Consider the following 47,882-nt stretch of genomic DNA (forward strand, 5'->3'; position numbering starts at 1 on the left):
CGCCTGGTAGCACCAGCGCGTCGTACAGGTCGAGTTGGGCGCTGTCGAATGTGGCATCTACCGTGAATGGGTCGGCGGGCTTGTCATGATTCCAGCCGCGGACCGTACCTGGCTTGTCACTCAGAATGTCGACGACCGCGCCGTTTTGCTCCAAGGCTTCGCGCGGGCCGGTCAGTTCCACCTGTTCGAACCCGTCGGTGACCAGAAACGCCACGCGCTTGCCGTTCAATTGTGCACTCATGGGGTTAGCTCCTTTATCAGTAGATCTGAAGTAGGAGGCCCATCAGCACCGGGCAAAGTTCATGTGCAAAACCCGAACGGTTCAGGCTCAAGCGAATGATGATGTGTAGCTGGCGCGCGCTTTTGCGCACTCAAACGAGAGTTTTCGGCGTATTCGGGAGGTGCGGGGTATGTTCAGGGGCTGGCGGGGAATTGCTGTCAGAGGGGACGATCCGGGGTAGGGCACTTATAACCACGGGGGGCAGGGCGTTGAGCCCTGCGCCCCGTGTGTTCAGGCAGTGTGTTCAGCGGTCTGCTCGACAGACGTTTCCATCAACAGGGCTAACGTGTTGAGGAACAGGTCCATGTTGAGGATGCCGGTGGCGACGGTCGACAGTACTGGCTTGCCAGAAGCATCCTTGATCACCACCTTCTCGCTCCAGGCGCTGGTGTCCACGCTGCGTAGCGAAGCCATCGATACCTGGCTGCCCTGGACCTGCAGGTAATCTCGTGAAACCACGATCGGCAGGGTCTTGATATCGAGGAAGTTGCCGCTCACACGCTTGCGCCAGACTTGGCTGGTGTCGGCGTACTCGAACGTCACCGTGCCACCGCTGTGCAAGGTCTGCAGGACCGCAGGTTGCCTGGCGTCGAGGTAGAGCTCGCGAAACAGTTGCTGGAATTCGAAGAAGCGCTTGAGCGGTTCGATCACCCGGTGGAACGGCTCGCTGGCATTGCGACGGAACGCCAGGTTGGTGATCATGCCGCTGAACATCGTCTGCCCCGAGGCGAACAGGTACAAATGCTCGATTTCAGTGAACGGCACGTAGGTGCGCACGCCCTTGGTGGTGTAGGCGATGCCCTGTTCATACAGCTCGTAGCTGCTGTGCCGATAGCGACTGTGCCACGCATACAGCGCCGCGATGCCCACCGCGATGAACGCCAGCAACGCGCCGGTGTAATAGAGCATCGAGACGTTGCCATTGAAGCGCATCGTCGAGCCTGACGGGGTGGTGAACGTGACAGGCCCGCTGCTGTTCACCGGCAAGGTGCTGGCGAAGTAAACGATGAGGCCGGCCAGGATCAGTAGCGCCAGGCTGAAAACTATCGTGAAGATTTTCAGGCCCTTGCCGTAGCGGTAAGTGCCGACCAATTGACCGGTCACTGGCACTTCAGTAGAAGTCTGCTGCATGAGGGTTTTACATCCCTGTAGAGTTGAGTGGAACGATGCCATCCAGGCTGATTTCGCGACGTGGCGAGGCGTGCTGGGACAGTTACTGCCACATTGCCACCAGCCCGGGCCGGTATCCTAGAACGCTATGGGATCAATAGGTTCACTCGCATTGCACAATAGTGTGAAATTGCGACCCGCTTATCATTCCGACCGCAGCCTAGCCGGGCAGCTTTGAGTCGAACGCGCTGCGCAGGGTGGCAACGACTTCAGCTACGCCAGGGCCTTGTACCGGTGGCGGCAGGGGGCGTTCACAAAACTCTCGCCAGACGAATAGCATCAATTCGTTTGCGCGAGGGCACTGTCAAGCGAGCCGAAGGTTTGCAGCAGCCTGTACCTTTCGTCCTGCCAGAAACCCGCTTCAACCCAGTCATACACCGGAATGAAGTGGAAGTGAATGGAGTGGCCGGCGTCATGCCCAAACCGCCCGATATACAAGCGTTTGGGCGCGAGATGCGTTTCAATGGTTTTCTGGATGCGCGCCTGCAATACCCCCAACTCCGATTGCGCTTGCAACAGGTCGCGTACGGCTGCAATCGATTAGACGACTCAGCGCTTGTAGAGTAACGCTTCAACTACAACGCCAAACGCTGATGAATGTTCACGGCGATTGGGGTAGTAGAGATGGTAACCGGCAAAGGGTTGGCACCAATCTTCCAACACCCGCACAAGGCTACCGTCGGCAAGCGCTCTCTCCACCATGTCTTCCGGCAGGAAACCCAAGCCACATCCCGCCACGGCCGCACGCAGGATCGGTACGCTGCTGTTGAACGTCCACTGCCCTTCGACACGGGCCTTCAGCTCGTGACCATCCTTTTCAAAATCCCATTGCATCAAGTTGCCATGGGTGGGGAGGCGCAGATTGATGCAATTGTGCGCCGCCAGATCACCAGGCTCCTTTGGCACTGGCCGTTGTTTGAAATATTCGGGTGAGCCTACGACCGCGATGCGAAGGGGCGGCCCGATGGGAACGGCGATCATGTCCTTGGCCACCTGGTCTCCCAGGCGTACACCGGCGTCATAGCGTTGCGCAACAATGTCGGAGAGCGCGTAGTCGACGGTGATTTCGACTTTGATGTCCGGATAGTCGGGAAGCACTTTTAAAAGCTTGGGCCACAGAATGTTGTTGGCGGCATGCTCGGACGCTTGAATCCGCACATTGCCTGCCGGGGTGTCTCGAAACTCGCTGACAGCGGCCAGTTCGAGTTCGATCTCATCGAACCGCGGCGCCATCGACTGATACAGCCGCTGACCCGCGTCGGTCGGCGAAACACTGCGCGTGGTACGCGTCAGCAGGCGCACGCCCAATCGGCTTTCCAGCGCACGCATGGTGTGACTCAGCGCCGACTGCGAGACGCCAAGCTGGGCGGCCGCGCGGGTGAAACTGCCTTCGCGGGCGATGACCACGAAGGCTTGCAGGTCATTGAGATTGGCGCGGGACATTGATGAGAACCTCTCATGAGGGGCGCGGGATTAATTCATGAAAACAGGTTGCAGATGGATGCGCGACTCCTAAGAGCGTTGTTTACAAGGTGCGGGCGTAGAACGCTGTCAGTTTGCCAACCGCGGCATCGACATAACGCGGCACCCAGTAGGTTTCGATGTGCGTCGCGCCGTCGAGGATAAACACTTCCTTGTCGGTGGTACCGGTGGCTTTGGGGAAGGCGTCCTGCGTCATGTACAGACTGTCGGCTTTGCTGCCGGCAATCATCAGCAACGGTTGGTTTATCAGCTCGATATGGTCAGTGGCGTCGAAACGCATCAGGTCGATCAGGCTGCTGGTGGTGTATTTGAAGGTCGAGTTCGGGTGCGCGTGGGTCTTCCAGTAGTACTCATAACCTTGGCGATACAGCTCGAAGGGCAGTTTGGCAATCTGCTCGTCGGTCAGGTTGGCATCGCCCGAATACAGCACCGCGCCGCCGGCCGCTTCTTGCGCGCGGGCTGCTGACGCCTGTTGCAGGCGTTGCTCAATGCTGTCCAGTTGCGAGTCGTTGTAGCCGTTGCGACGTACCCTTCCTGAGTTGAACATGCTCACCGTTGCCAGCGATTTGAAGCGTTTGTCGGTTTGCGCAGCCGCTAACGAATAACCACCGCCACCACAGATGCCGAGCAGGCCGAGGCGCTTGTCATCGACGCCGGCAAACTGGCTGATGAAGTCGGCCATGCCGTGAATGTCTTCGATGCGGTACGTTGGCTTATCGATGCTGCGCGGCTGACCACCGCTGGCACCCTGATACGCCGCGTCGGCAGTGATGGTGATGTAGCCCTGTTCGGCCAGGCGTTGTGCGTACAGACCGGCGACTTGTTCTTTCACGCCGCCATTGGGGTGTGCAACGACCACGGTCGGGTAGGTCTTCTTCGCATCGTAGTTGGCCGGGGTGTACACGTTGGCGGCGATGTCCAGGCCATTGAGCTTGTAGCTGACCGGGTGGATGTTGACCTTGCCCGGTTCGTTCTTGCTGATCGCGCCGTCGTAGGCGAGGGTGAACGAATTCTTTTTGTAATCGGCGGCCAGGGCTTCGCCCGCTGAGAGGCCGACCAATGCCGACATGAACGTGGCTTTGAGAGTGTTTTTCACGTGAAGCTCCTGAGCAATCAAAAGGACGGCAGTTGCAAAAGCGTGTGGGTCAGTCCAGCTGGTTTTCTTTTAGGAATTGCGCGACCAGGTCAGCGATCTGCACGTTGTTCAGATCCGACATGGGGAAGTGGGTGTTGCCGTGGATGCCGATTTCCGGCAGGTGGATCAGTCGTACATCACCGCCGTGGCGATTGACCGCATCGCGCCAGAGCCGGGCCATCTTCAGGCGTGCGCGCCAACTGTCCTGAGCGGGCAGGTCGACCGCCTGTTCAGGTATGTTGTCACCGTAGAGGATCAGAATCGGAATGCGCGTGAGGGCCATGAACTGCTCCATCGGCACCGAAGCGCCTTGCACAGTGTCGAACGCGCTGGGAATGGGCGCAGGCACTTCACCCTCAGCAAACACAAAGCTGCTGCCCGGTTCGAACGCCACGATGGCTTTGACCTTGTCGTTCTTGATCGCCGTCAACCAGCCCGGCCCGCCACCTTGCGAATGGGTGAACAGAATCCCCGGGCCGATTTTGTCGAACAGTGCTGACACGCCATCAGAGACCACGCCCATGTCGAACGGCCCGGTGTTCGGCGTCATCGCCCGGAAAAATTGCTCGCGGGTCTGGGCATCCTGTGCCATTTGCACGCCGTTGAAGTAGTTGGGCCACAGGCCGATGCGGAACTGGTTGAACCACAGTTGTTCGTCAGGCACAGGCTCGATTGTGGTTTCGACCATGCTGCGCCCGGCATCGCCACGCCGAGGCTGATCGATCAGGTAGACGCCGTAATGGCGGCGCAGAAAGATGTTCTGAAAGCCTTCGCGACCATCGGCGGTGGTTTCCCAGGTCTTGGAAAACTGACCCGCACCGTGCCACATGACGATGGGCAGATTTCGCGCATTCACCGGGATTTGATAGAAGGCGTAGGCGTGGTCACCGTGGTAGGTCTGGCCGTTGGGCATCATCGGTTGGCGCGGGTTGAAGAAACCCGGTGCAGTGGTCACCGTACCGCCGACGGCGAAGCTGCCTTGGTGTTGAATCAGTAATGGGTCATCGGGGTGGTTCGCGCAGGCCGCCAACAGGCTCAACAGCGTGACGCCCAGCAGATACTTTGCAGATTTCATGTCATTTCCCCGAAGCCGCGAGGGCCTGGGTCAATGCGGTATTGGCTCGTTCAGCCGTCTGCGCATCGCCGTGTTTCTTCAGCAGTTCCGCGACTTCAAGCAACTGTGCCGAGCTCAGGCCGACGCGCAAGCTCGCCGCCATGTGCGAGCGCAATTGCGGCTCGACCCCAGGCGTTGCGGCCAGCGCCCCGACAGTCGCCAGTTCGCGGCTTTGCCAGTCGAGGTTGTCGCGCTCGAAGATCTCACCGAACAGGTGGGTTTGCAGGAACCGGTTGATCACCGGCGCGAACTCGAACACCGGGCCTCTGACCGGGGCGCCGGAGATCCTGGTTTGATTCGCGGTCCCGGCAGCCAGGAGTTCATCGCCGACCGGAATTGCCCGGCTCGGTTCACGCCCCGGCGCGTCTTCGATGCCGCGCTGTCTGCGCGCCTGCACCACGGTCATCAGTTCGTTCAAGGCGTTGAGGCTGCGCGGGAAGCCCACATAGGCGTACAGCTGCACGAGAATTTCCCGGGTCTCACTGATGGTCAGGCCGGCATCGAGCCCTTGATTGAGCGCGGTGTTGAGGTTGGACATGTCGCTGGTCGCCATGAATGCGGCGATCAGGGGAATCGTTTGTTGTTTGCGCGACAGGGTATCGGCGCTGGCGGACGTGCTGGCCATGGTCTGCGATGCCTCTGCTGCTTTAGTGGTAGCGTTGAACATCGCCCCAACGCCCAGACAAAGCGCCATGAGTGCGGGGAGGGCAGCGCCGCTGCGTGCGTCAGTGGTCATCGTGAAAAGCTCCATTCAGTGCGGGTCACTGCGGTGTTGCTGGATCGTACGGAGGAGGGTTGTGTCGATTAACCCCGAAATCGCGCATGGACTTCTGAGCAGAACTCATGAGTAGTCATTGCGATAATCGCTGCATTTGTGGCGCGACCCTACTGGTGCGCGGCCTTGAGGTCGGATGACGGTTTGCGGCGACGATGCCGGGTGAGCAGCATTGACACATTCCGTAACTTCATTCTCCGGCGTATTGCGCCTGCGAGACTTGTTCCGCCCAAGTAACGGTGTTGCCGTCCTCGGCTTCAGCGATGGCGATATGCGTCATGCCGTTGCTGGGCGTGGCGCCATGCCAGTGACGGGTGTGCGGTGGAATCCAGACAGTGTCGCCCGGTCGGATCTCCTGTCGCGGGCCACCTTCTTGTTGGACGTAGCCGACCCCTGCGGTGACGATCAGCGTTTGCCCCAGCGGATGGGTGTGCCACGCCGTGCGCGCGCCAGGTTCAAAGGTTACCGTGCCGCCGCCGATACGCGCCGGCGGCTCGCCCTTGAATAGGCCGTCAACGCGCACCGTTCCGGTAAAGTTTTGCGTCGCGCCCTTGACCGAGGGCTGTGAGCCGTTCGGCGTAACGCGGATTTCGCTGGCGGCCTGGGATTCTGCCGCCATGAATGACAAAGCAACGAGTGGCGCGATCAATCGGTTCATCGGATCAACTCCGGTTAGGCGTGAAAGGGCGCTGCACGTGGCGCCGGGTTGGGCAGATTCAGAGTCCGGTCATGTTGAGCGCCGATTCCGGCAGGCGTTCTCCCTGCACCTGAATCTGCGCCATCTGCTCGTTGATCACGCGCAGATCGTCGCGGGTCAATTGCAGTTCGACGGCCCCCAGGTTCTCTTCCAGCCGATGCTGCTTGGTCGTGCCCGGGATCGGCACAATCCACGGCTTCTGGGCCAGCAACCAGGCCAGCGCCACTTGCGCCGGCGTGGCGTGTTTGCGTTGCGCGACGGCTTTGACCACATCGACCAATGCCAGATTGGCCCTGCGCGCTTCAGGGGAAAAACGCGGGACGAAATTGCGGAAATCGCCGGCGTCGAACTGCGTGTGCTCGTCGATCTGCCCGGTGAGGAAACCGGCGCCGAGCGGGCTGAACGGTACGAAACCGATCCCCAGTTCTTCCAGCACTGCCAGCAGCTCCAACTCTGGGCCTCGCCAGAACAGCGAATATTCGCTCTGCACCGCCGTGACCGCTTGCACCGCGTGCGCCCGGCGAATGGTTTCAACACCTGCCTCAGACAGGCCGAAATGCTTGACCTTGCCCTCGGCGATCAGATCCTTGACGGTACCGGCGACGTCTTCGATGGGTACCTGCGGATCAACGCGGTGCTGATAAAACAGGTCGATGCAATCGGTGCGCAGACGCTTCAACGACGCCTCGGCCACGGCGCGTATATGTTCCGGGCGGCTGTTGGTTCCGCCGCCGCGTGTGCCGGTGATCAGGTCGATATCGAAGCCGAACTTGGTGGCGATGGCGACCTGCTCGCGGATCGGCTGCAAGGCCTCGCCCAACAGTTCTTCATTGGCAAACGGGCCATAGGCTTCGGCGGTGTCGAACAACGTGATGCCTTGCTCGTGGGCCGAACGAATCAACTGGATCATGCTGGTTTTGTCGGCAGCCGGCCCGTAGGCCGAGGTCATGCTCATGCAGCCAAGGCCCAGTGCGGACACTTGCAGGCCGTTGCCCAACGTGCGGATTTCCATGATGTCGCTCCGTACAGAATTCGATTAACGCGTAAGGGGGTGATCGCTCAGCCAGCCGTTCACGCGTTCCATGGTCTTGCGCTCCTGCTCACTCTCCATCACAAAACCTTCCAGAATCTTTGCCTTCGGCGCGTGCTCGATCAGCACGCTGCGGCTGTTGCCCAAGCCATAACCGCCGTGGGTATTGAAGGGGATGAGGGTCTTGCCGGTCAGGTCATGGGCGCTGAGAAAGGCGCGCACGATGGGCGGGGTGGTTTCACCCCATATCGGAAAACCGAGATAGATCGTGTCGTAGTCGCTCAAGGCGTGAACCTTGCTTTGCAGCTCGGGTTCGAAACCGCTGTCCCGCTCGTGACGCGCCTGCTCAACGGTGTGCAAATAGTCCTCGGGGTAGGGATTGGCCGGGCGAATCTCGAAAAGATCGGCACCCAGTCCACGCTGGATCAGCCCGGCGACCACCCGGGTATTGCCCGAGCGCGAGAAATACGCGACCAGAATCCGCGAGCCTGAGCGCGCTGTTTCACTGGCGCCTTGCGTGTCGGCGAGCGACAGCAGCGGGGCGCTGGCCAGTGCGGCGATCAGCGTGCGCCGCAGCGGATCGTGTTCATTGTTCATCGGCCGACTCGCGCCTTGAGGGCCTCGGGATAGCGCTCGCCTTCAACGCGTATCTGCGCCAGTGCGGTATCGATCGCTTTGAGTTCGGCGGGGTCGAGTTTGATGTCCGCGCCGCCAAGGTTTTCTTCCAGGCGAGGCAGTTTGGTTGTCCCCGGAATCGGCACAATCCAAGGCGCCTGCGCGAGCAGCCAGGCCAGTGCGATCTGTGCGGGGGTGGCGTGTTTCTGCGCGGCGGTCTGTCGGATCAACACCACCAGGCCCTGGTTGGCTTGCAGCGCCGACTGGCTGAACCGTGGGACGATGCTGCGGAAATCGTCGCTGCCGTACGTGGCCTGCGCCGACACCGTGCCGGTGAGAAAACCTTTGCCCAGAGGACTGAACGGCACCAGGCCAATGCCCAACTCCCAAAGCGTCGGCAGGATTTCCTGCTCAGGCTCGCGCCACCACAGCGAGTATTCGCTTTGCAGCGCTGTGACCGGCTGCACCGCGTGCGCACGCCGAATGGTCTGCGCACCGGCCTCCGACAAGCCGAAGTGCTTGACCTTGCCTTCGCCAATCAAGTCCTTCACCACCCCGGCGACGTCCTCGATCGGCACGTCAGGATCGACGCGGTGCTGGTAAAGCAGATCGATGTAATCGGTTTTTAGCCGACGCAACGAACCCTCCACCGCGACTCGGATGTGCTGGGGGCGGCTGTTGAGAATCTGCTGTTTATTGTCGTTACCGAAGGTGAAGCCGAACTTGGTGGCGATGACCACTTGATCGCGCACTGGTGCCAGGGCTTCGCCCACCACGTGTTCGTTCAGGTACGGGCCGTAAACCTCGGCGGTATCGAAGAGCGTGACGCCTCGGTCAACCGCAGATCGGATCAGCGCAATGGCTTGTTGTGTGTCAGTCGCCGGGCCGTAGCCATGGCTTAATCCCATGCAACCCAAACCCAGGGCTGACACTTCGAGTGAACTGTTTCCGAGTGTGCGCTTGTGCATTTGGATCTCCCAACATTTGGCGTTGGGAGAACAGTAAGCGAGCTATCGGGTGGGTACTAGACGGTTAAATCGGCAAGGGTTCATGAGGTTTATTCATCAGTCTCAGATAACGGGAGGTGGTGAGTGTGTCCTCATGGACACCTGGATGCTCTGAGCAAAGGCTCGGAAAATGGCCAGACGTTTGCGTTCAACAGTAAGGAACGGTTCGTCCGCTTCTGACCGATAGGGGGCATCTGTGAATGACCGCTATGGGTCGATAGCTGCCGTTCTCGGGTGGCTGCCATCGACCCCCTGCAGACATTTAGATGTCCGGGCCGATACCGACGCTAGCGCCTTTGAGGGATGAGTTTCGATAGTTGATAACAGCCCTGCATTTGATAGGGAAGTTGACCGAGTTGGCAATGAAACATTCGTGGTGAGCATCGTCATGCAAGCGCATTGCAAGATCTCTATCTGATTGACTACTAATGACGACCTGAGGTCTTAGCTCTGCTTCCTTGAAATGGCCCTTGCGCTGGCCATCGCCTTCGATCATACGGCCCACCGGGTGGTCGACGTATTCCAGCACGCACACGTTGTTAACGGCGCACAGATGAAGATACCAGAGCTTGTGGCAGGCCGAGATCGATGCCAGCAACATGTCTTCAGGGTTCCAGCATTCGGGATTACCACGAAAAGCAGGGTCGGCGGAACCAGGGATAGGCGCTTTGCCTGGCGACTCGACAGTGAAGTCTCTCTGGTAAGCCGTATAGCTGGCAGTACCCTCACCGGTGTTGCCTATCCAATTGATGGTGACAGCATAATTGTGTTCTCTCATCGTCACTCCTGTGTTGAAAGATGCCCAGAAGATGATCCGCTCTTCTCGCGTTAGCACTGTAATCTTGCGCGCTCAGTGTGGCTCCCAACCAGCTTCTCTTGTTTGCATTGTTGCATGCGTTGGTTGTGCGAAAGCTCAGCGCCATGGGCCATCCTTGGGCAGGTTAAAACGTTCAGATGCGCCTTCATGGCAGGCGCCTGCCGTCAATCGAGCGCGATCGGGTCTCTAATGACCTTGCACAGCCTTATCAGGCTGCGCACCCAGACTCTCAAGAAAAACCTCGGTATCCCGGTTCGACCGCAGGCAGACCATGCGACAACCCGACGGGGCCGTAGCCACGAGTCGCTCTATCACCTTGCGAGACGAGGTTTTCGTCCGCCACATGAACCTGAAAAACTCCGGCAGGTTGGCCAGCAGTTCCGGGCAGTCGTCCGGTAGGTCAGGCCGAGGGCGACCGCGGTTCAGCGCCGTTCTGAGGAACACGCGCCAGAATCGAAGCGGCGCCGAGCGGTCGATCCATATCAACATGTCAGCGCGGGCCAGCCGGTTGCCCCATGTGGTCGAGTGCCCACCTTCGAAAATCCAGCGCTCACGGGCCTCGACCTCATGGCAAAGACGCGTCTTCTCGTCCCGGCTGCGTTCGACCCACCCTGGCTGCCAGTGAATCGTGTCGATATGCACGACCGGCAAGCCCGTGCGCTCGCCAAGCTTGCGCGCCAGGGTACTTTTCCCAGACCCTGGCTGACCAATGATCATCACCCGTTGCATTGAAGCTCCCTCTCGCCATGCCTGCTGATTTTTGGGGGGCGCGATTGTACGGCAATGGCTGACTCGGTCAACTGCAAGCGCACTCATGCTCTGGGCGTCCTTTGCAGATCGACAAATGCAGCTCATTGATAGCGGGTATCGCCCCATTGCCGCCGTTCGCGAGAACCGCGAAAACTGCATTTGCTAGGTGAGGTGGCACTCACGTCGGGTTACCTAGCGCCGCCTCTAGCCGGTCAAGGAAAACCCGGACACGATGAGGCACCTGGCGCCGGGTTGGAAGAACAGCGGTGATGAACAGTTGTTGGGGAGTTGCATCCTCCAGTTCCACAACTCGCAGAGTGCCCTGTTCGACATCGTCACGAATATCCCAGTAAGTGAGCATCGCAAGCCCTAATCCCTGCTTGCTGGCGGTTCGCACTGCTTCGACACTGTTAGCAGAGAAGGCGCCAACCGCTTTGAAGCCGATCGGTTCCCCATCACGCACGAAAGGCCAATGCGGCATACCGTGAAGCGCTATGCAGCGATGGCCATGCAACTCATCCAGAGCAATGGGTGCACCATGCTCTGTCAGGTAGCCGGGGCTCGCGCAAAGCACGCGGGGATTGGGAGCCAGGGAGCGGGCGACCAATTCAGAGTCGCGCAGGGGCGCAATACGGATCGCTACGTCGATTCCTAAGCTGACTATATCCACGATGCTGTCGGAGGCGAGCAGGTCTACTTGCAGTGCGGGATGTTCCTTCAGCAATGGCGCAATCATAGGCATGATGACGGCCTGAGCGAACACAGTCGGCGCGGTAACCTTCAGGGTGCCACTGGCCGTTCCCACATTCGCCTTCAAGGTGACTTTTGCCGCCTCGCTCGCTGCGAGCAGCGTCTTGGAAAATGGCAGGAAAACTTCGCCTTCAGGCGTAAGCGAAACCGACCGCGTAGTGCGATGCACCAGTCGTACTTCCAGCTCATCCTCAAGCGCTGCTAGCCGCCGTGAAACTGTCATGGGTGACACCCCAAGCCGCCGTGCAGCGGCTGATAGGCTTCCACTCTCGGCAATGGTAGCGAACACCTCGACGTCCGAAATCTGCATCTTTATATCTCCTTCGGTTAAAGCGCCTTATCCTTCACGCCTGATTCTATCTGTCGCCGTCCAAGACTAAGCTTTCCGTATAACGTTTTTGGAAGCCGATAGAGAGGATGTTGCTGGTGCTGAACTCCACAATTCTAACTGATTATGATATTGCCGGCTGTTCGCTGAGAAACCGCTTGGCGGTAGCGCCCATGACGCGCGTGAGCGCCACTGAGACAGGGCAGGCCACCCAGCAAATGGCTCGATATTACGAACGGTTTGCCCATGGTGGCTTTGGCTTAGTCATCACCGAAGGTATCTACACCGACCAAAAATACTCGCAGGGATACCCTTATCAACCTGGTATCACCGATGACGAGCAAGCCCAGGCTTGGAGGATGGTGACAGGCGCCATACACGCACATCAGGGCATGGTATTTGCCCAGCTCATGCATGCGGGTGCCCTCAGCCAGGGCAACCGTTTCACTGACGTTTCGGCAGCACCCTCAGCACTGCGCCCCAAGGGTGAGCAGATGAAGTTCTACTACGGCGCAGGGTCGTACGCCGTGCCGCGTGCCATGACTGATGAGGATATTGTCGACGCCATCGCAGGCTTTGCTCAGGCCGCAGCCCTGGCAAGCCAATGTGCAGGTTTCGATGGTATCGAGATCCATGGTGCCAACGGGTATTTGCTTGATCAGTTCCTGACTGACTACACAAATCATCGTAATGACCGCTGGGGAGGGGGGCTGCGAGACCGTATGAACCTAACCCTTGAAGTTGTGAGAGCGGTAAGGCTGGCAGTCGGAACGTTGCCGGTGGGTGTAAGAATCTCGCAGGGTAAGGTCAACGACTTCGATCATAAATGGGCTGAGGGTGAGCAGGCTGCGGAGGTCATCTTTGGTTCACTGAGTGACGCGGCCGTCGACTTCATTCACGTCACTGAACATCAAGCCTGGAAACCGGCATTCATTAATGGCCACAGCAGTCTTGTATCGTTGTCACGTCGCTATGCTCCAGAGGTGGCTTTGATTGCAAACGGGGGCCTGCACAGGGCAGAGCACGCCTCATCCGTGCTGGAAGAGGGCGCCGATATCATCGCAATAGGTAAGGCCGCGCTGGCAAATCCCGATCTGCCTCGACGACTCGCCAACACACAACGCTTGAATGAGTTCGATGCCTCGATATTGGGGCCAATCGCTAACATCAAGAACGGCGAACTGGTGTCGGATTAACGAAAATGACTAAAGGGCCGGTGTGCGCTTTGGGCTGCTGGCCGCGCTCGCGAGCGCCTGTCATCGAGCCTGGTCAGACATCTTCTGAGGGTTATCTAGTCAGTATCTTGCCCATCGGTTGAAACCCGTACCTGGCGAAGTCCTGGCGCATTGCCTGAGCTACCGCTGTTCGCGTTGCACGCCTCTGATGAACAGCCCAGCGACGAGCCCCAGCAGTGCCGCGCCGATCATGAGTGGTGCCTTGCTTTTATGGTTTGGCCAACCGCCCATGACACTTGGATCTTGCTCTTCGCGGTGCGTCAGCGCGCTTTCCGGCTCACGCTGCGGCTGGCCGTGCGTAGTCTGACTCGCCAGCGTGGCACGGGCCTCGATCCTTGAAAGATCAAGGCGCGTTCCATCTATCAGGGTCAGCTTCAGGTCGTCGAGGGTCCCGGCTATCCGATCAGGAAAAACCGGCTCTCCCTGGGCATCCAGGCTGTCGTAGATGAACTGCCTACCTTCGAGCCAGCCCACAGCGGTCAGCAGCTCGGGTCCCAGGTAGTACTTGCCGTCTAGGAAGAACCCCGGAAACTGATGGGTGCGCTCGATGTTATCGACGCAGTAGCGCTCCCCTGGTTTCATACCGGTCGCTTTATCGAGCATGGTGCACCCCTCTTCAGTAGGCGGCAGACATTGTTCAGCCCTTGCTGTGTTCATCCGACGTCGGTCCGGTGCCGCGTTTGATCCCGCGTGGGCCGGCGACACCCCAGATACCCAGGCCAACCAGGGGCAGCGCGAGAATCACCAAGGCCCAGAGCGCTTTGGTCGCATCGGATTTGTCGCTTCTGAACACACTGACGATGGCCCACAGGTCAACGAGCAAGACAATTGCCGCGACGGCAATCCAGTAGTACATGGCAAGATCGTTCATCAGTTGATCTCCTATGAGCTTGGCGTTACTGGGACTGCTTGCGGCCTGAAGCTGCGTGCAGCGGGCTGAGCGCGGAACCTGTGCCTTCGCCAGACGCCTGGTAACTCGCGCCCCCTGAACGGAAGGCCAGTGCAAACCGGCGAAAGTTCACACAAGGTTCCAAACGCCCGTCTCAGTCGCACAGGGGGCGAGTCAATCTGGGCTTAGCGCCTAGAGCACCTTGTCGAGGGTGATTGGAAACGCTCTTACCCGTATGCCGGTGGCATGGAAGACAGCATTGGCTATCGCCGCCGCCACGCCCACGATGCCAATTTCGCCCACCCCTTTGGAGCCCAGTTCATTGACGATGTCGTCCTGCTCTTCAACGAATATCACCTCGATCTCACCGCTGTCGGCATTCACCGGAATGTGGTACTCCGCCAGGTTGTGATTGAGAATGCGGCCCAGCCGATGATCGGTTAAGGTTTCTTCGTGCAAGGCCATGCCCAGCCCCCACACCACGCCGCCAAGGATCTGGCTACGTGCGGTCTTTGGATTGACCACACGTCCTGCCGCGATAGCGCTGACCACCCGGGTGACTTTGATCGAACCAAGCTCTTCATCAACCTGAACTTCGACGAATACCGCTGAATGTGTGGCAGTGGCGAACGGCTTGCGCTTGGCGCCCGGCTCGGCATCGACCTGTACTTCGAAAACACCATTGGGGGCGCTGGCGACGATGTCCGCCAGGGCAAAGCGATGATTGCCTGCGTGTAGGTAGCCGTCTGCGAACACGACCTGCTCCAGGGCTGTGCTGGCAACTGCGGGATAGGTCCTGCGCGCGTGTTCCAGCACTTTGCTCCGTAGCTCAAGGCAAGCTTGGCGCACTGCCGAACCGACCGACGACACGGTGAAAGAACCACCCTGAAGCGGCGCTGGAGGCAGCGAAGAGTCACCTAGTACGAACGTGACGTCCTGTAGTCGGGCGCCGGCTGCGTCGGCTGCGATCTGGGTCATGACGGTGTAAGTGCCAGTACCGATGTCGGTGGTGGCGCTACTGACGGTCAGGTGGCCCTGGGCATCGATGCGCGCCTTGGCGCTGGCTTTCATCTGCATCGCTTCCCAGACGCCGCCGGCCATGCCCCAGCCGACCAACTGCGTGCCTTTGCGCATGCTCCTCGGTGCGGCGCTGCGTCGGTCCCAGCCGAAACGCTCGGCGCCTTGGGTATAGCACGCCAGCAGTTGCTTGCTGGAGTAGGGTTTGTCTTCGTTGCCATTGCTGGCGGCAAAATTGCGTCGGCGTAGCTCGACCGGGTCGATCCGGGCGGCCCAGGCGAGTTCATCCAGGGCGCACTCCAGGGCGATCATCCCGGAAGCGGCGCCGGGTGCGCGCATGTCCAGCGGGGTGTACACATCGAGCGGAGCCAGGCGATAGCTCAGGGCAACGTTGTCACACTGATAGAGCATGCCGCTCCACTCGACCAGATGCTCGGTAAAGTCCTCGAAGCGTGATGTTTGGCCAAGTGCATCGTGGGCGATTGCCAACAGCCGGCCGTGCGCGTCTGCACCTAGGCGCAAACGCTGCTCGGTGCGGGGCCGGTAGCCGAAGCTGAACATCTGCTGGCGGGTCAGGGTGACGCGCACCGAGCGCTGCAAGTGCAACGCCGCCATTACTGCCAATGGCAGCTGGTACTGCGGGCGCAAGCCTGAGCCGAACGCGCCGCCGACGAAGGCTGCCAGAACCCTGATGTGCTCCTTGGGCAGACCGAAGACCTTGTGCAGGTAGTCCTGGCAATTCTGCGTACCTTGGGTCTTGTCGTGAATGTGCAAGGTGCCGTCGGGGTTGTAGAACACCGTCGATGCATGCGGCTCCATCGGGTTGTGATGCTCGCTGGCCGTCAGGTAGGTGGCATCGATCTGCACTGGCGCGCTGGCGAACTGCCCGGCAAAGTCGCCACGCGGTTCAGGTGTTTCGGCAGGTGCCCGATGGGCTTGGTTGCGTACATTGAGCAAATCCGTCTCGTGGGCCTGTTCGACGTAGTGGATGTCGATCAACGACCCCGCGTACCTTGCCAACTCGAGGCTTTGCGCGACCACCAGTGCCAAGGGTTGCCCGCTGTAAAGCACCTGATCGTTGAACAAGGGCCGAAATGGCGAACCTTCGGCCGAGTCGGCGTCACTGTAATCGTCGTCGTAACTGGAAATGTGCGGACGATGACTATGGTCGAGCACTGCGATCACCCCAGGCACGCTCAGGGCCCGGGAACTGTCGATCCTCAGTACCCGGCCCCGGGCGATGGTGCTGGATACCACGCTGCCATGAAGCAGGTTGGCCTCGGGGTACTCGCCCGCGTAGCGCGCCTGCCCGGTTACCTTGGCTACACCATCCACCCGGTCCAGAGGTGTTCCGACTAGCACTTTGGTGTTCATGGGCGTGCCCCCCGCGCCGCGGCACCGAGCACGGCATCGCCCAGTGCCCGCACAATGGCCCGCTGCGCCAGCGTCACCTTGAAACCGTTGTGGCTCAACGGCGTTGCACCTTGCAGCATGGTTTGAGCCGCGCGGGTAAACAGCGCTTGTGAAGGGGTTTGGCCGATCAGCATCCGTTCCACAGCCGGGTCTCGCCACGGCTTGTGCGCCACGCCGCCCAGCGCCAGGCGGGCGAGCTGGATTACGTTGTTGTCCAGGCGTACGGCAGCTGCCACCGAAACCAGCGCGAAGGCATAGGAAGCGCGGTCGCGAATTTTCAAATAACGGGAATGGTCGGCGAAGGCCGGGGGCGGTAACTCAATGGCGACCACCAGTTCATCGACTGCCAGCTGATTGTCGCGCTGCGGTGCGTCCTGGGGCAGGCGGTGAAACTCGGCAAAGGCTATCTGGCGTTTACCGGACCGCCCCTCGACATGGACCACAGCCTCTAGCGCTGCCAGCGCCACACACATGTCCGATGGATGGGTGGCGACGCAGGCATCGCTAGCACCGAGGATGGCGTGGATACGGTTCAGCCCTGTTCGCGCCGGGCATCCGCTGCCGGGGTCGCGCTTGTTGCAAGGGGTGCCAGTGTCATAGAAGTAGTAACAGCGGGTGCGTTGCAACAGGTTGCCACCGGTACTGGCCATATTGCGCAGCTGCGGCGATGCCCCCGCCAGGATGGCTTCGGACAACAACGGGTAATGCTGTTCGATTGTCGAATCGGCGGCCAGCTCGGCATTGCTGACCAGCGCGCCTATCAGCACACCGCCGCTCGAGGTTCTCTCAATGCGGTTCAGTCCCAGATGGGTGATATCAATCAGGTGCTCGGGGCGTACCACGTTCTCCTTCATCAAATCGACGAGGTTGGTACCCCCTGCAATGAATCGCGAAGAAGGATCTGCCAGGTGGACGGCTTCGCTGACCGATGCAGGCTTGTGATAGCTGAAAGGCGTCATGGCTGCTGGTCTCCTTGCGCTTGTGGCGCAGCGCGCATCAGCGGCAGCGCTTCTTGCACGGCGGCGACGATATTGCTGTAGGCGCCACAACGGCAGAGATTGCCGCTCATTTGCTCGCGGATGACATCTGGCGTAGCGGCATGGCCTTCACGGGCCAGACCCACCGCGGAGCAAATCTGGCCTGGCGTGCAGTACCCGCATTGGAAGGCATCATGCGTGATGAAGGCGCGCTGCATGGGATGCAGTTGGTCGCCGCTGGCCAGGCCCTCGATGGTCACCAGGTCGGCCCCATCGCACATGATGGCCAAGGTCAGGCAGGCATTGATGCGCTTGCCATCGCGCAACACCGTGCAGGCCCCGCACTGGCCATGGTCGCAACCTTTCTTGGTGCCTATCAGGTCCAGCTGTTCACGCAGCAGGTCGAGCAGGGTGGTCCAGGGATGGACCTGCAGCGATCGGGCTTGAGCGTTTATGGTCAGGTCGATGGGGTGCTGTTGGCCGCCTTCGGGAAAGATCTCGCTCATGGTAGGTTCTCACGGTCAGGGTTGGCACAGTCGGCTGCGTCTCTGTGGTGCGACCGACCCGACTGTGCAAACGTTCAGCCTGTGCGCCGAGGCGTGCATCACTTCTTGCCGGGTAACACCGAACTGAGGACTTGCTTGGCCGTCTGCACGATGACCCCGGCCTGGTCCGGGTCGCCCTTGAGCAAAGTGCCGGCAAATTTCTTCGCCTGCTCCAGCTTGATGTGGGGTGGCAGCGGTGGCACGTTGGGGTCGGTCTTGAACTCGATCAAGACCGGCCTATCGGCGCTCAAGGCGCGTTCCCAGGCCGCGGCGACGTCGTCTTCGCGGTCGACGAAAATGCCCTGCAGGCCGATGGAAATGGCGAACAAGTGGTAAGGCACGTCAGGAATCGTCTGCGACGCCTCGAACTTGGGATCGCCTTCCATCACGCGCTGCTCCCAGGTGACCTGGTTGAGGTCCTCGTTATTGAACACCGCACAGATCCATTGCGGGTTTTCCCATTGCTGCCAGTACTTGGCCACGGTGATCAGCTCGGCCAGGTTGTTCATCTGCATCGCGCCATCACCCACCAACGCGATCACTGCGCGCTGCGGATAGGCAAACTTGGCGGCGATGGCGTAGGGCACGGCAGCCCCCATGCAGGCCAGGCCCCCGGACAATGAGCAGTGCATGCCCCGGCGAATCTGCAGGTCGCGGGCAAACCAGTTGGCGCAGGAGCCGGAGTCGCTGGTCACGATACTGTTGTCGGGCAGGCGAGGGGAGAGCTCGTACACCACACGCTGTGGGTTGATGGGGTCGGCCTTGACCTGCGCACGTTTTGCCAGGGTTTTATCCCAACGTGCGCGCCAGCCTTCGACCTTTTTCCGCCAACGGCGGTCGGTCTTGGACTCGAGTAGAGGCAACAGCGCGCGCAAGGTCTCTGCGGCGTCACCGACCAGGTTTACCTCCATCGGGTAACGTAGGCTGAGCATGTCTGCTTGCAGATCGATCTGCACAGCGCGGGCCTGGCCTTCCTTGGGCAGGAACTCGGAGTAGGGAAAGCCCGAGCCGATCATCAGCAGGGTGTCGCATTCGCTCATCAGCTGATAGCTCGGTTCGGTGCCGAGCAAGCCTATGGCGCCGGTGACCCACGGCAGGTCATCGGGCATGGCGGCCTTGCCCAGTAGAGCCTTGGCCACGCCTGCGCCTAATGTGTCAGCGATGGCGATGACTTCATCGGTGGCCTGCAGGGCGCCGGCGCCTACCAGTATGGCGACTTTGCGCCCGGCATTGAGGACTTCGGCGGCGCGGCGCAGATCGCTGTCATAGGGCACCACCTTGGGCTTGCTGTAGCCAATGCCCGAATGCACCGTGCCGTGGGCATGCGCCGGTTGCTGGTAGGGCAAGTCCTGCAGGTCGTTGGGCAGAATCACTGTGGTTACCCGTCGCTCGCCGATGGCGGTGCGCACCGCGCGGTCAAGCAGGTGGCGCACCTGCGAGGGCGTGGATGCCTGCTGGACAAATGCCCCGGAGACATCCTTGAACATCGACAGCAGGTCCAGCTCCTGCTGGTAGTGCCCGCCCAGTGCGGCCCTGGCTTGCTGGCCGACGATGGCCAGCACTGGCATATGGTCCATACGGGCATCGTAGAGACCGGTGAGCAAGTGCGAAGCGCCAGGGCCGGAGGTCGCGATACAGACGCCCAGCTCACCGGTGAATTTGGCATGGGCACAGGCCATGAATGCAGCCATTTCTTCGTGGCGGGCCTGGATGAATTCAATCTTGCCCTTGGCCCGGCTCAGCGCACCGAATACACCGTTGATACCATCGCCGGGGTAGCCAAAGATGCGCCGTACCCCCCATTGATACAAGCGCTCTACCAGAAAATCGCCTACCGTGCCCGTCATTGCCTTCTCCCGTTGATTGGTCGATAGGGGTCTGGACTTGACGCGGTTTGGGAAAGTTTCAACTATCTGGGTCGGTGGCGGGCTTCACGTCGTCACCGTGTGAGCTTACCCAGTCCATGTGAGCTGTACTGCAATCGAGCATGTCGGGTGAAAAGGCAGCAACGCTTGGAGTTCTTTGATTAGGGAGATAGCAGGCTATGGTGCGTTCCACCTTGGATCATCTGGTCATTGTGTCACCGACCCTGCCGTTGGGGGCCCAATTCGTCGAGCGTCAACTCGCAGTGCAGTTGCAGCCAGGTGGTAAGCACATGCGCATGAGCACTCACAATCTGCTCCTACGATTAGGAGAGTCGTTTTATCTTGAAGTCATTGCTCCTGACAGTCAGGCCCCTTTGCCTACGCGACCTAGGTGGTTCGGTCTGGATGAGCTAAGTGCGCAATCATCGCCCTATTTAGCCCACTGGGTGGCGCGTACGGAGCGTCTGGATAGCGCAGACGAGCGTCTCAGGCAGGTTTTTGGAGAGATCGAACCGATGAGCAGGGGAGGTCTGTCGTGGAAAATTTCGATTCAGCCTGACGGGCATCTGCCTCTGCAAGGGGCTGTCCCTAGCCTGATCGATTGGGGCGAGTCGGAGCATCCCGCCAAGAGACTCGATGACAAAGGCTGTCAACTGCAACGTCTGGAAATTGCTCATCCCGAGCCCTGCGTAGTGGAACGCGAGCTGCAATCTATCGGCTTTACCGGGCCGGTCAGTGTATTACGCAGTGAGCGATACGCATTGAAGGCCTACATCGCTACACCGCATGGCCTCAGGATTCTGTAGCTCACGCGGTGTGCGATCTGTACTGGGTGAATAGTCACTGACGCGGTAGCAGCCCGTCTTATCGTTTACACCGTCATAGCGCGACTCAGAACAGCCGCTGCTCAGCTGGCCTTAGCTCAATGTTGCGGCGATGAGATTGCTTGGACGTTTCCTTGACTAATTTTTCACATCGCTTGGGAGACATTATCACCATCCCTACGTGTGATAGACCTTGCCCGCCTAGCAGCGGGCTTTCTTTTGCCCGCCATCTCACCCCGCCCGCATACCTTGGCCGTAGCTCGTTCACCTCTAGCAAATGCACTTGCACCTGAGTCCGCGGCTGATTGGCTTGGCCGTGCCGAGTAACGACCCTCAGTGCTTACCTCCCAAAAGAGGGAGTAAAACGCGTCGAGAGCAAAGGATGGACAGTGCTACGGCTTCGATGCATGCCCAGTGAGGGGAGGGTAAGAAATAGTCAGTCCCTGGGCAATGGCACTGGCTTCAAGCTTCACACGCTCTGCATCGAGAAAACCATACGTGGCTTGCAGATTGCTGATCTTCACTTGAATTTCAGCCATCTTGCTAGCGACCAAGGCAGCGCCTTGTGCGCAATCGATGGTATTACCCCGTTTGGCCGCGAGGATTTCCCCGATTGCCGAAAGGGAAAAACCCATGCTTTGGGCATTTTGAATAAACCCCAGGTCGACAACGGTCTGATCGCTGTAGCTGCGGTAGTTGTTGGCCTGCCGCTGGGCCACGATAAGCCCGAGTTTCTCGTAATAGCGCAATGCATGGCGGCCAATCCCACTTCGGCGCTCCAACTCTCCAATGTTCACAGTAAATTTCCTTGACTGTAGAGCAGACTCTACACCTTAGCCTGCACCCATCATCCAAACAAGGAGTCAGGCATGAGTGTGGAATGCTTCGTAACCGGCGGCACTGGGTTTGTGGGTCAACATCTGCTGGCCCGTCTCACTGCGACAGGGCACAAGACCTGGGTACTTATGCGCAGCCCTGAAAACATTGGGCGGCTTAGACAACAAGTGGAGCGACTGGGCGGTAACCCTACTTATGTTCATCCCGTTGAAGGCGACATTAGCAGGGAGGAGCTTGGGCTCAGCGAGGCAGACAAGCAGCGCGTGTCTTCGGCCGCAGTTGCCTTCCACCTCGCGGCGCAATTTACCTGGGGGCTAAGCATGGAGCATGCCCGCGCAGTCAATGTGCAGGGGGCGCTGAGGGTCGCCAGGCTTGCGGCAAACCAGCGCATCCGATTACTGATGGTGGGCGGCTACATGCTGCAAAACCTTACCCACCTTGCCAGTATCGGGGTTGATCATGAGCGCCCTGAAAACACAAACTGGCCCGCAGTCTACGACCGTGTGGGTGGCTACGAAGGCAGCAAGCTTGAGTCCCATTTCGCAGTTATGCGCTACATGCAGGAAGCGGGCGCCGATTACACCATCGTTCATCCTGCTACGGTGTGTGGCCACAGTGAGAGTGGGCACATTCTGGAAGGACAACCCCTGGCCGAACTCATTCGAAATCTGGCACAAGGCAGGTTCAAAGCTGTCCCCGGTTCCCCCGAGCACTGGTTGCCAGTGGTCAGTGTCGACTACCTGGTGGCGATGATAACCTGCGTGGCCTTCGACCCCTTGATGGCCAACCAGCAGGTGCTGGCACTCTATGAGCGCACACCAAATCTGCAGGAAATGCTTGGCCAGCTGGCAAACATGCTGGGGGTCAAGGCCCCCCGACGCCATGTAGCGATAGGTTTGCTTCGGTGGCTTTTGTCGATTCCTGGACTGGCGGCCCGATTCGCGATCAGCGCCGAGTCATTGAATTTCATTCAAACGCAGCGCTTCGATATGCGCCATAGCAAGCAACTGGAGCAGAGGTATCAGCTAACGCATCCCGACATGGCGCGAACCTTGGAAAACACAGTGCGATACGTCAAGGGTTACTTAATCAACTGAAAGCAATCAATCTTGCAATCTTCGATGAGGTAGCAGGGTCTTATATTCGCTGAGGTCCAAACCTATCGGTAGCAATCATTTGCAGCGGGAGCTTTTGACCGAGCGAAAACGATGTTGCGATCAGCAGAATTCTTGTGAGCATGTCTTAGGGCATCATGCCGAGTGGTTTCCTTGAAAGCTCAGGGCTTGGGACAGCGCCGAGCTTGATTTATCCTGCGCCGTCTCCATCAGGGTGCACAAGGACGGTCCCATGATTCCTGTCTCCATGCCGGCCATGCTGCTCGGCTACATGATCTACCTCTTTTCCGAAGTCTTTCTCTGGTTGCTCATCGCCTGCCTGCTGGCACTGCTGGTCCCCCGTTGCCGGCGCTATATGCTGGCCAGGCGTTGGCGCTTCGGCATGCTCGTGGTGCTGCTGGCTGCAGGCAGCGGACTGTATGTCCAGTTCACCTACGAGCAATGGCAGGACTGGCGTGCGCACAATCCCCGCCTCGAGCACGAGGAAGTGCTTGGTGACCTGGTGCTTCCGGCCGGTACGCAGGTCCATTTGCGAAACCTGGAGCCTTTCAACGACCTGTCCGGCGATCCCGTGCCCTATGGCATGCAGAGTCTGGAGCAGGCTGATTTCGAGCGCACGCCAGGTCACATCTTAGGTATGCCCGTGCGTCGTCTGGAACTGGCGCAGGGGCACGGTTTCGCGACGGTCGAGACCCTATCGGCCCATGACCTGGCAGGATGGAAATGTGAGCCTGGGGAGGTCGAGTTCGGCTTTCCGTTCGGTGCTCACTTCACCTTTTTCGAATGGAAAATGCGCCGATGCACGCTGGCGCCAGGTACCCAGCTGGGCGGCATTGTCTGGCCTGGCCCGGTAAGGGTGTTCGCCAACACCACTAGCTGGCAGGCCAGGTCCGAGGAAAGGCCGGTCAGGGTACTGGGGATAGAACTGCGTTCACTGATCATGATCCTCGACCGGCCTTATGGGGAAGGTCGCTCGTGGGGAGGCTACTCGAACCAACCCTTCGCGTTCGGTCCTGTTCACTATCCTGCCGACATCCAGGTCAGCCGTTATCAAGGCCAGATGCTGTTCAGCCTGCCACCGGACGCACACGCCCAGGATCGTCGTACTGGAACCCCCATCGAGGGCGGGCAGACGGTGGTGCAGAGCATGCAAGGGGAGGTGCTGGGGATACACAGCAACCGTTCAATGGGGGTTTATTTTCCTGATGAAATCATAGTGCGCTGAAATTCAATCAGCGGGGATAGACCGCAAGGCGGCCCCGGCATCTTTCAAGCTTCGTATGGCCGTGCAGCAGTTGAACCGCCCGCGGTTCCCCAACGGGCAGATGTCCACTTGCCGCATCCCCATTATCGCTGCCGGCGCTCGCAGTCAGCTCGCTGTATGAGGTAGTGGCGTCAAGCCGCTATCTTTGATCGCTGCGTCGGCTTCTGGCGATGCCAGATAGTCAAGGAGCGCCTGGGCTGCGGCATGATGCTGGCTCTTGCTGACGACGGCGCCCGAATACATGGTCATTTTCTGCGCTTGAGCCGGGATCAGGCCGACGATGTCGATACCCTTTACTGGCTTAAGCTCACTTAGCTGTTGGAAGCCGATCTGTGCTTGGCCGCGAGCGATCACTGCGCCTACGGGCTCGGCAGGGATCATGTGAGCCTTGGCCACGAACTGGTCGCCGAGTTGCATGCGAGGGAACAGGGTCTTGGAGAGATAGACGCCGCTTGCGCTGTCGGAGTAGGCGACAGACCTGCTGTTTTGCAGCACCGTGCGCAAGGACTGCATAGTGCTTATGTCCGGCTTCGGTTCGCCTTTGCGAACGGCCATGGCAATGAAAGACTTGCCGAGATCTATTCGGCTGGTTTTGTCGGCTAGACCGCTGGCGACCAGGTTGTCGAGCGCCGAACCTACCATCAGAACCACATCCGCCTGCTCACCGCGAGCGAGCCTGTTTGGTACGGCCTGCGGGGTCTCGCCCATCGAAGGCGCTGCGAGTACTTCCAGCTTCACGCCATATTTCTTCTCATAAGCTGGCGCCACTTCCCGGATAGCGCCCATGATTCCGCCGGAACTCAGCACGGTCAGCGTTTGCTCGCCCCCTTGTACAACGTCAGTAGCCGAGCAGGCGAATGAAATGGTCAAGAGGGCAGCACAGGACAGCATTCGAAGCATCGGAGCGTTCTCCACCTGTAAAAGCGCGAAATTTTACCGGGGCGTGGAGCAAGCTAATGGTTAATCAACAATTAAGAATGTTTTACATTTCTGTCCGCAGATGGCAGCGATGGGCTGAAAGCGGCAGAGCGCGACTCACCGCTTACGACGCTTTCTAGCCCTCACGGCGGGGTGGTAAGTCACTCCGAGCCATCACTGTTACTTTGCGCTGAGGGCTGCACGAACGTCGCCATGCCAAATGTCATTTCAACAGATCTATGGAGGGAAGCTAGAGTCCAGCACCGATACGGGTCTAGGCCGTGGACAAAGGCTCGCAACATAGAGCTGATTGACAGGTGGTGACCATATTATAGATTGGTCACTATCTGTCAATCAGCTCGCCACAGAGTTAAGCTTTGGACATGAATGAAGATATGAACACCTCGACCCAACGCGGCCCGCTGGATCATGAGATCCGCGACCAGATCATCAACGCGGCGACGCAGCATTTCGGCCATTACGGTTACGAAAAGACCACTGTCTCGGATCTCGCCAAGGCGATTGGTTTTTCCAAGGCCTATATCTATAAATTCTTCGATTCCAAGCAAGCCATCGGCGGGGTGATATGCAGCAATCGCCTGGCCATGATCATGCAGATCGTCGAAGCCGCCATTGCCGAGGCGCAGACCTCATCCGAGAAGCTAAGGCGGCTTTTCCGCTCGATTTCAAAGGCCGGCAGCGATCTGTTTTTTCACGATCGCAAGCTTTACGACATCGCTGCCGTCGCTTCGCGTGACGAGTGGCCATCGGTCAAGAATCATGAACTGCTTATCCGCCAGCTCATCCAGCAGATTCTCCTCGAAGGCCGGCAGTCTGGGGAATTCGAGCGCAAGACGCCCCTGGATGAGGCCGTCAATGCGATTTTTCTAGTCCTGCGCCCTTACGTCAACGCGGCTCAGTTGCAGTACAACCTCGATACAGCGCCTGAGGCCGCAGTGCTTCTGCCAGCACTGATATTGCGCAGCCTGGCGCCCTAGCCAATTAATTGTGACCATTGACAGATTTGGTCACAGGTCCAAGAATTGGGTTCCTATCTTGCTCTTGAGTAACGGAACCCATGCGCCTCAAGTCCGCCACCTTCGTCTTTTGCTTACTGCCTATCGTCCTGGTGGCGTGTGGCGAATCGTCAGTCAACAAAGACCCCCGCAACAAGCCGCCGCTGATCAGGGCGGCGGCGGTCCAGCAGTCCTCCGAGACGGGCCGTTCATTCACCGGCGTAGTGGTCGCACGTACCCAGAGTGACCTGGGCTTCCGGGTGTCGGGCAAGATTCTCGAGCGTTTGGTTGACACTGGTGAAACGGTCAAGCGCGGCCAGCCGTTGATGCGACTCGATCCCATCGACCTGCAACTGCAGGCGCGTGCGCAATTGCAGACGGTCGCTTCCGCTCGGGCGCTGGCCAAGCAGACGGCTGATGACGAGGCGCGTTATCGCGGGCTTGTAGCCGTCGGCGCGGTATCGGCGTCGCGCTATGATCAGATCAAGGCCGCCGCCGACTCCGCCAAGGCTCAGCTCAGCGCTGCCCAAGCTCAGGCTGATGTGGCGCGCAATGCCACGGGCTACGCGGTGTTGTTGGCTGACGCCAATGGGGTGGTGATGGACACTCTGGCTGAACCCGGCCAGGTGGTCAGTGCCGGCCAGGCGGTGGTGCGACTGGCGCGGGCGGGGCAGCGGGAAGCTGTCGTGCACCTTCCTGAAACCCTGCGCCCGACGCCGGGCTCCACAGCTCAAGCTACTTTGTATGGCAATAGCGGCGCTGCCGTGGCAGCCAAGCTGCGCTTGCTGTCGCAGGCCGCCGATGCCACCACCCGAACCTTCGAAGCCCGGTATGTGCTTGACGGCGCGTTGGCGAACGCGCCGCTGGGCTCCACCATTACCCTGAATATCGCAGAGGACAGGAGCGCCACTCAACTGCTGCAGGTACCTATCGCCGCGCTATACGATCCAGGCAATGGCACAGGGGTGTGGGTAATTGCCGGCGAGCCGGCGAAGGTCTCCTGGCGGCCCGTTCAGGTAATAGGTATCAGTGATGATACGGCGCGTGTCGCTGGCAAGCTCAAGGCTGGCGAGCACGTGGTTGCCCTAGGTGCCCACCTGCTGCGTGATGGCCAGGAAGTACGGCTTGCCCAAGCGGCTGTCACGCCCGTAGCCGTGAGTCAGCCATGAGCAAGGGGCGTTTCAACCTGTCCGCCCTCGCGGTTCGCGAGCGCTCTATCACACTGTTCTTGATTTTGCTGATCGCGGTGGCCGGAACGCTGGCGTTCTTTCAGTTGGGTCGTGCCGAGGATCCGCCGTTTACCGTCAAGCAGATGACCATTATCACTGCATGGCCAGGCGCTACCGCCCTGGAAATGCAGGATCAGGTCGCCGAGCCGTTGGAAAAGCGCGTGCAGGAGCTGAAGTGGTACGACCGCAGCGAAACCTACACTCGCGCGGGCCTGGCATTCACTATGGTGTCGTTGCGCGACAGCACGCCGCCGTCGCAGGTGCAGGAAGAGTTCTACCAGGCCCGCAAGAAGCTGGGTGATGAAGCCAAAACGTTGCCTGCCGGCGTTATCGGGCCGATGATCAATGACGAGTTCTCCGATGTGACCTTCGCGGTGTATGCCCTGAAGGCAAAGGGTGAACCACAGCGCCAGCTGGTGCGTGACGCCGAATCGCTGCGTCAGCGGCTGCTGCATGTGCCAGGGGTCAAGAAGGTCAACATCATCGGCGAACAGGCCGAGCGCATCTTCGTGTCGTTCTCCCATGACCGGCTGGCAACCCTGGGTGTGACGCCGCAGGATCTTTTTGCTGCACTCAATAGCCAGAACGCCCTGACGCCCGCCGGTTCGGTGGATACCAACGGACCGCAGGTCGTCATGCGCCTGGATGGTGCCTTCGACAAACTGGCAAAGATCCGCGAGACACCGATTGCCGTACAGGGTCGAACGCTGAAGCTGTCCGACGTCGCAACTGTGGAGCGCGGCTACGAGGACCCGGCCACCTTCCTGGTACGCAACGATGGCGAGCCCGCTTTGCTGCTCGGTGTGATCATGCGCGAGGGCTGGAACGGGCTTGACCTCGGCAAGGCGCTAGAGGCAGAAACCGCGAGCATCAACCACGCCATGCCGCTGGGCATGACGCTCAGCAAAGTCACCGATCAGGCCGTCAATATCGCCTCGTCCGTTGACGAGTTCATGGTCAAGTTTTTCGTCGCGTTGCTGGTGGTCATGCTGGTCTGCTTTATTAGCATGGGCTGGCGCGTCGGCGTCGTGGTTGCCGCTGCCGTGCCGCTGACGCTGGCCATCGTCTTTGTGGTGATGGCCGCCACAGGCAAGAACTTCGACCGCATCACCCTGGGCTCGCTTATCCTCGCATTGGGCCTGCTGGTAGACGACGCGATCATCGCCATCGAAATGATGGTAGTGAAGATGGAAGAGGGCTACGACCGCTTCAAGGCGTCGGCCTATGCCTGGAGCCACACCGCCGCGCCGATGCTCTCCGGTACCCTGGTCACCGCCATCGGCTTCATGCCCAACGGCTTTGCCCAGTCCACGGCGGGTGAGTACACCAGCAACATGTTCTGGATTGTCGGCATTGCCCTGATCGCCTCATGGGTGGTGGCAGTGGCGTTTACCCCCTACCTGGGCGTGAAGTTGCTGCCCGATATCAAGCAGGTCGAGGGTGGCCATGCGGCCATCTACAACACCCGCCACTACAACCGTTTCCGCGCGTTGCTGGCGCGAGTCATCGCCCTGAAATGGCTGGTGGCCGGGACGGTCATCAGCTTGTTCGTGGTTTCGGTACTGGGCATGGGGTTGGTAAAGAAGCAGTTCTTCCCGACGTCCGACCGCCCCGAAGTGCTGGTCGAAGTGCAAATGCCGTACGGCACCTCCATCGAGCAGACCAACGCCACGGCGGTCAAGGTTGAGTCATGGCTGCGCGAGCAGGAAGAAGCGAAGATCGTGACCTCCTATGTAGGGCAAGGCCCACCCCGTTTCTTCCTGGCCATGGCGCCGGAACTGCCCGATCCGTCGTTTGCCAAGATCGTGGTGCTGACCGATAGCCAGCAGGCCCGTGAGGCCCTCAAGCTGCGTATTCGAGAGGCCGCCTCCGAAGGGCTGGCGCCCGAGGCCAAGGTGCGCGTCACGCAACTGGTCTTCGGCCCGTATTCGCCTTACCCGGTGGCCTATCGGGTGATGGGGCCAGACCCGATGCAACTGCGCGAAATCGCCACCCGTGTGCAGCGCGTTATGCAAGCCAGCCCGATGATGAGAACCGTGAACAGCGACTGGGGCGCTCTGGTGCCAACGCTGCATTTCTCGCTAGATCAGGATCGCCTGCAGGCCGTTGGCCTGACCTCTAACGCAGTCGCCCAGCAGCTGCAATTCCTGCTCAACGGCGTACCGATCACCACGGTGCGCGAAGACATTCGTGCGGTGCAGGTGGTCGGCCGGGCAGCGGGGGATATCCGTCTCGATCCGTCGAAGATCGAGGGCTTCACACTGGTTGGCTCAGCCGGTCAGCGCATTCCGCTGTCGCAGATCGGCGAGGTCGATGTTCGTATGGAAGATCCGATTCTGCGCCGTCGCGACCGCACACCGACCATCACCGTACGGGGTGATGTTGCCGAAGAGCTGCAGCCGCCAGACGTCTCGGCAGCAGTGTGGAAAGACCTGCAGCCGATCATCGAAACCTTGCCAACTGGCTTTCGCATCGAAATGGCCGGCTCTATCGAGGAATCGGGTAAGGCCAGCCAGGCGATTCTGCCGCTACTGCCGATCATGATCGCCCTGACGCTGCTGATCATCATCCTGCAAGTACGCTCGATCTCGGCGATGGTCATGGTGTTTTTCACCTCGCCGCTGGGTCTGATCGGCGTGGTGCCGGTGCTTCTCATGTTCCATCAACCGTTTGGCATCAACGCTCTGGTCGGGCTGATTGCACTGTCAGGGATCCTGATGCGCAACACGCTGATCCTGATCGGGCAGATCCATCACAACGAGAAAGAGGGCCTGGACCCATTCAATGCGGTGGTCGAAGCCACCGTACAGCGCGCCCGCCCCGTGTTGCTGACGGCACTGGCAGCGATTCTTGCCTTCATTCCACTGACGCACTCGGTGTTCTGGGGAACCCTGGCTTATACCCTTATCGGCGGCACCTTTGTCGGCACCATCATGACCCTGGTGTTTCTCCCGGCGATGTACTCCATCTGGTTCAAGATCCGCCCCAGCCGCCTCGGCGATGATTCGAGCGTCACGGCGAAAGCCTGACGCAGCTCCCGGGCCCGCGTTCTCCTGCGGCCAGGGAGAACGCCGACCGACAAAGAGAGGTTCCAATGAGTAACGTTCAGCAGCACAGACGCATTGTGGTAACCGGTACTGGCATCGTCGGGCCACTGGGCTGTGGTGTGAGTGAAGTGTGGCGCCGCCTGCTGGCCGGGCGCTCGGGCATTCGCACACTGCCCGCGCACATCACCGAAGGCACAGGCGTGACGGTGGGAGGACAAGTGCCCACGCTCGAAGAAGACGCGCTGGTGGGCTATCAACCCGAACGGATCATCGCGCCGAAAGAACGCAAGAAGATGGACCGCTTTATCGAGTTTGCGCTGATTGCCGCTCATGAAGCGCTGGAGCAGGCAGGCTGGCACCCGAGCAGCGAAGCCGAGAAGGCACGAACCGCAACCATCATCGCGTCCGGCGTGGGCGGGTTCGGAGCCATGGCAGAGGCCGTGCGTACGACCGACTCACGCGGGCCGCGCAGGCTGTCGCCGTTCACCGCCCCCTCATTCCTGGCCAACATGGCAGCGGGGCAGGTGTCCATTCGCAACGGCTTCAAAGGTCCGCTTGGCGCGCCGGTTACCGCCTGCGCCGCGGGTGTTCAGGCGATTGGCGATGCCGCTCGCCTCATCAGATGCGGTGAGGCCGATATCGCCATCTGCGGCGGTACGGAAGCGGCTATCGACCGCGTGACCCTAGGGTGCTTTGCGGCGGCGCGCGCGTTGTCTACCGGTTTCGCCGAGAACCCGCAGCAGGCCTCGCGCCCGTTTGATCGTGACCGTGACGGTTTCGTGATGGCCGAAGGTGCCGGGCTGCTGGTGATCGAATCACTGGAACACGCCCTCGCGCGTGGCGCCACGCCGCTGGCCGAACTGGTGGGCTACGGCACCAGCGCCGATGCCTATCACCTCACCGCCGGGCCCGAGGACGGCAGCGGTGCCCTGCGCGCCATGCAACAAGCGCTGCGACAGGCGGGCCTGAGCCCGGTCGATGTGCAGCACATCAACGCCCACGCCACCTCGACCCAGGTTGGCGACAACGGTGAGCTGACAGCTATTCAGGCGCTATTTGGCGCCGACGCAGGCGTGGCGATCAGCTCGACCAAATCCGCCACCGGCCACTTGCTTGGCGCTGCCGGCGGCATCGAAGCGATCTTCACGGTGCTGGCGCTGCGTGACCAGATTGTGCCGCCGACACTGAACCTGAACACTCCGGACGAAGCAGCGGCGGGTCTAGATCTGGTTGCGCTGAGTGCGCGCAAAATGCCGATCACCCATGCACTCTCCAATGGTTTCGGTTTTGGCGGGGTAAATGCCAGTGTGTTGTTCCGCCGCTGGGAGGCAACGCAACTTCCTGGGCGACTGGAACGGCAAGCTGGTTTGCGATGATTTCGCTGGCTACAAAGCCGGTTTTGAGCAAGGCATCACTGAGATCGGCTGCATGGCTCATGCTCGCCGCAAGTTCTTCGACCTGCATGTGGCGAACAAAAGTCAGCTGGCCGAGCAGGCGTTGCACTCGATCAGCGGCTTGTACGAAGTCGAACGCCAAGCGCGAGACGTGAGTGATGAAGATCGTTGGCGAATACGTCAGGAAATGGCGGTACCGATCAGCAAAACACTGCATGACTGGATGTTGGCCCAGCGCGATCTGGTGCCCAACGGATCAGCCACGGCCAAAGCCCTCGATTACAGCCTGAAACGCTGGGTAGCGCTGACGCGCTACCTGGACGATGGGGCTGTGCCCATAGACAACAACCAAGTCGAGAACCAGATACGGCCATGGGCACTCGGGCGCTCCAACTGGTTGTTTGCCGGGTCGCTGCGCAGTGGTAAACGAGCGGCTGCGATCATGAGTTTGATCCAGTCGGCGCGCATGAACGGGCATGATCCGTATGCCTATCTCAAGGACGTTCTGACGCGGCTGCCGACCCAACGAGCCAGTGAAATCGGGCACTTGCTACCGCATCAGTGGGGGCCTGCCGCTGCTTCATAGGCAGAGCTGTGCGACTACATCATCTGATGACATGACTTGGGCATATTCGGTGCCCAGTATGGCCAAGGTCAGCTCATAAACGGTTGAGGCGTCCCAACACGTTCCTTGCGGCCCGATTACGGGTACAGCAGTCGTGGCATCCGCAGGAAGAATAATTTCGTATCCAAGCGCTTTCCCGGCTCGAATAGTGGCATCCATGCTGTTATGAACCACAACGCCGGTCAAAACAATGCGTTTTACTTGCATGCTTTTGAGAATGGCATCCAATTGGGTTCCTATGAATGCGCAGTTCTCATGCTTGATGATGACAATCTCGCCCTCTACCGGAGCCACTTCTTTTTTGATCCCATTCCAGGGGCCATGAACGTGATAGCTGGAGTTGGGATTCTCTTCATCATGCTTCACATGAAGGACAGGCCAGGCATTTGTTCGCCAGTGCCGCAGAAGGCGTTGGATTACGGACAAATAGCCAGGGTGGCTTTTACCATTCCAAACAGGCTGATCGATAGCATCCTGAACATCGAGGATAATCAGGGGGATGCTAGGCGTGTCCTTCATGTGGGGTCGTCTCCTTACGATGGACGCTTAGTGTGCTGCAACGTCTTCCAGTCAACAAGCAGCGCAGTCTCGCTAGGGTGCCGGTGCTGACAGAGGCCACTAAGGACGGGCTGGATCCGGCCCAGCTCTCGCAAGGTGAGTTGGGCGGACGCTTACAGCGAACCCCAGTGATAGACAGCTTCGGGCCGTCACCCAAGACCGTCCTAGATGGGTAGAGCAGCTCCAAGGCCGACTAGACAGTTCTCCGGGGAGATAGGGTTTGATGACGCAGACGTGCGCGGGCGGGCACTCGTCCCGGGCCATCCCTCATGGGAGGGCCTGGTTAGAGAGCGGTTGCTGCTTAAACATCGCTGGACGGCATTTGTCAGTCCCAGCGAGATCGCAGGGTGCTGCTTAACGTGAATCACGAGGCAAGTAGGTCGTCCATCTCTTGCGCCTAGTCAGCCTCTCTCGTTGACCGGAGGCGTACCCCAACCAAGCTTCAGACTTGGAGCATCTTCGAGCCAATGCCTGACGCGCGAGTGCTCTACGAGTAAGGGACGGCCAGGCAGCAGATCAGGCAGTCGATAGCTTTCCCCGGCCGTCAGGTTGATGGGGTATTTACCAATTTCTTTCTCTGGGGCTGTCGGGGCCGGCGATCCTCCGAGGCCGATGCACTGAATTAATCACGACCATAGCGGAAACATATTTTGCGCGCAAAATATTATCGCGCAAGATTAATCCCAAGTACCAAGCAGTCGCTCACCCCTTACGAGACACTGGAGAACGATCATGACCATTCGCAAAACATTCGCCATCCTCACTCTTACACTCGGCGCCAATGCTGGTGTTTTCGCGCAGACCGCTACTCCGTACCAGTACGGAATGGACTTGGATATCGACAAGGTCATCTCTGTGGATGCCACACCCAGCAACGGCGGCCAAAACAGCATTGCGACTCTGACCTACCGTGACAGCCACGGCAAGGAGCAGAAGGTGAGTTACATCCGTCCGAACACTGCAGCCAACCAGAACTAAACGCCTGCCCACGCCCTAGGAGCTCAAACCATGAAACTGTCCCGTACCCTCACCGCCGGCCTGCTGGCTCTGGCTGTAAACAGTGCCTTCGCCGCTGGTAGCCCGGGCGTGGAACACACCACCCAAGGCTTCCTTGAAGCTCTGGCTGCAGGCGGCGGCAAGCCGCTTGAAACCCTGTCGCCGAAAGACGCCCGGTCGGTGCTGACCGGCGCTCAGGCAGGCGTGAAGGTCGACTTGTCCGGTATTCAGGTCGAGCGCCGTACCATCCAAGTCGATGGCCAGCAGCTGGAGATCCGGGTAGTGCGCCCGGAGGGCGCTAAGGGTGACCTGCCGGTATTCATGTTCTTCCATGGTGGTGGCTGGGTGTTGGGCGACTATCCGACCCACGAGCGACTGATACACGACCTGGTAGTGGGCTCTGGTGCGGCAGCGGTCTACGTCGATTACACGCCATCGCCCGAGGCCAAATTCCCCATTGCGATCAACCAGGCTTACGCCGCCACCCGCTGGGTCGCTGAGCATGGCAAGGAGATTGGTGTCGACGGCAGCCGCCTGGCAGTGGCAGGCAACAGCGTCGGCGGCAACATGGCCGCGGTAGTAGCCATCAAGGCGAAGGAGGCTGGGATTCCGAAGCTACGTTTCCAAGCGCTGCTGTGGCCTGTGACTGATGCCAACTTCAACAACAGTTCCTACAACCAATTCGCTGAAGGGCACTTCCTGACACGCAACATGATGGAGTGGTTCTGGGACAGCTACACCACTGATCCGAAGCAGCGCGACGACATTCACGCATCGCCCCTGCGGGCTAGCCTGGATCAGTTGAAAGGTCTGCCGCCGGCATTGGTACAAACTGCAGAAATGGACGTGCTGCGTGATGAAGGCGAAGCCTATGCCCGCAAGTTGAACGCCGCTGGTGTGCCAGTAACCGCAGTGCGCTATAACGGCATGATCCATGACTTCGGCTTGCTCAACGTCCTCGGCGAAGTGCCTGGGACCCGCAGTGCGATGGACCAGGCTGCACAGGCGATCAAGCAGCACCTGAAGTAACAGCGGCGATCAAAAACGGGGCGACCATTGTCGCCCCGTTCGTATTTCCCACTTCACAAGCCACCTTCGACTTTCATAGCCCGTCGATCTACTGCTTAGATCCGGACGTCAACCAGGGCGAACTGAAAGGCCCACCGGATCGCATTCATCGTGAGACCGGCTAAACGAGGCGCGCCGCCTGATGCTCAGCGAGCAATTGGATGCTGCAGGTGCGGCAAATCGCGTGGGATATGAAAGCCCATCTCAGTTTAGTAGGGAGTATCGGCGCTACTACGGTGCTCCGCCGAAGCAAGACATTCAAATGTTACGATCACGAACAGAGCTCTGAGATAAATCGACAAGAGTCATTCACGATCGCGACCTTCGCACACGCGTTGTGCATTGGTGTAGCCCCAGAGATGCTTCACCCCTGCGGTATCTGTTGGCTATGACCGTCCGCTATGGGTCGATTGCGGTCAGTAGTGATCGTCTGCTTTCGACCCGAAGCGGACAGTCACGACAATCAACGTTTGGCTTGCTGGCTGTTGCCGGAGTAGGAGGTTGGCGTAAAATCGCCCCCCAAAAAAATGGCGCGCATGGCGAGAAGGAGCTTCGGTGCAGCGGGTGATGATTATTGGTCAACCTGGGTCGGGCAAAAGCACTTTGGCGCGTGAGCTTGGTCTGCGCACGGGCTTACCTGTCGTTCATATAGACACTATCCACTGGCAGCCAGGGTGGGTTGAACGAAGTCGGGAAGAGAAAACGCGACTTTGTTCCGAGGTCGAGGCTCGTGATCGCTGGATATTCGAAGGCGGCCATTCCGTTACTTGGGCGAATCGGATGGCGCGGGCAGATCTTTTGATATGGATTGATCGTTCGGCGCCGCTTCGATTTTGGCGCGTGCTGCTAAGAACGCTGCTCCAGCGCGGCCGTTCTCGGGCCGATTTGCCGGAGAACTGCCCCGAACTGCTGGCGAATCTGCCAGCGTTTTTAAGATTTATGTGGCGGACGAGAAAATCAGCACGAGTCAATATGCAAAAGCTGGTGGCGACGGCCCCCTCGACATGCCGCGTTGTTCGCCTGCGCTCTAATCGAGATACATACCTGTTTCTTTCGGGGATTGGCCCACGAGATTGATCGACGAGCGGCTGCGCTATCGAAACAAGCGACGGCGATCGGCTAATAGGGGACGGCCAGCAGCAAATAAATCTGTCCCCTTTTCCATGTCCCCTTTCCGGTGGTTGACGCGTTTATGCGGAGCAACTACAGCTAGGCCGTTGGCACTGTCCCGCCGTCAATTACAAACTCGCTCCCCGTAATGGATGCCGCACGGGGCGATGCCAGGAAGGCAATCATGTCAGCAACTTCTGACGGCGTGGAAGGGCGGCCGAGTGGAATACCACCGAGTGCATCCATGATGATGCGTTTGCCGCCTGCGTAGTCCGTACCGGCTTCCTGCGCCAGCCGCTCGGCCAAGGCGACCGACGCTTGGGTCTCGATCCAGCCCGGCGACACCCGTACAACACGCACGCCTTGTGGCGAGACTTCTTTCGACAGGCTTTTGCTGTAGGTCGACAGCGCCGCCTTGGCCGCTGCGTAAGCCGTAGTGGCTTCGGGCAAGGGCAGGCAGTTCTGAATCGAGGTTACATGGATGATCACGCCGCTCTTGCGCTGCAGCATCGATGGGAGCAGGGCGCGATCCAGGCGCACGGCCGGCATCAGGTTCAGGTCGAGCTCGCGTTGCCACTGCGCGTCATCCAACACCGCGAAGCCGCCGCTGGGTGCCGACGAACCACCCAGGACGTGGACGATGATGTCTATGCTGCCCAGCCGTTGCTTAGCTGCGGCTACCAGTGTTTCGCAGCCTTCTGGGGTCGCGAGGTCAGCCTGCACGAACAGCTCAGCCGGCAGATCGCTGGTTGCCTGCCGAGCCGAGGTCAGCACCTTGGCGCCCTCTGCGAGGAACAGCTCGACGACCGCGCGGCCGACGCCTTTGGTGCCGCCGGTGACCAGCACTTGCTTGCCGCCAAGATCAAGGTTCATGGCGCAATCTCCAGTGAGCGGATCTGGCCGTCGTGCAGGAGGAATAGATGATTCAGCTGCAGCGGGCTGCCAGGGAAGTTACCGACCAGACGCGCCGTTACGCTCAGCGAATCGTCATTCTGCGTCGCCGCCAGCGGCTCGACGCTGTAGGTGAATGCCTGGCGGGCCTCCTGTTGCCAGGCTTCGATGGCTGCAATGCCCTGGTGCGTGCGGTTTTCGTCGGTCACCCTGGCGTGCGCCCAGAAGCAGGCGGCAAGGCGCGAGATGTCGCCGCCATTGCTGACATCGAAGTAGGTTTGTACGGCGTCAGGCAGTTGCAGGTTCATGGCCTGATCTCCTCTCACAGTGGGTTGGGGTTTACGACTGTGATCTTGCCGCTCAGTTGATAGTTTGCTCAACTGGGATAGACATTAACGACCTATCCCGAATATGAGGACAATTACGTGGCAGATTCGCGCCTTGCTCTCAATGAGCTGGAAGCTGTACTGGCCGTGGCGCGGAGGGCGTCGTTTCGACAGGCAGCCATTGATCTGGATGTTTCGACCACGGCATTGAGCAACACCATTGCCAAGCTGGAGGCGAGCCTCGAAACGCGGCTGTTCAATCGCACCACCCGCAGCGTGTCTCTGACCGAGGCGGGGGCTATGTACCTGGAGCAGGTCGGTCCGGCTCTGCAGGAAGTGCGAGCGGCGCTGGAAGCGGTGCGTTCGCACAATGCCGGGCCGTCAGGCGTGTTGCGCATCAATGCCTTCGCCAGTGCCGCCCGCGCCGCGTTGCTGCCGCTGGTGCTGGAGTTTCTGCAGCGTTACCCGAAGGTGCATATCGATCTGGTGACCGAAGGCCGCCTGGTGGACATAGTCGCGGACGGTTTCGATCTGGGCGTACGTTCTGCGGATCTTGTGCCCAGCGATATGATCGTTATTCCCCTCGGCCAGCCGCAATGCTATGCCGTGGTCGGCTCCCCTGCCTACTTCGCCAAGCACGGCCGGCCGCGTAGCCCGGCGGACCTGCTCCAGCATCAGTGCATGCGCATCCGCCTTCCCAATGGGGCGATCTACCCCTGGCATTTTGAACGCGCGGGGGAGGTGACCCGGCTTGATGTGACTGGCCAGCTCACCCTGGACGAGCCTAGTGTCGCCAAGGCGGTGGTGCAGGAAGGCGTGGGGCTGGGCTTTTTTATGCAGCAGGACGTTCAGGCTGAACTGGACGCCGGACAGTTCGAGCGGGTGCTGGAAGAGTGGACGCCGCCCAGAGACAACCTGTGCCTGTACTACCCGAACCGGCGCAACCCCTCCGCTGCGCTCAAGGCATTCACTGGCCTGGCCCGCGACAATCTGCCGAGCAAAGACCAGCTATGATAATTCACCGACTGCCCCCAAGCGCCTGCTATCAGGCGATCAAGCCCAGGGTCAGCCCCTTCAAGGTGGCGGCCGCGCGGGTGGAGCAACCCAGCTTGCGGAAAATGCTTTCCATGTGGGTGCGTACGGTACTCGGGCTGATCTCCAGTCGCCGCGCCACTTCCTTGTTGCTGGCGCCACGGCTGATCTCCATGAGGATGGAGCACTCGCGGGTGGTGAGCAGCGTGCTTTTCGGCTGAGGCAGTCGGCGTTCGCCACGTGCGGCAGCGATTACCGCTGCGCAGATTTCGGCGTCAAACAGGCCGCGGCTGGCGTCCTGTTTGAGCAGCCGCGCCGCCTCCGATTCGCTATGCGCGGGTCGCCAGGGCCTGGCGCTTCTTAACGCTACCCAGGCGACAGCGCTGGCGAGCAAGCGATAGGCGGCGCACTGGGCATCGGCCGATGCACCGCGAAAGTAGCCGCTGCCGTCGAGCCGTTCGTAGGCATGGGCGGCAATTTCGCCAGGGATGGTCAGCTCAGTGATCTGCCGTGATGCCTTGTGCGTCCAGTAAGGGACGAGGTGGATACGTTCTGTGGCGCCGTAGGGTAGCGGCCCCGCGGTGTTCCACAATTGATTGGAGACGGCTGCCCGCCCCAGGCCATGGATCAGCGCGGCTTTGCCAATCTCCGTCTGGTCGGGCTCTGGCAGTCCCCACAAGCGGGCGGCCTCGACGGCAATCTGCGCCACCTGCCGGGAGTAACCTGCCAGCCAGGGCAACTTCAGATCGATCACATCACCCACCAGCGTCAGTGACACGGGACGTTCGAGCCGGGTGTCGTCCAGCCCACCGGGCGTTGTTTCCAGTTCCGTTAACCATACCTTGGCATTGCGCACCAGCAAGGCGGCGAGGGCGGCGGGGTAGCGGCGGTCGGCCTGTTCGTTGATCCAGCTCAGCGCCGTGTCCAGGCCATGGGCGCGGCTGAGGATGTCCAGGTCTCCGGCCAGTACCACTTGGTAGGCCGCGTCCGGAATGTGCACATGGCTCACACCAAGCGGCCTGCCGGTTCCGTCAAAGGTTTCGAATATCCGGCACAAGCCGGCTTCGACCGCTGCGCCAAGTTCGAGCGTTTTCGCGATCTGGCCAGACACCTCGCAGTGCACCACGGCGAGCGGTGCCGCTTGATGCACGGCGTTCATCTGTTCGGCGCCCAGGCTCTGGTCGAGCATCGCGCGGCGGCCATCGACATCATTGCCCAGCAGATGGGCGAAGCCATCGGCGTTGGCGGTGCAGCCGGACCAGCGCAGCAAGGCGACCTGCTGCGCTGTCACCAGATGCTCGCCTTTGCCGTGCAGGGCGCGGGCTAGCATCTGCGCCAGGCGGGCAACACGTTGGGAGTGGCCAAGGGGCTGGCCCATGCTGAGGTCGCCGACCTGGGAGATAGCCCCCAGTGCGCCGCTCAATGAGATGTCGAATCGTAGCGCGCTATCCATGAAAAAAGCCTCAGGGTCGGATAAATGACCGATACCCGCCAAGCATGTGGGTCCGCAGAATTTGAACTCCCAACACAGGAGTTCAGCCCATGAAAGCATTCAAGTCGCAACTCGTCACCGTCGCCTTCGCCCTGACCAGCACCCTTATGGTGAGTGTCAGCCAGGCTGCCGAGGCAACGCCTTCGGTGGTCATCGTACACGGCGCCTTCGCCGACGGCTCTGACTGGGCCAAGGTAGTGCCGTATTTGCAAGCTGAAGGGGTGGCGGTGACGGTGGTGCAAAACCCGCTGACCTCGCTGGCCGACGACGTTGCCGCCACGCAGCGCGTGCTGAACAACCAGTCAGGCAAGGTGGTGCTGGTCGGCCACTCCTGGGGCGGCACCGTGATCAGCGAAGCCGGCGCCCATGAGAAAGTCAGCGCCCTGGTGTACGTCGCCGCCTTCGCACCTGATGCAGGCCAGTTCAGTGGCGAACAGGGCAAGGGTGCGCCTATCCCGCCTGGCATCAGCCAGATCAAGGCAGACGGCAACGGTTTCCTTTACCTGACGGCAGAAGGCATGGCCAAGGACTTCGCCCAGGATCTCCCGGCGGCACAAACCGCAGTGATGACCGCTACCCAAGGCCCGATCAAGGCATCGGCCTTCGATGATCGGACCACGGTCGCTGCCTGGAAGACCAAGCCGTCCTGGTACCTGCTCGCCACTGACGATCGCATGATCCACCCCGACGTCCAGCGCTCCAGTGCCAAGCGGATCGGCGCCACCCTGACCGAACTGCGCGCCAGCCATGTGCCGCAGCAGTCACAGCCTGGCGAAGTGGCCAAGGTGATTCTCAAGGCGGTAAGCAGTGTTGGCGAGCGGTGATCGCGGCTGGCGCACTGCTATGAGCTGGCTGCCCTCAAGCAGCGCCTGTAACGCACCGTTGACGGTGTAATCAATGCAGGGATACCGCCCCACCAAATGGGGTAGATAAAGGCCAGGTGCTCGGCCCAGGTGATGTCGGCCTGGGCCCTGAGCAGATCGGGTACCAGTGGCTGCGCTTGCCGGTAGCCGCTGCGTAGTACCGGGTCAAAGCTCAAAGCATCAAGCCGTAGCACCCTTACATCATGGCCGGCACTTCTGGCCGCCTCGACATAACCCTCGGTCAGCGCTGCGCAGAAACTCTCGCTTGACGGGTGCCCCAGCACCACTAGTACTCGTTTGCTCATCATCACTTCATCCTGAACATGAAGCGTGCAGGGTAAAGCCTGACCATAACGGGAGAGTCAACTGCTCAGGCTGCTCTGGGGCCGTTGCAGTGCTGACGGCAGAATTCAGCTGGATAACCCTACGTATTTTCAAACAGGCTGGTTGAGGAGAAGGCAATTCTCCGAAAATGCATTTGTTCTCTAATATCTACTGATCACTCGCCGCTTCCGACGCTTCATTGAAAGGCCTGATTTGATGAAACCTCCTAAATCAAGTGGGTGCATGAAATAAGTCGCAGTGCGATTTGAGTAGACTTTGGCAGTGCTCGCGGAGTCTTCCCTAACGCTATCGGCGTCGTCTAGTTCGCATGGCCAAGACCGCAATCATCAGAGGATGAACTACGCTTTTAGAGCAACACCGCAGATCGAAGAAACATTGCACGCGACCGCTACGGCCAGGTGCTGGTGGTAAGGGAATGCCCATTCTTCGGGATCCGACACCCTCAGCGCCATCAGCCGGGGTACGCACCGTGAGAACTAAACAATCTCTGCTTGCCCTTTTGTTATTCACGTTCCTGTTTGATGGCTGCACCACCCCTAAGGTCTTTCACGAACCGAGTCAGGCCTTGCCTGCCGAAAACTCGGCGTTCGGTCGTTCTATTCAGGCCCAGGTTGCTCCTCATCAAGGCCAATCTGGCTTTCGCTTGTTCTCCGAGAGTGCTGAAGCGTTCGCAGCCCGCGCCGAGCTGATTCGCAATGCTCAAAGCAGCATCGACCTACAGTACTACATCGTCCACGACGGTATCAGCACTCGAATACTGCTGAGCGAGCTGCTCGTCGCTGCCGATCGAGGAGTGCGCGTGAGAATTTTGCTCGATGACACCAGCAGTGATGACTTGGAGGAAACCATCGCGACACTCGCCAGTCATCCGCGTATACAGATCCGTGTTTTCAATCCGCTGAAGTTGGGTCGTAGTACCGTCGTGACGCGTACGATGGGCCGCCTGTTCAACCTGTCGCAGCAGCACCGGCGTATGCATAACAAATTGTGGTTGGTAGACAATAGTGCGGCTATCGTCGGAGGACGTAATTTGGGCGATGAGTACTTCGATGCCGAGCCCAACAGAAATTTTACTGACATCGACATGCTCTGCGTCGGCCCGGTCGCAGAACAGTTGGGACATAGTTTTGACCAGTACTGGAACAGCGCCCTGAGCAAGCCCATCGAGCAGTTCATAGCGTTCAAGCCGACCAGCAGAGACTTGAAAGATCTTCGCAGTCGGCTGGAGAAATCCTTGGAAGAAACGCGTAAACAAAACCATCGACTCTATCAACAGTTGATGACCTATACCTCTCACCCACGCTTGAACAACTGGCGCCGGGAGTTGATTTGGGCCTGGAATAAAGCGATGTGGGATGCGCCAAGCAAGGTCTTGGCGGATGGCGAACCCGCTGCGTATTTACTGTTGACCACCCAGTTGACACCCGAACTTAACGGCGTCACCAAGGAGCTGATTCTAGTCTCGGCCTATATGGTACCCGGCCAACCAGGGGCGGTGTATTTGACACGTCGTGCCGACGCAGGCGTGTCGGTCAGCTTGCTGACCAATTCACTGGAAGCAAACGATGTTCCTGCTGCACATGGTGCCTACGCGCCTTATCGCAAGACCTTGCTCGAGCATGGTGTGCAATTGTTCGAACTGCGCCGCCAACCCGGTGCAAATAGCGACAGCAAGCCGCGTCTCTTTCACAAAGGATCCTCCAGCAGTTCCGACTCCAGCCTGCATACCAAGGCGATGATTTTCGACCAGCAGAAAGCCTTCATCGGCTCATTCAATTTCGACTCGCGCTCTTTGCTGTGGAACACCGAAGTCGGGGTGCTAGTCGACGATCCGGAGCTCGCCGGGCGGGTGCGTGAACTGGCTTTGGAGGGGATGGCACCAGCCCTCAGTTATCACGTCCGGTTGGAAGATTCGCAGCTAGTATGGGTCACCGAAGAAAATGGTAAACAGCATACGTTGACCAAGGAGCCGGGGAGTTGGTGGCGGCGCTTCAATGCGTGGCTCAGTAGCTCTATTGGACTGGAAAAGATGTTATAGCGTGGGAAACATAAATGATGCGGATGCGGACGAAAGACCCGAGTAGCGATCAACTGGGTCGCCGTCGGCATCTTCTATGGCCTGCTGACGGCTTTCGCCAGTGAGGAATTCGAAAAGGGTTGAGAGCACCTGCGCAGTGAGTGAACAGCGCCATTGCAAACGGCTCAGCAGCCGATCAGCCTCTATCAAGCCTTCCTGTTCTGGGCTTTGGCCGCGATAGTTGCCGTTCGCGGGTGGTTGCCATCGACCCCATGCAGACATGTAGATGTCCGGGCCGATACCGATGCTAGCGCCTTTGAGGGATTAGTTTCGATAGCTGATAACAGCCCTACATTTGATAGGGAAGTTGACCGAGTTGGCAATGAAACATTCGTGGTGAGCATCGTCATGCAAGCGCATTGCAAGATCTCTATCTGATTGCCTACTAATGACGACCTGAGGTCTCAGCTCTGCTTCCTTGAAATGGCCCTTGCGCTGGCCATCGCCTTCGATCATACGGCCCACCGGGTGGTCGACGTATTCCAGCACGCACACGTTGTTAACGGCGCACAGATGAAGATACCAGAGCTTGTGGCAGGCCGAGATCGATGCCAGCAACATGTCTTCAGGGTTCCAGCATTCGGGATTACCCCGAAAAGCAGGGTCGGCGGAACCAGGGATAGGCGTTTTTCCTGGCGACGCGACAGTGAAGTCTCTCTGGTAAGCGGTATAGCTGGCAGTACCCTCGCCGGTGTTGCCTATCCAATTGATGGTGACAGCATAATTGTGTTCTCTCATCGTCACTCCTGTGTTGAAAGACGCCCAGAAGATGATCCGCTCTTCTCGCGTCAGCACTGTAATCTTGCGCGTTAAGTGTGGCTCCCAACCAGCTTCTCTTGTTTGCATTGACGCATGCGTTGGTTGTGCGAAAGCAATGAGCCCGGCCAGCGAGGTAGCCTTATGGCTGGCTGGACAGTGCTTGCTGGCGTGTCGGTTCCACGCCTTACCATTTGCGTGCTCAGGTGATGTAAAGGCCTCATCGCCGGCGTACCGGCTGAGTTATGTCGTCATCTGCATCCAGAGCCGACAGAAATCGCACCTCAACCCAAGTAATCTTGTCATTTGCAATCGCTTAGGGCAGGGTCGATACCACGGACATCTCTGCCAAAGGAGTCACACCATGTCAAAGATCTATCCCGATATTGATCCAGAGGGACTGGTCGAGTACTCGGTGGTTTACACCGACCGCTCGCTCAACCACATGTCGCAGTCGTTTCAAGGTGTGATGAAGAACATTTCCAGCACCCTGAAGCAGGTCTACAACGCTAAGGCGGTTGCGGTAGTCCCCGGCAGTGGCACATTCGGCATGGAAGCGGTGGCGCGCCAGTTCGCCAACGGCCAGCAATGTTTGGTGATACGCAACGGCTGGTTCAGTTACCGCTGGAGCCAGATCCTTGAGATGGGCAACATCCCGGCGGCCACTGCGGTGCTAAAAGCCCGACCGGTCGACACCGAGCGCCAGGCTGCCTACGCTCCGCCCCCTCTGGACGAAGTGCTGGCAGCCATTGAGGCGCACAAGCCGCAGATTGTCTTCGCCCCCCACGTTGAAACGTCATCAGGGATCATCCTGCCCGATGAGTACCTGCGGGCGGTAGGCGACGCGGTGCATGCGCAGGGTGGCCTGTTCGTGCTGGACTGCATCGCCTCAGGCGCGCTTTGGGTTGATATGCACAAATGCGCGGTCGACCTGCTGATCAGCGCACCGCAGAAGGGCTGGAGCGCCTCTCCTTGCTGCGCCCTGGTGATGCTCAGCGCTTTGGCACTCGAGCGCATCGGGCAGACGCAAAGCAGCAGCTTCGCCTGCGACCTGAAAAAGTGGCTTCAGATTATGCAGGCTTATGAACAGGGTGGACATGCTTACCATGCGACCATGCCCAGCGATTCTCTCGCGCGATTTAACGAAGTGATGAAGGAGATGCAAACCTACGGTTTCGACAAGGTCCGCGACGAACAGCAGGCCCTGGGTGATCGGGTGCGCGCAATGATGGCCGGCAAAGGTATCAAGAGCGTGGCAGCAGTCGGCTTTCAGGCCCCTGGCGTAGTGGTGAGCTACACCGATGATGCCGATATCAAGAGCGGTAAGAAGTTTGCCGACCACAGCCTGCAGATCGCCGCCGGTGTGCCGTTGCAATGTGACGAGCCGGCCGACTTCCAGACCTTCCGCATCGGTCTGTTCGGGCTCGAAAAGCTGCACAACATCGATCGCACAGTCGACATCCTTGAGCAAGCACTGGACGAGGTGATGGTTAACTAGACGCGCAGTTGGAGGACTTGCAATGACGACGAACGCTGTGAAGTCTCGATTCAAAGCAAAGCTTCTTCGTCCGGCAAAGCCCGGTGATGATACGTCGTGGGCCTTCGCAGTCCTTCCAAGAGACGCGAGTGAACGGTTCCCGAGGCGTGGAAGGACGACAGCCGAAGGCACAATCAATGGGCACCCTTTCCGCGCAACCCTTGAGCCCGATGGTCAGCTGAGCCATTGGCTGAAGGTAGGGCGCGAGTTACTCGACGCCGCAGGTGTGGCCGTTGGAGATATCGTTACCCTCGAGTTAACCCCTGTGAAGAAGGAACCCGAGCCTGATATTCCGGCAGATTTTGAGCAAGCACTGGCAGCCTGGCCTGAGGCTCGCAAAGGTTGGAACAACACAACGACCATCGCGCGCGTAGACTGGATCCACTGGATTACTTCAGCGAAGCAACTCAAGACACGCGAAAAGCGAATGGGTGATGCCTGCGATATGCTTGCAACCGGCAAGAAACAGGTTTGCTGTTTCGACCCGTCCGGCTATTACAGTAAAGCCTTCCGTGCGCCGGAGGCAGACAATTAACTCAGGCCCGGCAAAAGTGGACGCCTCGAGGAGGCGCAGTAGTAGGTGTTCCCCCTCACTAAGGCGCGCAGCTTATGGCTTGGACTCGCGCCAGTCGCTACGCGCAGCTGCAATCAGCGCATCCCAGTCATCAGGAGGGTGGCCGCGGCCCAACATCTTCTCGAATACGGCGTAGGGATCGGATTTGCTGCCTGCAGACCGTAGGGTGTTTTCGTCGTTGACCCATGCATAGACGATAACCTTGGACCTTGAGTCGTAGCGAAAGAACAGGCGAAAGCGCCCGCCGATTTTCGCCCGCCGCCAATGGCGGTAGACGGTACCCAGCGTATTGCCCTGGCGAAATTCGTCACGGGCCGGGTCGGTTGGTACAGACTCCATGATCAGGTGGCTCAATGCCCGGAATAGCTTGACGTTGGCGTTGCTTTCAAAACCTTGCGGGTCGTTTTGCTGAGCCCGGTTAGCGGCTTCTTGCAGTTTGCGTAGCTGTACAGTCAAACCTTCATGGAACAGCAGCGTCCAGCCGTGGTGTTGTGTCAAAGCGCGACCTCGCCGTCAATCTCTTCGTCCAGATTCACAGGGTGGCTTGCGTTTGCGAGCATAGTCTGCGCCAGGTCGTCTGGAAGTGCGGTGATGTTTCGCCCGCTGCGAATATCAGCCTCTAGCAGGTCAAGGAACGCGCTGATGGCAGGGTCTTCGTGGTCGGCCTCGACACGGCTGACCACGACCTCACTCCCGCGTACGTCGAACGCGACCTTAGCACCGGTATGTAGGCCTAATAGTTGGCGAACAGCCTTAGGTAGGGTGACCTGACCCTTTGAGGTTAGCGTAGCGATTTCGTGGATGGCAGGCATGAGAGTTCTCCCGGATGCTTTGGTTAGATGGTAAGGAATAATCCTTACGCGGTCAACCTCGGTTTCTGGTCAAGGAACCAGAGGCTGACACTGAAGAGAAGAAGGGCTACGTCTGCCATACCACGTCGGCGGCGATATGCCGGAATGGCGTATTGATATCGGTGGGTGCGCTCGGCCTAGTCGCGGCATCAACTCTATGATGTGAGCGTGGTCGCTTTCCGGCGCTTTGCACCTTTGACCAAAAGACAGGTCGCAGTGGGGTACGACTTTTTGGGCGTTGGTTTGTCACCCAAGCTGCCACCCAGCCTTGAGGCCGACTACTTAGAGCACAAGGGCGTCGGCGCGCCCCACCAGCTGTCCACCAAAGCGCGACGCTCGCCGTCGAACTGACGTACGAAGATATATTTGAAGGCAAAACTACGAACCTGAGAGGCCTTTACGTCTAAAAAGCTGACCAAAGTTGAGCGTGCGGCGAGAAAAATAATGAAAACTAATTCTGAGGCGCCACACTAGCTTTGACCTCAAGCGACTTATGGAATCTTGATCCCCAACGCATTCAGCGATGGCGTATCCATCCGGCCATTCACGGTTAGCCCACTGTCCATCTGAAAGGCCATCAACGCACCACGTGTCGCCTTACCCATCACCCCATCAATGGCGCCTTGGTAATACTGGCGCACCATCAGTGCGGTCTGCACGCGGGTGACCAGGTTGTTTTTCTGCTCTCGGGTCGCGCGGCTTTTGGCCGTGCTCGAACTTGTCCCGCTGGTAGTGCCAGACGACCGATAAAGGCTATTGCTGTTTGAGGTACTGCTCGAAGTACTCGGCGCGCTGTAGCTGCGCGTACTGGTAGCGGGTGGGCTGTAGTAGCGAGGTGCGCTATAGCCACCCGACCCGCTGTAGTGAGAACTGTGCGAACTGTGGGATCGGTGCGAACTGTGCGAGCGATGTGCTGCATAGATGTTGACGGTGTCTGGCGCATTGAGCGTATCGGCAAATACCGGGGGCTGTAGCTTGTCGTTGGGTTGCCAGTTTGCATCGGCGAGCGACATAGGGCCCACCTGTGCCAGGGTGGTACTTGCCATTGGCAGCAGGCTGATCCCACTGATCAGGACTTTCCAGCGGTCGAGCAATTTCACTGTGCACTCCTTGCATAGGCGCTAAAGGCCTCGGTCGAAAGTGGTTGTACGCCGCGGCTCTGCCAGCGGTTGGTGTGGGATTTGAAGAAGCCAGAGCAATGTTTGACGGCAGCGCATTGCTGGCAGGTATCGATGAAGAGGTTCTT

The 47,882-nt window shown here is 59.4% G+C and carries 45 protein-coding genes and 5 pseudogenes (1 of these 50 only partly in view); 18 read left to right on the forward strand and 32 right to left on the reverse strand.

Translation table 11 applies throughout. From position 1 onward, the window contains the following. From ACI2JX_RS07440 to ACI2JX_RS07505, 14 genes are all read right to left on the reverse strand, one after another. Nucleotides 1–241, reverse strand: partial view of a type 1 glutamine amidotransferase domain-containing protein gene (locus tag ACI2JX_RS07440; RefSeq protein ID WP_404689773.1) — the beginning only. 299 nt of this gene lie to the left of the window's left edge; only the first 241 of its 540 coding nucleotides appear in the window; the start codon lies at nucleotides 239–241; its stop codon lies off the left edge, out of view. 270 nt (nucleotides 242–511) lie between these two features. After that, nucleotides 512–1,411: a hypothetical protein gene (locus tag ACI2JX_RS07445; protein WP_404689774.1), complete on the reverse strand. Its 900-nt coding sequence runs from the start codon at nucleotides 1,409–1,411 to the stop codon at nucleotides 512–514. A gap of 318 nt (nucleotides 1,412–1,729) precedes the next feature. Then, nucleotides 1,730–1,966: a hypothetical protein gene (locus ACI2JX_RS07450; protein WP_404689775.1), complete on the reverse strand. Its 237-nt coding sequence runs from the start codon at nucleotides 1,964–1,966 to the stop codon at nucleotides 1,730–1,732. A gap of 33 nt (nucleotides 1,967–1,999) precedes the next feature. Then, a complete protein-coding gene (locus ACI2JX_RS07455) occupies nucleotides 2,000–2,893 on the reverse strand; it encodes a LysR substrate-binding domain-containing protein (RefSeq protein ID WP_404689776.1) in 894 nt (297 codons plus the stop codon). A gap of 82 nt (nucleotides 2,894–2,975) precedes the next feature. Continuing rightward, nucleotides 2,976–4,028, reverse strand: a complete 1,053-nt coding sequence (locus ACI2JX_RS07460; RefSeq protein WP_404689777.1) for an alpha/beta hydrolase — start codon at nucleotides 4,026–4,028, stop codon at nucleotides 2,976–2,978. 49 nt (nucleotides 4,029–4,077) lie between these two features. Next, nucleotides 4,078–5,022 (reverse strand): alpha/beta fold hydrolase, encoded by a 945-nt coding sequence (locus tag ACI2JX_RS07465; RefSeq protein ID WP_404689819.1) that lies wholly within the window; start codon nucleotides 5,020–5,022, stop codon nucleotides 4,078–4,080. Between the two features lie 121 nt (nucleotides 5,023–5,143). Next, on the reverse strand, nucleotides 5,144–5,917 hold the full coding sequence (locus ACI2JX_RS07470) for a carboxymuconolactone decarboxylase family protein (protein WP_404689778.1): 774 nt from the start codon (nucleotides 5,915–5,917) through the stop codon (nucleotides 5,144–5,146). Between the two features lie 229 nt (nucleotides 5,918–6,146). After that, the gene (locus tag ACI2JX_RS07475) at nucleotides 6,147–6,614 is read right to left on the reverse strand and encodes a cupin domain-containing protein (RefSeq protein WP_404689779.1); all 468 of its coding nucleotides are present in this window, start codon (nucleotides 6,612–6,614) and stop codon (nucleotides 6,147–6,149) included. Nucleotides 6,615–6,672: 58 nt separating this feature from the next. Further along, complete coding sequence (locus tag ACI2JX_RS07480; protein WP_404689780.1) at nucleotides 6,673–7,665, reverse strand: aldo/keto reductase; 993 nt, start codon at nucleotides 7,663–7,665, stop codon at nucleotides 6,673–6,675. A 24-nt stretch (nucleotides 7,666–7,689) separates the two neighbouring features. Beyond that, a complete protein-coding gene (locus ACI2JX_RS07485; RefSeq protein WP_404689781.1) occupies nucleotides 7,690–8,280 on the reverse strand; it encodes a flavodoxin in 591 nt (196 codons plus the stop codon). Beyond that, nucleotides 8,277–9,266 (reverse strand): aldo/keto reductase, encoded by a 990-nt coding sequence (locus tag ACI2JX_RS07490; protein WP_404689782.1) that lies wholly within the window; start codon nucleotides 9,264–9,266, stop codon nucleotides 8,277–8,279. Before ACI2JX_RS07490 ends, ACI2JX_RS07485 begins: the two co-directional genes overlap by 4 nt. A 301-nt stretch (nucleotides 9,267–9,567) precedes the next feature. After that, the gene (locus ACI2JX_RS07495) at nucleotides 9,568–10,083 is read right to left on the reverse strand and encodes an OsmC family protein (RefSeq protein ID WP_404689783.1); all 516 of its coding nucleotides are present in this window, start codon (nucleotides 10,081–10,083) and stop codon (nucleotides 9,568–9,570) included. Between the two features lie 225 nt (nucleotides 10,084–10,308). Continuing rightward, nucleotides 10,309–10,851, reverse strand: a complete 543-nt coding sequence (locus tag ACI2JX_RS07500) for an AAA family ATPase (RefSeq protein ID WP_404689784.1) — start codon at nucleotides 10,849–10,851, stop codon at nucleotides 10,309–10,311. A 199-nt stretch (nucleotides 10,852–11,050) separates the two neighbouring features. Next, complete coding sequence (locus tag ACI2JX_RS07505; protein WP_404689785.1) at nucleotides 11,051–11,932, reverse strand: LysR family transcriptional regulator; 882 nt, start codon at nucleotides 11,930–11,932, stop codon at nucleotides 11,051–11,053. A gap of 107 nt (nucleotides 11,933–12,039) precedes the next feature. On the opposite strand from ACI2JX_RS07505, the gene ACI2JX_RS07510 reads away from it, so the two are divergent. Beyond that, entirely contained in the window at nucleotides 12,040–13,146 is a 1,107-nt protein-coding gene (locus ACI2JX_RS07510; RefSeq protein ID WP_404689786.1) for a tRNA-dihydrouridine synthase, read from the forward strand. Nucleotides 13,147–13,458: 312 nt separating this feature from the next. Here the strand turns inward: ACI2JX_RS07510 and ACI2JX_RS07515 are convergent. From ACI2JX_RS07515 to ACI2JX_RS07540, 6 genes and pseudogenes are all read right to left on the reverse strand, one after another. Continuing rightward, nucleotides 13,459–13,788 (reverse strand): annotated as a pseudogene (locus tag ACI2JX_RS07515) (short-chain dehydrogenase); the annotation flags it as partial. Nucleotides 13,789–13,822: 34 nt separating this feature from the next. After that, complete coding sequence (locus ACI2JX_RS07520) at nucleotides 13,823–14,056, reverse strand: PLD nuclease N-terminal domain-containing protein (protein ID WP_368971438.1); 234 nt, start codon at nucleotides 14,054–14,056, stop codon at nucleotides 13,823–13,825. Nucleotides 14,057–14,266: 210 nt separating this feature from the next. Beyond that, nucleotides 14,267–16,465: a xanthine dehydrogenase family protein molybdopterin-binding subunit gene (locus tag ACI2JX_RS07525; protein WP_404689787.1), complete on the reverse strand. Its 2,199-nt coding sequence runs from the start codon at nucleotides 16,463–16,465 to the stop codon at nucleotides 14,267–14,269. Then, nucleotides 16,462–17,463 (reverse strand): FAD binding domain-containing protein, encoded by a 1,002-nt coding sequence (locus ACI2JX_RS07530; protein ID WP_404689788.1) that lies wholly within the window; start codon nucleotides 17,461–17,463, stop codon nucleotides 16,462–16,464. Before ACI2JX_RS07530 ends, ACI2JX_RS07525 begins: the two co-directional genes overlap by 4 nt. Continuing rightward, nucleotides 17,460–17,987, reverse strand: coding sequence for a (2Fe-2S)-binding protein (locus ACI2JX_RS07535; RefSeq protein ID WP_186553321.1), 528 nt, complete (start codon nucleotides 17,985–17,987; stop codon nucleotides 17,460–17,462). Before ACI2JX_RS07535 ends, ACI2JX_RS07530 begins: the two co-directional genes overlap by 4 nt. Before the next feature lie 98 nt (nucleotides 17,988–18,085). Then, on the reverse strand, nucleotides 18,086–19,873 hold the full coding sequence (locus ACI2JX_RS07540) for a thiamine pyrophosphate-requiring protein (protein WP_404689789.1): 1,788 nt from the start codon (nucleotides 19,871–19,873) through the stop codon (nucleotides 18,086–18,088). 197 nt (nucleotides 19,874–20,070) lie between these two features. Here ACI2JX_RS07540 and ACI2JX_RS07545 point away from each other — a divergent pair, with 197 nt between their 5' ends. Next, nucleotides 20,071–20,697 (forward strand): VOC family protein, encoded by a 627-nt coding sequence (locus tag ACI2JX_RS07545; RefSeq protein ID WP_404689790.1) that lies wholly within the window; start codon nucleotides 20,071–20,073, stop codon nucleotides 20,695–20,697. Between the two features lie 410 nt (nucleotides 20,698–21,107). Here the strand turns inward: ACI2JX_RS07545 and ACI2JX_RS07550 are convergent, their stop codons facing one another. After that, entirely contained in the window at nucleotides 21,108–21,512 is a 405-nt protein-coding gene (locus ACI2JX_RS07550) for a MerR family transcriptional regulator (RefSeq protein WP_186553318.1), read from the reverse strand. A gap of 72 nt (nucleotides 21,513–21,584) precedes the next feature. On the opposite strand from ACI2JX_RS07550, the gene ACI2JX_RS07555 reads away from it, so the two are divergent. Both ACI2JX_RS07555 and ACI2JX_RS07560 read left to right on the forward strand, forming a co-directional pair. After that, nucleotides 21,585–22,649, forward strand: a complete 1,065-nt coding sequence (locus ACI2JX_RS07555) for an SDR family oxidoreductase (protein ID WP_404689791.1) — start codon at nucleotides 21,585–21,587, stop codon at nucleotides 22,647–22,649. A gap of 250 nt (nucleotides 22,650–22,899) precedes the next feature. Further along, the gene (locus ACI2JX_RS07560) at nucleotides 22,900–23,892 is read left to right on the forward strand and encodes a hypothetical protein (RefSeq protein WP_404689792.1); all 993 of its coding nucleotides are present in this window, start codon (nucleotides 22,900–22,902) and stop codon (nucleotides 23,890–23,892) included. A gap of 144 nt (nucleotides 23,893–24,036) precedes the next feature. On the opposite strand, the gene ACI2JX_RS07565 is transcribed toward ACI2JX_RS07560, so the two are convergent. Then, a complete protein-coding gene (locus ACI2JX_RS07565) occupies nucleotides 24,037–24,831 on the reverse strand; it encodes a substrate-binding domain-containing protein (protein ID WP_404689793.1) in 795 nt (264 codons plus the stop codon). A gap of 401 nt (nucleotides 24,832–25,232) precedes the next feature. On the opposite strand from ACI2JX_RS07565, the gene ACI2JX_RS07570 reads away from it, so the two are divergent. From ACI2JX_RS07570 to tnpC, 5 genes and pseudogenes are all read left to right on the forward strand, one after another. Next, nucleotides 25,233–25,847 (forward strand): TetR/AcrR family transcriptional regulator, encoded by a 615-nt coding sequence (locus ACI2JX_RS07570; protein ID WP_264234649.1) that lies wholly within the window; start codon nucleotides 25,233–25,235, stop codon nucleotides 25,845–25,847. 80 nt (nucleotides 25,848–25,927) lie between these two features. Then, nucleotides 25,928–27,034, forward strand: coding sequence for an efflux RND transporter periplasmic adaptor subunit (locus ACI2JX_RS07575; protein WP_404689794.1), 1,107 nt, complete (start codon nucleotides 25,928–25,930; stop codon nucleotides 27,032–27,034). Further along, entirely contained in the window at nucleotides 27,031–30,123 is a 3,093-nt protein-coding gene (locus ACI2JX_RS07580) for an efflux RND transporter permease subunit (protein ID WP_404689795.1), read from the forward strand. The genes ACI2JX_RS07575 and ACI2JX_RS07580 overlap by 4 nt, the downstream gene beginning before the upstream one ends. A 65-nt stretch (nucleotides 30,124–30,188) precedes the next feature. Then, entirely contained in the window at nucleotides 30,189–31,517 is a 1,329-nt protein-coding gene (fabF, locus tag ACI2JX_RS07585; RefSeq protein ID WP_404689796.1) for a beta-ketoacyl-ACP synthase II, read from the forward strand. Next, nucleotides 31,459–32,121 (forward strand): annotated as a pseudogene (tnpC, locus tag ACI2JX_RS07590) (IS66 family transposase); the annotation flags it as partial. The gene fabF and the pseudogene tnpC, both read left to right, overlap by 59 nt. On the opposite strand, the gene ACI2JX_RS07595 reads toward tnpC, so the two are convergent. Next, nucleotides 32,116–32,679 carry an isochorismatase family protein gene (locus ACI2JX_RS07595; protein WP_404689797.1) on the reverse strand — a complete coding sequence of 188 codons (564 nt, stop codon included), beginning with the start codon at nucleotides 32,677–32,679 and terminating at the stop codon, nucleotides 32,116–32,118. The pseudogene tnpC and the gene ACI2JX_RS07595 overlap by 6 nt on opposite strands. A gap of 771 nt (nucleotides 32,680–33,450) precedes the next feature. On the opposite strand from ACI2JX_RS07595, the gene ACI2JX_RS07600 reads away from it, so the two are divergent. The 4 genes and pseudogenes from ACI2JX_RS07600 (at nucleotide 33,451) to ACI2JX_RS07615 (ending at nucleotide 35,859) form a co-directional block, all read left to right on the forward strand. Then, complete coding sequence (locus tag ACI2JX_RS07600) at nucleotides 33,451–33,696, forward strand: DUF2790 domain-containing protein (protein ID WP_404689798.1); 246 nt, start codon at nucleotides 33,451–33,453, stop codon at nucleotides 33,694–33,696. Nucleotides 33,697–33,726: 30 nt separating this feature from the next. Continuing rightward, nucleotides 33,727–34,743, forward strand: coding sequence for an alpha/beta hydrolase fold domain-containing protein (locus tag ACI2JX_RS07605; RefSeq protein WP_404689799.1), 1,017 nt, complete (start codon nucleotides 33,727–33,729; stop codon nucleotides 34,741–34,743). Nucleotides 34,744–34,900: 157 nt separating this feature from the next. After that, nucleotides 34,901–35,071: pseudogene (locus ACI2JX_RS07610) on the forward strand (helix-turn-helix domain-containing protein); the annotation flags it as partial. Between the two features lie 266 nt (nucleotides 35,072–35,337). Then, complete coding sequence (locus tag ACI2JX_RS07615) at nucleotides 35,338–35,859, forward strand: AAA family ATPase (protein WP_264234576.1); 522 nt, start codon at nucleotides 35,338–35,340, stop codon at nucleotides 35,857–35,859. Nucleotides 35,860–35,991: 132 nt separating this feature from the next. Here ACI2JX_RS07615 and ACI2JX_RS07620 read toward each other — a convergent pair whose 3' ends face one another. Both ACI2JX_RS07620 and ACI2JX_RS07625 read right to left on the reverse strand, forming a co-directional pair. Then, the gene (locus tag ACI2JX_RS07620; RefSeq protein ID WP_404689800.1) at nucleotides 35,992–36,765 is read right to left on the reverse strand and encodes an SDR family oxidoreductase; all 774 of its coding nucleotides are present in this window, start codon (nucleotides 36,763–36,765) and stop codon (nucleotides 35,992–35,994) included. Continuing rightward, nucleotides 36,762–37,091 (reverse strand): nuclear transport factor 2 family protein, encoded by a 330-nt coding sequence (locus ACI2JX_RS07625; RefSeq protein ID WP_368971448.1) that lies wholly within the window; start codon nucleotides 37,089–37,091, stop codon nucleotides 36,762–36,764. The genes ACI2JX_RS07620 and ACI2JX_RS07625 overlap by 4 nt, the downstream gene beginning before the upstream one ends. A gap of 117 nt (nucleotides 37,092–37,208) precedes the next feature. Here ACI2JX_RS07625 and ACI2JX_RS07630 point away from each other — a divergent pair, with 117 nt between their 5' ends. Further along, entirely contained in the window at nucleotides 37,209–38,123 is a 915-nt protein-coding gene (locus tag ACI2JX_RS07630) for a LysR family transcriptional regulator (protein ID WP_404689801.1), read from the forward strand. A gap of 31 nt (nucleotides 38,124–38,154) precedes the next feature. On the opposite strand, the gene ACI2JX_RS07635 is transcribed toward ACI2JX_RS07630, so the two are convergent. Next, a complete protein-coding gene (locus tag ACI2JX_RS07635) occupies nucleotides 38,155–39,594 on the reverse strand; it encodes an HD domain-containing phosphohydrolase (RefSeq protein ID WP_404689802.1) in 1,440 nt (479 codons plus the stop codon). A gap of 89 nt (nucleotides 39,595–39,683) precedes the next feature. Here ACI2JX_RS07635 and ACI2JX_RS07640 point away from each other — a divergent pair, with 89 nt between their 5' ends. Beyond that, complete coding sequence (locus ACI2JX_RS07640) at nucleotides 39,684–40,457, forward strand: alpha/beta hydrolase (RefSeq protein WP_404689803.1); 774 nt, start codon at nucleotides 39,684–39,686, stop codon at nucleotides 40,455–40,457. A 68-nt stretch (nucleotides 40,458–40,525) separates the two neighbouring features. Here the strand turns inward: ACI2JX_RS07640 and ACI2JX_RS07645 are convergent. Further along, a pseudogene (locus ACI2JX_RS07645) lies at nucleotides 40,526–40,804 on the reverse strand (NAD(P)H-dependent oxidoreductase); the annotation flags it as partial. 506 nt (nucleotides 40,805–41,310) lie between these two features. Here ACI2JX_RS07645 and ACI2JX_RS07650 point away from each other — a divergent pair. Then, nucleotides 41,311–42,879 (forward strand): phospholipase D family protein, encoded by a 1,569-nt coding sequence (locus ACI2JX_RS07650; RefSeq protein ID WP_404689804.1) that lies wholly within the window; start codon nucleotides 41,311–41,313, stop codon nucleotides 42,877–42,879. A 303-nt stretch (nucleotides 42,880–43,182) separates the two neighbouring features. Here ACI2JX_RS07650 and ACI2JX_RS07655 read toward each other — a convergent pair whose 3' ends face one another. After that, nucleotides 43,183–43,656 (reverse strand): OsmC family protein, encoded by a 474-nt coding sequence (locus ACI2JX_RS07655; protein ID WP_404689805.1) that lies wholly within the window; start codon nucleotides 43,654–43,656, stop codon nucleotides 43,183–43,185. A gap of 382 nt (nucleotides 43,657–44,038) precedes the next feature. Here ACI2JX_RS07655 and ACI2JX_RS07660 point away from each other — a divergent pair, with 382 nt between their 5' ends. Next, complete coding sequence (locus ACI2JX_RS07660; protein ID WP_404689806.1) at nucleotides 44,039–45,172, forward strand: alanine--glyoxylate aminotransferase family protein; 1,134 nt, start codon at nucleotides 44,039–44,041, stop codon at nucleotides 45,170–45,172. A 22-nt stretch (nucleotides 45,173–45,194) separates the two neighbouring features. After that, the gene (locus tag ACI2JX_RS07665; protein WP_404689807.1) at nucleotides 45,195–45,746 is read left to right on the forward strand and encodes a YdeI/OmpD-associated family protein; all 552 of its coding nucleotides are present in this window, start codon (nucleotides 45,195–45,197) and stop codon (nucleotides 45,744–45,746) included. Nucleotides 45,747–45,818: 72 nt separating this feature from the next. On the opposite strand, the gene ACI2JX_RS07670 is transcribed toward ACI2JX_RS07665, so the two are convergent. The 4 genes and pseudogenes from ACI2JX_RS07670 to ACI2JX_RS07685 form a co-directional block, all read right to left on the reverse strand. After that, a complete protein-coding gene (locus ACI2JX_RS07670; protein WP_404689808.1) occupies nucleotides 45,819–46,283 on the reverse strand; it encodes a type II toxin-antitoxin system YhaV family toxin in 465 nt (154 codons plus the stop codon). Next, complete coding sequence (locus ACI2JX_RS07675) at nucleotides 46,280–46,597, reverse strand: type II toxin-antitoxin system PrlF family antitoxin (protein ID WP_404689809.1); 318 nt, start codon at nucleotides 46,595–46,597, stop codon at nucleotides 46,280–46,282. Before ACI2JX_RS07675 ends, ACI2JX_RS07670 begins: the two co-directional genes overlap by 4 nt. Nucleotides 46,598–47,127: 530 nt before the next feature. Continuing rightward, the gene (gene hxsA / locus ACI2JX_RS07680; protein WP_404689810.1) at nucleotides 47,128–47,736 is read right to left on the reverse strand and encodes a His-Xaa-Ser repeat protein HxsA; all 609 of its coding nucleotides are present in this window, start codon (nucleotides 47,734–47,736) and stop codon (nucleotides 47,128–47,130) included. After that, nucleotides 47,733–47,882, reverse strand: a pseudogene (locus ACI2JX_RS07685) (His-Xaa-Ser system radical SAM maturase HxsC); the annotation flags it as partial. The gene hxsA and the pseudogene ACI2JX_RS07685, both read right to left, overlap by 4 nt.

The organism is Pseudomonas sp. NPDC088890 (genome assembly GCF_044900155.1).
In the GTDB taxonomy this organism is placed as follows: Bacteria; Pseudomonadota; Gammaproteobacteria; order Pseudomonadales; family Pseudomonadaceae; genus Aquipseudomonas; species Aquipseudomonas urmiensis.

Coding starts and splice junctions, on each gene's coding strand:
- ACI2JX_RS07525 (WP_404689787.1), bottom strand. CDS start 16,465: ATGAACACCAAAGTGCTAGTCGGAACACCTCTGGACCGGGTGGATGGT.
- ACI2JX_RS07470 (WP_404689778.1), bottom strand. CDS start 5,917: ATGACCACTGACGCACGCAGCGGCGCTGCCCTCCCCGCACTCATGGCG.
- ACI2JX_RS07675 (WP_404689809.1), bottom strand. CDS start 46,597: ATGCCTGCCATCCACGAAATCGCTACGCTAACCTCAAAGGGTCAGGTC.
- ACI2JX_RS07565 (WP_404689793.1), bottom strand. CDS start 24,831: ATGCTTCGAATGCTGTCCTGTGCTGCCCTCTTGACCATTTCATTCGCC.
- ACI2JX_RS07560 (WP_404689792.1), top strand. CDS start 22,900: ATGATTCCTGTCTCCATGCCGGCCATGCTGCTCGGCTACATGATCTAC.
- ACI2JX_RS07540 (WP_404689789.1), bottom strand. CDS start 19,873: ATGACGGGCACGGTAGGCGATTTTCTGGTAGAGCGCTTGTATCAATGG.
- ACI2JX_RS07480 (WP_404689780.1), bottom strand. CDS start 7,665: ATGGAAATCCGCACGTTGGGCAACGGCCTGCAAGTGTCCGCACTGGGC.
- ACI2JX_RS07605 (WP_404689799.1), top strand. CDS start 33,727: ATGAAACTGTCCCGTACCCTCACCGCCGGCCTGCTGGCTCTGGCTGTA.
- ACI2JX_RS07445 (WP_404689774.1), bottom strand. CDS start 1,411: ATGCAGCAGACTTCTACTGAAGTGCCAGTGACCGGTCAATTGGTCGGC.
- ACI2JX_RS07520 (WP_368971438.1), bottom strand. CDS start 14,056: ATGAACGATCTTGCCATGTACTACTGGATTGCCGTCGCGGCAATTGTC.
- ACI2JX_RS07555 (WP_404689791.1), top strand. CDS start 21,585: ATGAGTGTGGAATGCTTCGTAACCGGCGGCACTGGGTTTGTGGGTCAA.
- ACI2JX_RS07475 (WP_404689779.1), bottom strand. CDS start 6,614: ATGAACCGATTGATCGCGCCACTCGTTGCTTTGTCATTCATGGCGGCA.
- ACI2JX_RS07595 (WP_404689797.1), bottom strand. CDS start 32,679: ATGAAGGACACGCCTAGCATCCCCCTGATTATCCTCGATGTTCAGGAT.
- ACI2JX_RS07580 (WP_404689795.1), top strand. CDS start 27,031: ATGAGCAAGGGGCGTTTCAACCTGTCCGCCCTCGCGGTTCGCGAGCGC.
- ACI2JX_RS07495 (WP_404689783.1), bottom strand. CDS start 10,083: ATGAGAGAACACAATTATGCTGTCACCATCAATTGGATAGGCAACACC.
- ACI2JX_RS07620 (WP_404689800.1), bottom strand. CDS start 36,765: ATGAACCTTGATCTTGGCGGCAAGCAAGTGCTGGTCACCGGCGGCACC.
- fabF (WP_404689796.1), top strand. CDS start 30,189: ATGAGTAACGTTCAGCAGCACAGACGCATTGTGGTAACCGGTACTGGC.
- ACI2JX_RS07665 (WP_404689807.1), top strand. CDS start 45,195: ATGACGACGAACGCTGTGAAGTCTCGATTCAAAGCAAAGCTTCTTCGT.
- ACI2JX_RS07510 (WP_404689786.1), top strand. CDS start 12,040: ATGTTGCTGGTGCTGAACTCCACAATTCTAACTGATTATGATATTGCC.
- ACI2JX_RS07545 (WP_404689790.1), top strand. CDS start 20,071: ATGGTGCGTTCCACCTTGGATCATCTGGTCATTGTGTCACCGACCCTG.
- ACI2JX_RS07575 (WP_404689794.1), top strand. CDS start 25,928: ATGCGCCTCAAGTCCGCCACCTTCGTCTTTTGCTTACTGCCTATCGTC.
- ACI2JX_RS07600 (WP_404689798.1), top strand. CDS start 33,451: ATGACCATTCGCAAAACATTCGCCATCCTCACTCTTACACTCGGCGCC.
- ACI2JX_RS07635 (WP_404689802.1), bottom strand. CDS start 39,594: ATGGATAGCGCGCTACGATTCGACATCTCATTGAGCGGCGCACTGGGG.
- ACI2JX_RS07505 (WP_404689785.1), bottom strand. CDS start 11,932: ATGCAGATTTCGGACGTCGAGGTGTTCGCTACCATTGCCGAGAGTGGA.
- ACI2JX_RS07625 (WP_368971448.1), bottom strand. CDS start 37,091: ATGAACCTGCAACTGCCTGACGCCGTACAAACCTACTTCGATGTCAGC.
- ACI2JX_RS07485 (WP_404689781.1), bottom strand. CDS start 8,280: ATGAACAATGAACACGATCCGCTGCGGCGCACGCTGATCGCCGCACTG.
- ACI2JX_RS07640 (WP_404689803.1), top strand. CDS start 39,684: ATGAAAGCATTCAAGTCGCAACTCGTCACCGTCGCCTTCGCCCTGACC.
- ACI2JX_RS07455 (WP_404689776.1), bottom strand. CDS start 2,893: ATGTCCCGCGCCAATCTCAATGACCTGCAAGCCTTCGTGGTCATCGCC.
- ACI2JX_RS07500 (WP_404689784.1), bottom strand. CDS start 10,851: ATGCAACGGGTGATGATCATTGGTCAGCCAGGGTCTGGGAAAAGTACC.
- ACI2JX_RS07655 (WP_404689805.1), bottom strand. CDS start 43,656: ATGAGAGAACACAATTATGCTGTCACCATCAATTGGATAGGCAACACC.
- ACI2JX_RS07570 (WP_264234649.1), top strand. CDS start 25,233: ATGAATGAAGATATGAACACCTCGACCCAACGCGGCCCGCTGGATCAT.
- ACI2JX_RS07660 (WP_404689806.1), top strand. CDS start 44,039: ATGTCAAAGATCTATCCCGATATTGATCCAGAGGGACTGGTCGAGTAC.
- ACI2JX_RS07530 (WP_404689788.1), bottom strand. CDS start 17,463: ATGACGCCTTTCAGCTATCACAAGCCTGCATCGGTCAGCGAAGCCGTC.
- ACI2JX_RS07535 (WP_186553321.1), bottom strand. CDS start 17,987: ATGAGCGAGATCTTTCCCGAAGGCGGCCAACAGCACCCCATCGACCTG.
- ACI2JX_RS07490 (WP_404689782.1), bottom strand. CDS start 9,266: ATGCACAAGCGCACACTCGGAAACAGTTCACTCGAAGTGTCAGCCCTG.